We start from the raw sequence: 57,042 nt of genomic DNA, 5'->3' as shown, positions 1-57,042 counted from the left end.
CCCAGGTGCCGGTGTCGAGGAGGAACGCGACGGCCCCGCCGGTGCGGTTGCGCAGCCGGGCCAGCCGGGCGGTCTGCGCCTCGTCGAGTTCGCCGAGCACGGCGACCAGCAGTCCCTCGCCGCCGGCGCGCAGCGGCTCCTCGGCGCGGGAGAGGCCGCCGCCGTCGGACAGGTCGGCCACCGCGAGCGCGTCCAGGATCAGCCCGGAGGCGTCGGCCGCGGTGTTGCCGCCGCCGGGGCCGGGCACCCACTGGCCGGTGTCGGTGAGCAGTTGGGTCTGGTAGCCGCGCTCCAGCAGGTGCGCGGCGACCGAGGCGGCGCAGCTCACGGCCCACTCGAAGGAGGAGGCGGGGCCGCTGCCCCGGTGGCCGATCTCCCGGGTGTCCAGCAGGACGGTCGCCCGGGCCCGCTGCGGCTGCTCCTCGCGGCGCACCATCAGCTCGCCGTACCGGGCGGTGGACTTCCAGTGCACCCGGCGCAGGTCGTCGCCGGGCCGGTACTCGCGCAGGATCACGTCGTCGTCGCCGGCCAGCGCCAGGGTGCGGGCACGGCTCTCGCCCTGGCCGCCCCACTCGCCGCTCAGCCGCACGTGCGGCAGGGCCTGGACCTGGGGGACGACGGTGAGGACGTCGGAGGCGGAGAAGGAACGGTTCACCTCGCACATCCCGAACGGGTCGGACAGCCGCAGCTGGAGCGGCCCGAGCGGGTAGCGGCCGCGCAGGTCGGAGCGGACCCGGTAGGAGACCTCGCGGTGGCCGCGCGGTTCGACCCGGTCCAGCACGAAGCGCGGGCGCGGCCCGAGCACGTACGGGACCTTGTCCTCCAGGAGCAGCAGCCCGGTGGGCACCCGGGAGACGTTGTCGACCCGCAGGTGGACCCGGGCCTCCTGGCCGGCCACCGCGCGACGCGGGCTCAGCCGGCGGCCGCTGGCCACCCGGTAGCGGGTGTTGGCGACCATCAGCGCGGCGGCCAGCGGCAGCGCGGCGAGCAGCACGCCGACGCGCAGCAGCGCGTCCTGGTCGAGCAGGTAGGCGCAGCCGACCGCGGTGACGCCGGCGGCGAGGAAGGAGCGCCCCCGGGTGGTGAGGCCGCGCAGCCCGGCCCGCAGTCCTGACGTCGGGTCGGACGGGGCCACCTCAGCCCCTCCGGACGGCCGGGCCGCCCTGCGGGCGCGGCAGCGGCAGCCGGGCGACCAGGTCGGTCACGATCTGCTCGGCGGTGCGGCGGCTGAGCTGGGTCTCGGCGGTCGGCATCAGACGGTGCGCGAGGACGGGCACGGCCAGGCGCTGGATGTCGTCCGGGGTGACGTAGTCGCGCCCGTCGAGCGCGGCGCCGGCGCGGGCGGCCCGGACCAGGTGCAGGGTGGCGCGCGGCGAGGCGCCCAGACGCAGTTCGTGGCTGGTGCGGGTGGCGCCGACCAGGTCGACGGCGTAGCGGCGGACCGGGTCGGCGATGTGCACGCTGCGCACCAGGTCGACCAGCTTGAGGATGTCGGAGGCGTGCGCCACCGGCTGGAGGTCCTCCAGCGGGCTGGCGCCGGAGTGCACGTCGAGCATCGCGAACTCGGCCTCGGGGCTGGGGTAGCCGATCGAGATCCGGGCCATGAAGCGGTCCCGCTGGGCCTCCGGCAGGGGGTAGGTGCCCTCCATCTCGACCGGGTTCTGGGTGGCCACGACCATGAACGGCGAGGGCAGCTCGTAGCTGGTGCCGTCGATGGTGACCTGGCGCTCCTCCATCGACTCCAGCAGTGCGGACTGGGTCTTGGGCGAGGCGCGGTTGATCTCGTCGCCGACCACGATCTGCGCGAAGATCGCGCCCGGGCGGAACTCGAAGTCGCGCTGGTGCTGGTCGTAGATATTGGTGCCGGTGACGTCCGAGGGCAGCAGGTCGGGCGTGAACTGGATGCGGCGGACGGTGCAGTCGACCGAGCGGGCGAGTGCCTTGGCCAGCATGGTCTTGCCGACGCCGGGCACGTCCTCCAGCAGCAGGTGGCCCTCGGCGAGCAGGACGGTCAGTGCGATCCGGACGGCCTCCGGCTTGCCCTCGATCACGCTCTCGATGTTGGCGCGGATCCGGTCCACGACCGCGGCGAGCTCGGGAAGTCCGGCCCGGTGGTACCCGTCCGTCCCCTGGTCGCCCCCCGCAGAACTGCCGAGACCGGCCTGATCGCTGTAGCTCGTCACCCGTATACGCTCCCTGGCACCCTGTGCCCGCCTCACCCCGAGGCCGGACCCCACCCCATGCTTGACGCGGCCTTCCCGGGGGCGGTTCCGTCGGGGATCCGGCGCCGGGGCAGCGGCCTGCGGCCTGGCCGCCCCAGGTGGTTCGGGGTCTGACCGGCAGGCGCATTCTCCCCTGACCGGTGACCAGAAGTCACCCTCGGGAGGGCCCCGGATGCCCGGACGCCGTTGGCGGGGCGGTGCACGGTGCGGGGGCGGTGGTGCGGTACGGGGTTCAGTGGATTTCGCGCAGGAGCCCGGTGTGGACGTCGAAGACGAAGCCGCGGACGTCGTCGGTGTGCAGCAGGAAGGGCGAGGTGCGGACCCGCTGCATGGACTGGCGGACGTCGCCGTCGAGGTCGACGAAGGCCTCCACCGCCCACTGCGGGCGCTGGCCGACCTCCAGTTCCAGCTCGCGGCGGAAGTCCTCGGTCAGCCCGAGCAGGCCGCAGCCGGTGTGGTGGATCAGCGCGACCGAGCGGGTGCCGAGGGCGCGCTGACTGATGGTGAGGGAACGGATGGTGTCGTCGGTGACGACGCCGCCCGCGTTGCGGATGACGTGGGCGTCGCCCAGTTCGAGGCCGAGTGCCGCGAAGAGGTCGAGGCGGGCGTCCATGCACGCCACCACGGCGATCTTCTGGACCGGGCGGGCGTCCATCCCGCCGTCCCGGAAGGTCACGGCGTACTCGCGGTTGTCCGTGACGAAGCGGTCGATGATGGCGGGTCGCGGGGAGTCGGCAGCGTCGGTCGGCGTCGGCCGGTCGGGGGTCACTGTCATGGTGGCGACGTTAGTGCGATTCGGGCGCCCGCGGTGGGGAGGAGAGCTACAGATCGGGCCGCTGTGATCGAGCGCATAGCCACAACGGGCCGACCGCTCCACGCGTTCGGGAGGGTTTGTCCGGGCTGGTCCCGGAGCGCCCGCGGGGCGGGTGCGCGGGTGGGGCGCGCGGCCGCTCCCGCAGGCCCCCGGCCGGCACCTCCGCGGGGCCAGTCCCATGGCTGCGACCTGCGGTGATCCGTACCGCCGCCCGGGTGGTGCGCCGGAGCGGACCATTGACTGGCGGGGTCCGCGCGATAGAGTTTGCGGCGCAGTGGAGCACACCCGCCGGATCCCGTCAACCGGGCTTTTCCGGCCCGGGTGGCCCGGTCGATGCGGCCCGTGGCCTCCACCCGCTCCGTGCCCACCTGGCGCACCTTCCCCGGCGCCGGGCGGTCACGATCTTCCCCTTGGAGCGGGCGGGGACCACGGGCCGCGTCGTCGCGTCGTGCAGTGGTGGGCGAGAATGGTCGAAGCTCCCGGTCGTCGGGCTGCTCCGCACCTGAGGAAGGGCGCCACCGCGCATGACCACCAACGATCCGGGCCCCAAGCACGTTCCGGTCATGCTGCAGCGGTGCATGGACGCCCTGGCTCCGGCGATCTCGCGCCCCGGGGCGGTGGTGGTGGATGCCACCCTCGGCCTCGGCGGGCACAGCGAGGCGCTGCTCACCCAGTTCCCCGAGGTGCGGCTGGTCGCGGTGGACCGCGATCCGCAGGCGCTGAAGCTCTCCGGTGAGCGGCTGGCGCCCTTCGGCGACCGGGCCACCCTGGTGCACGCCGTCTACGACGAGATCCCCGAGGTACTGGAGCGCCTGGACATCGACCGGGTGGACGGCGTCCTGTTCGACCTCGGCGTCTCCTCGATGCAGCTGGACGAGGCCGATCGCGGTTTCGCGTACGCGCAGGACGCGCCGCTGGACATGCGGATGGACCAGACCCGGGGGATCAGCGCGGCGGAGGTGCTGAACACCTACAGCCACGGTGCCCTGGCCCGGATCCTCAAGGTCTACGGCGAGGAGCGGTTCGCCGGGAAGATCGCCTCGGTGATCCTGCGGGAGCGGGAGAAGGAACCGTTCACCAACAGCGCGCGTCTGGTCGAGTTGGTGCGGAACGCCATTCCGGCGGCGACCCGCCGGACCGGCGGGAACCCGGCCAAGCGGACGTTCCAGGCGCTGCGGATCGAGGTCAACGGCGAGCTGGAGGTCCTGGACCGGGCGATCCCCGGAGCGCTGGAGGCCCTGGCGATCGGCGGTCGGATGGTCGTGATGTCCTACCAGTCGCTGGAAGACCGGCTGGTGAAGCAGTACTTCGCCGCCGGGTCGACCAACACCGCGCCGCCGGGGCTGCCGTTCATCCCGGAGGAGCACCAGCCCTGGCTCAAGCTGATCACCCGTGGTGCCGAGCAGGCCACGGAGGAGGAGATCGAGGAGAACCGGCGCGCCGCGCCCGTACGGCTGCGGGTGGCGGAGAGGATCAGGGACCGTAGCAAGCGGGGCTGAAACGTTGGCCCCGGCGGGGTCCGAAGGGCGGAGGAGAGCAGTGGGGCCGGTGGCCGGTGAGGTCCGGGCGGGGCGGGGATCGTTCCCCGGACAGGGCAGGGCGCGGATCACGGTCCGGCCGGGGCGGCGTCCGGTGCGGGGCCGCACGCCGTTCGCGGTGCTCGTGGTGGTGCTGCTCGCGGCGGGGCTGCTCGGGCTGCTGGCGCTGAACACGGCGCTCAACGAGGGCTCCTTCGAGCTGTCCCGGCTGCAGAAGCAGACCACCGTGGCGACCGACGAGAAGCAGGGCCTCCAGCACCAGATCGACCAGAGCTCGGCGCCGGACGCGCTGGCCCGGCGGGCCGCCGAGCTGGGCATGGTCCCGGCCGGCGGGATGGCCTTCCTGGACGTCCCGAACGGCGGCAAGGTGATCGGCACGCCCGGACCGGCGCAGGACAGCCCGCCGGTCAAGCGTTCGACGGTCGACCCGTGGCCGATGAAGCAGCCGGCGCCGAGCGCCCCGACGGGTGCGCCCCCAGGTGCACCGAGTCCGGCGGCGACGGCCGGTGACTCCGTGGTCCAGATCAACCCGGCCTCCCCGGCCGCGCCCGCACCGTCGACCGGAGGTGCGGGCCGATGAGCACGCCACGTCAGCCGTCCGGAGGCTCCGGCAACGGCCGCCGCCAGCCGCCCAAGGGCGCCGCGCCCCGCGCGGCCGCGCCGCGCGGCCAGTCCGCCGGCAAGGCCCAGCCCGCAAAGGGGCAGCCCGCGAAGGGACAGCCCGTCAAGGGACAGTCCGCGAAGGGGCAGCCGGCCAAGGGCCAGCCCGCCAAGGCCGCCGCCGCCCGTACACCCCGGGCACCGCAGCAGCGCCGCCCCGAGGGCCGCCCGCCGGCCCGGAGCCAGGCCGCCGTCCGGCCGCGCCGCCCGCAGCGCCCCAAGGCGCTCCGGCTGGCCGAGCCCAAGCGCCGCCTGCGGGTGATCACCGTGGTGATGTCGCTGGTGTTCTCGGTGTTCGCCGGCCGCCTGGTGCAGCTCCAGCTGCTGGACTCCGACGCGCTGGCCGCCGACGCCAACACCAACCGCTACCTGAACATCCCGATCACCGCCGAGCGCGGCTCGATAACGTCCTCCGACGGGGTGGCGCTGGCCGCCACCGTCGACGCGTACGACATCACCGCCGACCCGGCGATGTTCACCCCGGCGGCGACCGGCATCCCGGACGCCCCGGAGCAGGCGGCCGCCCTGCTGTCGCCGATCCTCGGCGTGCCCAAGGACAAGATCGCCGCCGACCTGCACACCCCCAAGACCCGCTACAAGCGGCTCGCCGCCCAGCAGACCCCGGCCACCAAGAGCCAGATCAGCGACCTCAAGGCGGGCCTGGAGAAGCAGGCCGGCTCGCGGACCTGCCAGGCCCAGAAGCGGCTGCTGACCAAGGCCGCCGACCAGGGCGGACGCACCCGGGTCGACAACGAGTGCGCCAACCCGCTGGCCGGGGTGTTCAACCGGGAGACCCAGAAGCGGATCTACCCCGCCGACGGCCTGGCCGCCAACCTGGTCGGCTTCGTCAACGGCGAGGGCGAGGGCGCCGGCGGCCTGGAGCTCCAGTACCAGAAGCAGCTCGCCGGCAAGGACGGGCACAGCAGCTACGCCCAGGCGGGCGGCCGGCTGGTGCCCACCGCCGGGGGCTCGATGGACCCGGCCGTGCCCGGCACCGACGTGAAGCTGACCATCAACCGGGACATCCAGTGGGCCGCCCAGCGGGCGCTCACCGACCAGGTCGCCAACTCCGGGGCGGAGAAGGGCTACGTCGTCGTCCAGGACGTGAAGACCGGTCAGGTCCTCGCGATGGCCACCGCGCCCGGCTTCAACCCGAACGACCTGAGCACCGCCAAGCAGTCCCAGATGGGCAACGCCGCGCTGGTCGACGCGTACGAGCCGGGCAGCACCGCCAAGCTGATGACCCTGGGAGCCGTCCTGGACACCGGCAAGGCCACCTGGGACACCAAGGTCACGGTGCCCTACCCGCTGGTCCGGGCCGGCCAGCAGTTCAAGGACGACATCGAGCACAAAACCTGGTACCTGACCCTGGCCGGGGTGCTGGCCAAGTCCTCCAACATCGGCACCATCGAGGCCATGGAGACGCTCGGCGACGGCGACCAGCTGAAGGCCAACCAGATCCTGGACAGCTACATGCGCAAGTTCGGCGTCGCCCAGCCGACCGGTCTGAACTTCCCCGGCGAGACGGCCGGGAAGCTCAAGAAGCCGGAGGACCTTGTCGCCTCGGAGAAGTACAACACCTCCTTCGGCCAGGGCCCGATGCAGATGAACGCGCTGCAGGCCACCTCGGTGTACTCGACCATCGCCAACGGCGGCGTCCGGGTCGCGCCCAGCATCGTCCAGGGCACCACCAGCCCGGACGGCAAGTACACCGCGACCCCGCCGGGCGAGCAGACCAGGGTGGTCGGCGAAGAGACCGCCAAGACCCTCACCTCGATGCTGGAGTCGGTCGTCGACGACGAGCAGGGCACCGGCGGCAAGGCCGCCATCCCCGGCTACCGGGTCGCCGGCAAGACCGGCACCGCCAACCGGGGGGCCGCCAACGGCGTCGGCTACGACGGCTACACCGCCTCCTTCATCGGCTTCGCCCCCGCCGACGCCCCCCGGTACACCGTCTCCTGCACCCTCCAGGGGCCGGTCAACGGCCACTTCGGCGGCCAGCTGTGCGGACCGGTGTTCAAGCAGGTGATGGAGTTCACCCTGAAGACCATGCAGGTCCCGCCCAGCGGCAGCGAGGCGCCCAACCTGCCCGTCGAGTGGAAGCCGTGAGCGAGCATGAGCAACGAGCGGGTCGGGCCGGACGGCGGCGCGGCGAAGGGCCGGTTTGGCCCTGGACACCCTTCGGCGGATAGCCTTCCCGCCGTGCCGAAACCCGATCAAATCACCGTGAGTCCGCCCCGCCCGGCCGGGACCGCCGCCCTGCCGCTCGCCGAACTGGCCCGCCAGCTGGGCCTCGACCCCGTCGAGGGGGGCCTCGTCAGCGGCGTCACCCACGACTCCCGGGCGGTGCGCCCCGGCGATGTGTACGTGGCCTTCCCCGGCGCCAACCACCACGGCGCGGCCTTCGCGGCCCAGGCCGCGGCGGCGGGCGCGGCGGCGCTGCTCACCGACCCGGCCGGCGCCGAGCTGGCGGCCGGCACCGGCCTGCCGCTGCTGGTCGTCGACCGGCCGCGGGCCCGGATGGGCGAGCTCGCGGCCGCCGTCTACGGCCGCCCCTCCGAGCGGCTGCTGATGATCGGGCTGACCGGCACCAACGGCAAGACCACCACCTCCTACCTGGTCGAGGGCGGCCTGCTCGGCGCCGGACGCGCCCCCGGGGTGATCGGCACCGTCGAGATGCGGGTCGGCGACGAGCGGATCAAGAGCGAGCGCACCACCCCCGAGGCCACCGACCTGCACGCGATCCTCGGCGTGATGGCCGAGCGCGGCGCGGACGCGGTGACCATGGAGGTCTCCAGCCACGCGCTGGTCTACGGCCGCACCGACGGGGTGACGTACGACGTCTCCCTGTTCAACAACCTCACCCCCGAGCACCTCGACTTCCACCCGGACATGGAGGACTACTTCCAGGCGAAGGCCCGGCTCTTCCAGCCCGGCAAGTCCCGCCACGGCGTGGTCAACGTGGACGACGAGTACGGCCGCCGGCTGGCCGCCGAGGCCAAGATCCCGGTGACCACCTTCTCCGCCACCGGCGCCGTCGAGGCCGACTGGCGGGCCGTGGACGTCCAGCTCGGCCCGGTCGGCTCCACCTTCCGGGTGCTCGGCCCGGACGGCGCCGAGGCCGACGCGGCCGTGCCGCTGCCCGGCCCGTTCAACGTGGCCAACGCGCTCGCCGCGATCACCCTGCTGGTCGCCGCCGGCCTGCCGCTGGAGCGGGCCGTGGCCGGCGTCGCCGCGGTGCCCGGCGTGCCGGGCCGGCTGGAGCGGGTGGACGCCGGACAGGCGTTCGTCGCCGTGGTCGACTACGCGCACAAGCCGGATGCCCTCCAGGCCGTCCTCGGCTCGCTGCGCGAGGTCACCAAGGGCCGGCTGCACGTCGTCGTCGGCTGCGGCGGAGACCGCGACCCGCACAAGCGCGGCCCGATGGGCGCCATCGCCGCCCGGCTCGCCGACACCGCCCTGCTGACCAGCGACAACCCGCGCAGCGAGGACCCGCTGGCGATCCTCGCCAGCATGCTGACCGGCGCCGCAGCGGTGCCCGAGGCCGAGCGCGGGACCGTCCTGGTCGTCCCCGACCGGGTCGAGGCGATCCGGATCGCCGTCGCCCGCGCCCACGCCGGGGACACCGTGCTGGTGGCCGGCAAGGGCCACGAACTTGGCCAGTACGTACGAGACGAGATCCGCCCCTTCGACGACCGGGAGGTGCTGCGCGAATCCATCACGCAGACCACGGCCGCCCGGGGCGACCGAGGAGTAGAGCAGCAGTGATCGCACTGACCCTCGCCGAGGTGGCCGCCGCAGTCGGGGGCACCCTGGACGGCGCCGACCCCGGCGCCCTGGTGACCGGCCCGGTCGAGGTCGACTCGCGGAAGGTGCGCCCCGGCGGCCTGTTCGCGGCCTTCGTCGGCGAGCACGTGGACGGCCACGACTACGCCGCCGTCGCGGTCGGGGCCGGCGCCGTCGCGGTGCTGGCCGACCACCCGGTCGGCGTGCCCGCCGTCCTGGTCGACAGTGTGGTGGACGCGCTCGGCAAGCTGGCCCGGACCGTGGTCGCCCGCGCCGAGGGCACCGCCGTCGTCGCGCTGACCGGCTCGGCCGGCAAGACCAGCACCAAGGACCTGATCGCGCAGCTGTTGCAGCGCATCGGCGACACGGTCTACCCGCCCGGCTCGCTCAACAACGAGATCGGCCACCCGATGACCGCGCTGCGGGTCGAGCCCGGCACCCGGCACCTGGTCATGGAGATGGGCGCCCGGCACAAGGGCGACATCGAGTACCTCACCACGATCACGCCGCCCCGGATCGGCCTGGTGCTGAACGTCGGCACCGCGCACGTCGGCGAGTTCGGCTCGCAGGAGGCGATCGCCGAGGCGAAGGGCGAACTCGTCGAGGCGCTGCCCGCCGACGGCGCCGCGATCCTCAACGCGGACGACCGGCTGGTGCGCGCGATGGCCAGCCGTACCAGGGCGAAGGTGGTCCTGTTCGGGGAATCCCCGGACGCCCACGTCCGGGCGACGAACGTTCAGCTGGACGCCGCCGGACGGCCGTCCTTCACGCTCACCACCCCGGCCGGTTCCGCGCCCGTGCAGCTGCGCCTGTACGGTGAGCACCACGTCTCGAACGCCCTCGCCGCCGCTGCGGTGGCGGTGGAGCTCGGGATGTCCGTCGACGACACCGCGACCGCCCTGGGCGAAGCGGGTGCGCTGTCCCGCTGGCGCATGGAGGTCGTCGACCGGGCCGATGGTGTCACCGTCGTCAACGACGCCTACAACGCGAACCCCGACTCGATGCGGGCCGCGCTGCGGGCGCTGGTCTCGATGGGGGGACGCGGCCCGGAGCGCCGCCGCACCTGGGCGGTGCTCGGCGAGATGCGGGAGCTCGGCGAGGAGAGCCTGGCCGAGCACGACGCCATCGGGCGGCTCGCCGTCCGACTGGACGTCACCAAGCTGGTGGCGGTCGGTGGACGCGAGGCGGCCTGCATGGAACTCGGCGCGAGGAACGAAGGTTCGTGGGGTGAGGAGTCGGTGCTGGTGTCCGACGCGGACGCGGCGGTCGAGCTGCTGCGCAGTCAACTTCGGCCGGGGGATGTGGTCCTGGTGAAGGCGTCCCGTTCGGTGGGGCTGGAGAAGGTGGCCGAGGCCCTCCTCTCGGACGGTGTGGCCGCGTAATGAAGCAGATCCTCTTCTCCGGCATGATCGGCCTGATCCTGTCGCTGGCCGGCACCCCCGCCCTGATCAAGCTGCTCGCCCGGCAGGGCTACGGCCAGTACATCCGTGACGACGGGCCGAAGGCGCACCACAGCAAGAAGGGCACGCCCACCATGGGCGGCATCGCCTTCATCCTGGCGACCCTGATCGCCTACTTCGGGACCAAGGCGATAACGGGCGAGAGCCCGACCGCCTCCGGCCTGCTGGTGCTCTTCCTGACGGCGGGTCTGGGCCTGGTCGGCTTCCTGGACGACTACATCAAGGTGGTCAAGCGCCGCTCGCTCGGTCTGCGGGCCAAGGCGAAGCTGGCCGGCCAGTCCATCGTCGGCCTGGCCTTCGCCGTGCTGGCGCTGCAGTTCCACGACGACCGCGGGCTCACCCCGGCGTCCCAGCACCTGTCCTTCGTGCGGGACTACGGCTGGTCGATCGGCCCCGTGCTGTTCGTCATCTTCGCCTACTTCATGATCGCCGCGACCTCCAACGGCGTGAACCTGACGGACGGTCTGGACGGCCTCGCCACCGGTGCCTCGGTGATGGCCTTCGGCGCCTACACCTTCATCGGCGTCTGGGAGTACGGGCAGAGCTGCGCCTACTCCGTCACCGCGACCGTCAGCTGCTACGACGTCCGCGACCCGCTGGACCTCGCGGTGGTCGCCGCCGCCCTGATGGGCTCCTGCTTCGGCTTCCTCTGGTGGAACACCTCGCCCGCCAAGATCTTCATGGGCGACACCGGCTCGCTCGCCCTCGGCGGCGCCCTGGCCGGCCTGGCGATCTGCTCGCGCACCGAGCTGCTGCTGATCCTGCTCGGCGGCCTCTTCATGATCATCACCCTGTCGGTGATCATCCAGGTCGGCTCGTTCCGGATGACCGGCAAGCGCGTCTTCAAGATGGCGCCACTGCAGCACCACTTCGAACTCAAGGGCTGGAGCGAAGTCCTGGTCGTGGTCCGGTTCTGGATCATCCAGGGACTCTGCGTGGCCGTCGGCCTCGGCCTCTTCTACGCGGGATACCGGACCGGATGACGAACCCCCAGTTGATCAATTCGCAGTTCGTGAAGCTGCCCGTCGTCGTCGCCGGGCTCGGCGTCTCCGGCATCAGCGCCGCGCGCGTCCTGCACGGCCTCGGCGCCCACGTCACCGTGGTGGACGGCGGCAGCGGCGCGGGCCTGACCGCCCGGGCCGCCGAGCTGGAGGCGCTCGGCGTCACCGTCCGCCTCGGCGACGGCGACAGCCTGCCCGAGGGCGCCCGGCTGGTCGTCACCTCGCCCGGCTGGGCGCCCGACCGCCCGCTGTTCGCCGCCGCCGCGGCGGCCGGCATCGAGGTCTGGGGCGACGTCGAACTCGCCTGGCGCCTGCGCCGGCCGCTGCCCGCCACCGGCGAGCCCGCCCCCTGGCTGGCCGTCACCGGCACCAACGGCAAGACCACCACCGTCCAGATGCTCGCCTCGATCCTCACCGCCGCCGGCAGGCGCACCGCCGCCGTCGGCAACGTCGGGGTGTCGGTGCTGGACGCGGTCCTCGCCGAGGAGCCCTACGACGTGCTCGCCGTCGAGCTCTCCAGCTACCAGCTGCACTGGGCGCCCTCGCTGCGCCCGCACTCGGCGGTCGTGCTCAACCTGGCCCCCGACCACCTCGACTGGCACGGCTCGATGGAGGCGTACGCCGCCGACAAGGGCCGGATCTACCAGGGCAACACCGTCGCCTGCGTGTACAACCTGGCCGACCCGGCCACCGAGGCGCTGGTCCGCGAGGCCGACGTCGAGGAGGGCTGCCGGGCGATCGGCTTCGGCCTCGGCGCGCCCGCCCTGTCGAACCTCGGCGTGGTCGACGGGCTGCTGGTGGACCGCGCGTTCGTGGCCGACCGGGCCAAGAACGCGGCCGAGCTGGGCGCCGTCGAGGACGTCAACCCGCCGGCCCCGCACAACATCGCCAACGCGCTCGCCGCGGCGGCGCTGGCCCGGGCGTACGGCGTCGAGCCGAAGGCCGTCCGGGAGGGCCTGCGGGCCTTCCGCCCGGACGCCCACCGGATCGCCGAGGTCGGCGTGGTCGGCGAGGTCACCTACATCGACGACTCCAAGGCCACCAACACCCACGCCGCCGCCGCCTCGCTGGCCTCCTACCGGCCGGTCGTCTGGATCGCCGGCGGCCTGGCCAAGGGCGCGACCTTCGACGACCTGGTCCAGGGCGCCGCCGGGCGGCTGCGCGCGGCCGTGCTGATCGGCGAGGACCGCGCGCTGATCCGGGAGGCGCTGGAGCGACACGCTCCGGATGTCCCGGTGATCGAGGCGGCCGAGGGCCAGACTGGCGCGGTGGCGATGGCGGAGGTCGTCCGGACGGCCGCCTCGCTCGCCCGGTCGGGTGACACGGTGCTGCTGGCACCGGCCTGCGCCTCGATGGACATGTTCACCAACTACGGCGAGCGCGGCGACCTCTTCGCCGCCGCGGTCCGGCAGCTGGCGGACCGCGGGGAGTGAGCCGAAGGGCCGTGCCGGGCCAAAGCGGCCCGGCGGCGGGTGAGCCGTGAAGAGAGAGTGAGCGGGGAGTGGCTGGGCAGGGCAGGGCGGGTTCCGGAACACCGGAGCGGGAGGCCGCCGAGCCGTGGCGCGTGATCTCGGCCACCACGACCAAGTACAAGTCGGCCGGACCGCTGGCCCGGGTCCGGGCCTTCCGGTACCGGGTGCGGTACTGGCTGGACCGGCCGCTCACGCCCTACCTGCTCGTCATCGGCACGACGCTGCTGCTGGTGGTGCTCGGCCTGATGATGGTCTTCTCGGCCTCGCAGATCCTCGCCCTGGGCCAGCACCACTCGGCGCAGTACTACTTCCTCAAGCAGCTGATCGCGGCCATCCTCGGCCTGGTCCTGCTGATCGGCTTCGCCTCCGTGCCGCTGGCGGTGCTGCGGGTGATCGTCTACCCGGTGATGTTCGGGGTGATCGGCGCGCTCGCGCTGGTCGCCGTGCCCGGCATCGGGGTGCGGATCAACGGCAACCAGAACTGGCTGGACTTCGGCTTCTTCCAGTTCCAGCCCTCGGAGTTCGCCAAGCTCGCGCTGGTGCTCTGGGGCGCCGACCTGCTCGCCCGCAAGCAGAAGGCCGGCACCCTCACCACCTGGAAGCACCTGCTCGTCCCGCTGGTGCCGGGCGCCCTGCTGCTGCTCGCGCTGATCATGCTCGGCGGCGACATGGGCACCTCGATGATCCTGGTGGCGATGCTGTTCGCGATGCTCTGGATGGTCGGCGCGCCGCTGCGGCTGTTCGTGGCCACCGTCGGGGTGGCCGTGGTCGTCTGCACCGCGCTGGTGATCAGCGTCCCGCACCGGGCGGAGCGCCTGGGCTGCATCGGCGTCACCAAGCCCGACCCCGACGGGGCCTGCTTCCAGGCGCTGCACGGCGTCTACTCGTTCGCGCTCGGCGGAGGCTTCGGCACCGGCCTCGGTGCCGGCGTGGAGAAATGGGGCCAGCTGCCCGAGGCGCACACCGACTTCATCTTCGCCGCGACCGGCGAGGAACTGGGCCTGGTGGGGACGCTGTCGGTGATCGGTCTCTTCGCGGCACTAGGCTACGCGGGTATCCGTGTGGCCATCGGTACGAAGGACCCCTTCGTCAGGTACGCCGCGGGAGCCGCCACCACCTGGATCATGGCGCAGGCCATGATCAACCTGGGGTCGGCGCTGGGACTGCTGCCCATCGCGGGCGTCCCGCTCCCGCTGTTCTCCTACGGCGGTTCCGCCATGCTGTCGGCCATGTCCGCGATCGGAGTGCTGCTGTGCCTGGCGCGCAGCACCTCGGGCGCGAAGGCGGCGCTGGCCGCCCGGAGCAAGAACTCCCGGATCAGGAGACGACTGGCCCGGGTGCTGCCACGACGACGAACCACAGCGCGCCCGGCCCCGGGGCCGGCACGCAGGGAGCGGTGAATTTCGGTGCATGTCGTACTCGCCGGCGGGGGGACCGCCGGTCACATCGAGCCGGCGCTGGCCCTCGCGGACGCCCTCCGCAGGCACGACCCGTCCATCGGGATCACCGCCCTGGGAACCGAGCGCGGACTGGAGACCCGGCTGGTGCCGGAACGCGGCTACCAGCTGGAGCTGATTCCGGCCGTCCCGCTGCCCCGCAAGCCCACCCCCGAGCTGATCACCGTCCCCGGCCGGCTGCGCGGCACCGTCCGGGCCGCCCAGGAGATCATCGAGCGGGTCAACGCGGACGCCGTGGTCGGCTTCGGCGGCTACGTCGCGATGCCCGCCTACCTGGCCGCCAAGCGGGCCGGCGTGCCGATCGTGGTGCACGAGGCGAACGCCCGTCCGGGCCTGGCCAACAAGATCGGCGCCCGCTACACGGACTTCGTCGCGGTCTCCACGCCGGACAGCAAGCTGCGCGACTCCCGGTACATCGGCATCCCGCTGCGCCGGACCATCGCCACCCTGGACCGGGGCGCCGCCAGGCCGGAGGCCCGGCACTACTTCGGCCTCGACCAGCGGCTGCCCACCCTGCTGGTCTCCGGCGGCTCCCAGGGCGCGCGCCGGCTCAACGAGGTGGTCACCGCGATCGCCCCGCGGCTCCAGCAGTACGGCGTGCAGATCCTGCACGCCGTCGGCCCTAAGAACGAGCTGCCGCAGGTCGAGGACATCCCAGGGATGCCGCCGTACCGCGCGGTGCCGTACGTCGACCGGATGGACCTCGCCTACGCGGCGGCGGACCTGATGCTCTGCCGGGCCGGCGCCATGACCGTCGCCGAGCTGGCCGCCGTCGGGCTGCCCGCCGCGTTCGTCCCGCTGCCGATCGGCAACGGCGAGCAGCGGCTGAACGCCCAGCCGATGGTCAAGGCCGGCGGCGGCCTGCTGGTGGACGACGCCGAGCTGACCCCGGACTGGGTGCTGCAGAACGTGCTGCCGGTGCTCACCGACCCGCAGCGGCTGTGGGACATGAGCCGGGCCGCCGCCGAGTTCGGCCGCCGGGACGCCGACGACCTGCTGGTCGGCATGGTCTACGAGGCCATCCAGGCCTCCCGCGGCGGTCGCCGCCGTGGCTGACGGCCGGCTCGCCGACCCGTTGGAGGAAGAGCTGGAGGCCGAGGAGTCCGCTCCTCGGCTCCGGCTCTCCCGGCGGGGCATCGTGGTGCTGAGCGTGCTCGGCGCCGCGGTGCTGGGCGTGCTGGCCTGGGTGGTGTTCTTCTCCTCGGTGCTGGACGTGCGCGAGGTCGCGGTCCAGGGGCCGAAGGACGAGAAGCTGACGGCGGACCAGGTCCGCGAGGCGATCGGCGGGATCGGTGACGGCCCGCTGGCCAGAGTGGACCTGGACGCCGTCCAGCGCCGGGTGGAGGCGATCCCCCGGGTGGCGAAGGCCGAGGTGTGGCGGGGCTGGCCGCACACCCTGCGGGTGAAGGTCGTCCAGCGCACGGCGGTGGCGGCCGTCAAGGGGGAGGACGGTCAGTTCACCCAGGTGGACGCCGTCGGCGTGAGCTTCGCCACCGAGGCGGCCCCGCCGGAGGGGGTGCCGGTGGTGGAACTGCGGCTCAGTCAGCAGGCGAAGGACGCGGACGGGGTGATCTCCCGTGCGCAGCTGGTGCAGGGCGCGGTGTCGGTGGCCGCCGGACTGCCGCCCGAGGTGGCGAAGCGGGCCGGAGCGGTGCTGGTGCACTCGTACGACGATATTCAGCTGCAGCTCAGCGGGGGTGCGACGGTGCGCTGGGGGAGCCCGGAGCAGACCGATCGCAAGGCCCGGACACTGGTCGCGTTGATGGCTCAGAAGGGCTCGAACTTCGACGTGAGTGCGCCGGAGGCGCCGGCGGTGTCGGGATGATCCGGTAGGTTCTGTGCCTGAGGGAGGGGTTGACGCTGTGAAGTGTCGGCCCGACCCTTGGTGGTCACCCCGGTTTCATATGCCGGCCGATGATCACATAGGCTCAAAAGAAAAGGGGAAGCTCGGCGTGTTCGTTGAAACACGTGCCTGGAGCCACCTAGTGTCCTGTGTCACCAGACTGTGCCCCCTGGTGATGTGACGGAGGCACAGGACTAACCCTAAAGGTCAAGTTTAGGGTTGGGGTCGGCGGTCGGCATTTCGGACATTCAGTCAGAAACCAGGCTCCCTACCCATCGACATCCGTCGGTACGATCCCCCGTCGGGTCGGACCGACCCGGAAATTCGAGGCGAGAGGCCTTCGACGTGGCAGCACCGCAGAACTACCTCGCAGTCATCAAGGTCGTCGGAATCGGCGGCGGTGGTGTCAACGCCATCAACCGGATGATCGAGGTCGGTCTCAAGGGCGTCGAGTTCATCGCGATCAACACCGATGCGCAGGCCCTCCTGATGAGCGACGCCGACGTCAAGCTCGATGTGGGCCGTGAACTCACCCGGGGCCTCGGCGCCGGCGCCAACCCCGAGGTCGGCCGCAAGGCCGCCGAGGACCACCGCGAGGAGATCGAGGAGGTCCTCAAGGGGGCCGACATGGTCTTCGTCACCGCGGGTGAGGGTGGTGGCACGGGCACGGGCGGCGCGCCCGTGGTCGCCAACATCGCCCGTTCGCTCGGCGCTCTGACCATCGGCGTGGTCACCCGCCCCTTCACCTTCGAGGGCCGCCGCCGCGCCAACCAGGCCGAGGACGGCATCGCGAGCCTGCGCGAAGAGGTCGACACCCTCATCGTGATCCCCAACGACCGGCTGCTGTCCATTTCGGACCGCCAGGTCAGCGTGCTCGACGCGTTCCGCTCGGCCGACCAGGTCCTGCTCTCCGGTGTCCAGGGCATCACCGACCTGATCACCACCCCCGGCCTGATCAACCTCGACTTCGCCGACGTCAAGTCCGTCATGTCGGAGGCCGGTTCGGCGCTCATGGGCATCGGCTCGGCCCGCGGCGAGGACCGCGCCAAGGCGGCCGCCGTGATGGCGATCTCCTCGCCGCTGCTGGAGGCCTCGATCGACGGCGCCCGCGGCGTGCTGCTCTCCATCTCGGGCGGCTCCGACCTCGGCCTGTTCGAGATCAATGAGTCGGCCCAGCTGGTCAGCGAGGCCGCGCACCCCGAGGCCAACATCATCTTCGGCGCGGTCATCGACGACGCGCTCGGCGACGAGGTCCGGGTCACCGTCATCGCGGCCGGCTTCGACGGCGGGCAGCCGCCGGCGATCGTCCGCGACCCGGTGGTCAAGGCCACCCCCGCCGCGGCCACGCCGCCGGCCGCCCCGGAGCGCCCGGCCACCCGGCCGTCCTACGGGAGCATCGGCTCGGTGACCTCCCGTTCGGAGGGGGAGACCCACGCCTCGCCGCGCGCCACCGAGACCGTGACCGCCGCCCCGGTGCCGCCGCAGGTGCAGCCGGTCCGGCAGCCGTACGTCGAGAGCCCGGCGGAGGAGCTCGACGTCCCGGATTTCCTTAAGTGATCGATCACGCCGTACGCGCGGGTGCTCACTTCGCCTTCACCGACAGGTGGGGCGGGGTGAGCACTTCGCCGTACGGGGAGCTCAACCTCGGCGGGGCGGTGGGGGACGACCCGGAGACCGTCCGGGAGAACCGGGCGATCGCCGCCGGGGAGCTCGGGCTCGACCCGGCCGACGTGGTCTGGATGAACCAGGTGCACGGTGCGCAGGTCGCCGTGGTGACGCAGCGCCAGTCGCCGGGGGACGCCCCCACGGTGGACGCGGTGGTCACCGACCGGCCGCTCGCGCTCGCCGTCCTGACCGCCGACTGCACCCCGGTGCTGCTGGCCGATCCGGTGGCGGGCGTGGTGGGCGCGGCCCACGCGGGCCGGCCCGGGCTGGCGGCCGGGGTGGTGCCCGCGGTCGTGCGGGCGATGGTCGAACTGGGGGCCGAACCCGGCCGGATCGCCGCGGCCACCGGCCCGGCGGTCTGCGGCCGGTGCTACGAGGTGCCGGCCGGCCTGCGGGCGGAGGTCGCCGCGGTGGTGCCCGCCGCGTTCGCCGAGACCTCCTGGGGAACGCCGGCGCTGGACGTGGCCGAGGGGGTCGCGGCCCAGCTGGCCGCCGCCGGGGTCACCGAGTTGGTGCGGTCACCGGTCTGCACCCTCGAATCCGCGGACCACTACTCCTATCGCCGCGAGCAGCGCACCGGCCGGCTCGCGAGCTACGTCTGGTTGGGCTCTGATCATTGATGACGAACGACATCTACGGACCGTTCCCGGGGAGTCGCGGCGGCCTTCCCGACCAGAGCTGGCTGGAGACCCTGACGGAGGGGCAGCGGGCCCGGTACGAGGAGCTGGGGACCAACCTCGACGTGGTCGAGCGGCGGATCGCCGACGCCTGTGCGGCTGCCGGACGGCCGCGCGACGAGGTCACCCTGGTCGTCGTCACCAAGACCTACCCCGCCGAGGACACCGCGCTGTTGGCCGGACTGGGTGTGACGGATGTCGCGGAGAACCGCGACCAGGACGCCGCGCCCAAGGCAGAGCAGTGCAGAAACCTTCCTCTTGACTGGCACTTCGTCGGACAGCTGCAGACCAACAAGGTCCGCTCGGTCGTCCGGTACGCGAACCACGTGCACTCGGTGGACCGGCTGCGGCTGGTCGGGTCGCTCTCCGCGGCGGTGCTCAAGTCCGAGCGCCCGGAGCTGGGTTGCCTGGTGCAGGTGGCCCTGGACAAGGAGCACGGCGAGGGGGCCCACCGGGCCGGAGTCGCCCCGGAGGATGTCGCGGAACTCACGGACGCGATCGCCGACACGCCCGGCCTGCGGCTGGACGGTGTGATGACCGTCGCTCCGCTGGCCGGTCCGCTCGCCGGGGACCCGCTCCGCGCCTTCGAGCGGCTGACGGAAATCGCAACCGCAGTACGCACGACCCATCCTGCTGCCACCATGGTCTCCGCAGGGATGAGCGGTGACCTTGAGCAGGCGATTGCCGCCGGGGCGACACATGTGCGCGTCGGAACGGCGGTACTCGGAGTGAGGTCACCCCTCAGGTAACGTCACCGGGTAGTAGATCAGACTGCAGGACAAAATAGGACAGAATCTAGCAGCTCCTCGGAGCGCTAGCGAACCGTGGATCGCAGCTCCGCGGCCCCCACCCCAAGAACTCTGACCGGCCGTCGGCCTGACGGGCCGTCGTGGGTGGACCGCGGAATCCGCAGGCAGGGCCGCACGGCCTGGCCGCCGGGACGGAGCCGGTCCGCACGGAGCGAGCAGAGCGAGCGACCATCGGAAGGTGCGCGTTTCGCGAAGCCGCCACCGAGCGCCAGCGAGGTGGCTATGAGCGGAGGAGACAGGAGCATGGCCGGCGCAATGCGCAAGATGGCGGTCTACCTCGGCCTCGTGGAGGACGAGACGTACGACGGTCAGGGGTACGACCCTGACGACGACTACGACGCGGACCCCGAGCCGATTCGAACGGGACAGCGGACCGAGGACATCCCCCGGCCGGCCGCCGCGCCCGCCCCGGTCTCCTCGATCACCCCGCAGCCGGTTCCGGCCGCGGTGCCGATCCGGCAGGAGACCCCGAGGATGGCCCCCGTGTCGTCCATCACACCCGAACGCCGCCACAACCTGGAGAAGAGCGCCCCGGTGATCATGCCCAAGGTAGTGAACGAACGAGAGCCCTACCGCATCACCACGCTGCACCCGCGAACCTACAACGAGGCCCGTACCATCGGGGAACAGTTCCGTGGCGGGACCCCCGTGATCATGAATCTGACCGAGATGGACGACACCGACGCGAAGCGACTCGTAGACTTCGCCGCTGGACTCGTCTTCGGTCTGCACGGCAGTATCGAGCGCGTGACACAGAAGGTGTTCCTGCTGTCGCCTGCTAACGTCGATGTCACGGCGGAGGACAAGGCTCGGATCGCCGAGGGTGGGTTCTTCAACCAGAGCTGACCCGGCCACGACTTTACGTGTGGATCTGATCAACAGTGGATTAGCGACAGGTGACGAGCGGCGGGCCCGAGGGCCCGGAACCGGGGAGAGGGAAACGCGATGGACATCGTGTGGGCGGTGCTCTACTACGCCCTGACCGTCTTCCTGGTGTTCCTGCTTGTGCGACTGGTCATGGACTGGGTCTTCCAGTTCGCGCGTTCGTGGCGGCCCGGCAAGGCCATGGTCCTGGTCCTGGAGGCCACGTACACTGTCACGGATCCGCCGCTCAAGCTTCTTCGGCGGTTCATTCCGCCGTTGCGTTTCGGGGGCGTGGCGCTCGACCTGTCCTTCTTCGTACTGATGATCATTGTGTATGTCCTGATCTCGCTTGTGCGGCCCTAGTCGTAGGTGAGCGATGCGACAGGATGCCGGTGTGCCGACGATCACGTTGAGGTGAAGAGATGCCATTGACCCCCGAGGACGTTCGGAACAAGCAGTTCACGACCGTCCGCCTGCGCGAAGGCTATGACGAGGACGAGGTCGATGCCTTCCTCGACGAGGTCGAAGGAGAGCTGACCCGCCTGCTTCGCGAGAACGAGGACCTGCGCGCCAAGCTGGCCGCCGCGACTCGCGCCGCCGCGCAGAACCAGGCGAACATGCGGAAGGAGCCGCCGCAGGACGCCCGTTCCGGCGCCCCCGTCCCGGCTGCCATATCCGGCCCGCCGGTTCCCGGCCAGCAGGGTCCCGGTCCGCAGCAGCAGCAGATGGGCCCCGGTGGTCCGCAGCAGCAGCAGCAGATGGGCGGCCCGCAGCAGCAGCAGATGGGCAACCAGCCGCTCGGCCTGCCCTCCGGCGCCCCGCAGCTCCCCGCCGGCCCCCAGCAGATGGGCGGCCAGCAGCAGCAGATGAACCAGACCATGGGCGGCCAGCAGCAGCTGGTGCAGCCGATGGGCGGTCAGATGCTCCAGCCCATGGGCGGCCCCGGTGGTCCGCAGCAGATGGGCAACCCGATGGGCCAGGGCATGGGCCAGCAGCAGCAGATGCAGCCGATGGGTGGCCCCATGGGCGGCCCGCCGCAGCAGCAGATGGGCGGCCCGCTCGGCGCCCCCATGCAGCAGCAGGGCCCCGGTGGCGACAGTGCCGCCCGTGTTCTGGCGCTCGCTCAGCAGACCGCCGACCAGGCGATCTCGGAGGCCCGTTCCGAGGCCAACAAGATCGTCGGCGAGGCCCGCAGCCGCGCCGAGGGCCTGGAGCGCGACGCCCGCGCCAAGGCCGACGCCCTGGAGCGGGACGCGCAGGAGAAGCACCGCGTCGCGATGGGCTCGCTGGAGTCCGCGCGCGCCACGCTGGAGCGCAAGGTCGAGGACCTGCGGGCGTTCGAGCGCGAGTACCGGACGCGCCTGAAGTCGTACCTGGAGACCCAGCTGCGCCAGCTGGAGTCGCAGGCCGACGACTCGCTCGCCCCGCCGCGGATCCCCGCCACCGCGTCGCTGCCGCCGGCGGCCTCGTCGATGGCTCCGGCCGGTGCCGGTGCGATGAGCGGTGCCCCGGCCTTCGGTGGCAACCAGCCGGCCTTCGGCGGCAACGCGCCGTCGTTCGGTGGGCAGAGCTCCTTCGGCGGCAACCCGCCGGCGCCGAGCTTCGGCGGCCAGGCGTCCGGTGGCAACACCGGCGCGCCGCAGATGCAGCCGGCCGGGATGACGCAGCCGATGGCGGCCGTCCGCCCGCAGCCTCCGCAGCCGATGCAGCAGGCTCCGGCGCCGATGCGGGGCTTCCTGATCGACGAGGACGGCGACAACTGAGGTTGTAGCACGGCCTTTTGAGAGCGCCCCCTGTTCGACCCACGGGTCGAACAGGGGGCGCTCTGCTGTGGTGCGGTCGGGGGCGGGGGATGGGCGCGCGCGGGGTGGTGACGCCACTTCAGGGGCGCGCGGGTACGGCGAAGCCGCCGTCGCCCCGGGCGGGGTGACGGCGGCTTCGGAGCGGGTCAGGCCTTGCGGAGCTGGAAGGCGAGGCCGAGGGCTTCGTCGGCGAAGGTCTCGGAGTCCCAGTCGGCCGTGCCGGCGGCGAAGTCGGTGGCCAGGACCTCCTCGGCGACGAGGGGGCCGTGCTCGGCGATGGCCTCGGCGGTCTCCTCGGTGGTGGCCCGCCAGCGCAGGACGATCCGGTCGGCGACGTCGAGGCCGGAGTTCTTGCGGGCCTCCTGGATCTGGCGGATGGCGTCGCGGGCGACGCCGAGCCGCTTGAGCTCCGGGGTGATGGCCAGGTCGAGGGCGACGGTGGCGCCGGACTCGTTGGCGACGGCCCAGCCCTCGCGCGGGGTCTCGGTGATGATCACCTCGTCCGGGGAGAGGGCGACCTGCTCGCCGTTCAGCTCGACCGAGGTCTCGCCGTCGGCGCGCAGTTCGGCGGCCAGGCGGGCGGCGTCGGTGGCGGCGACCGCCTTGGCGACGTCCTGCACGCCCTTGCCGAACCGCTTGCCCAGGGCGCGGAAGTTGGCCTTGGCGCTGGTGTCGACGAGCGAGCCGCCGACCTCGGCGAGCGACTCCAGGGTGGAGACGTTGAGCTCCTCGGCGATCTGCGCGCGCAGGTCGGCGGGCAGCTCGTCCCAGCCCTGGGCGGCGATCAGCGCGCGGGACAGCGGCTGACGGGTCTTCACGCCGGACTCGGCGCGGGTGGCCCGGCCGAGCTCCACCAGGCGGCGGACCAGCGCCATGTGCCGGGAGAGGTCGGCGTCGATCAGCGACTCGTCCGCCTGCGGCCAGGTGGCCAGGTGGACCGAGGCCGGGGCGTCCGCGGCGACCGGGACGACCAGGTCCTGCCAGACCTGCTCGGTGATGAACGGGGTCATCGGGGCCATCAGGCGGGTGACCGTCTCCAGCGCCTCGTGCAGGGTGGCGAGCGCGGCCGCGTCGCCCTGCCAGAAGCGGCGGCGGCCGCGGCGGACGTACCAGTTGGACAGGTCGTCGACGAAGCCGGACAGCAGCTTGCCGGCGCGCTGGGTGTCGTACGCCTCGAAGGCGGCGTCGACCTCGCGGACCAGGGTGTTCAGCTCGGAGAGCACCCAGCGGTCCAGCTGCGGGCGGTCGGCCGGGGCCGGATCGGCGGCCGAGGGGGACCAGCCGGCGGTGCGGGCGTACAGGGCCTGGAAGGCGACGGTGTTCCAGTAGGTGAGGAGGGTCTTGCGGACCACCTCCTGGATGGTGCCGTGGCCGACCCGGCGGGCCGACCAGGGCGAACCGCCGGCGGCCATGAACCAGCGGACGGCGTCGGCGCCGTGCTGGTCCATCAGCGGGATCGGCTGCAGGATGTTGCCCAGGTGCTTGGACATCTTGCGGCCGTCCTCGGCCAGGATGTGGCCCAGGCAGACGACGTTCTCGTAGCTGTTCTTGTCGAACACCAGGGTGCCGACCGCCATCAGCGTGTAGAACCAGCCACGGGTCTGGTCGATCGCCTCGGAGATGAACTGCGCCGGGTAGCGCTTCTCGAACAGCTCCTTGTTCTGGTACGGGTAGCCGTACTGGGCGAAGGGCATCGAGCCCGAGTCGTACCAGGCGTCGATGACCTCGGGGACCCGGGTCGAGGCGCCGCCGCACTCGCGGCAGGCGAAGGTCACGTCGTCGATGTACGGGCGGTGCGGGTCGAGCTCGCTCTGGTCGGTGCCGGTGAGCTCGGAGAGCTCGGCCAGCGAGCCGACGCAGGTGAGGTGGCCCTCCTCGCAGCGCCAGATCGGCAGCGGGGTGCCCCAGTAGCGGTTACGGCTGAGCGCCCAGTCGATGTTGTTGTTCAGCCAGTCGCCGAAGCGGCCGTGCTTGACGGTCTCCGGGTACCAGTTGGTGGCCTCGTTCTCCCGGATCAGGGCGTCCTTGACCGCGGTGGTGCGGATGTACCAGGACGGCTGCGCGTAGTAGAGCAGCGCGGTGTGGCAGCGCCAGCAGTGCGGGTAGCTGTGCTCGTACGGGAGGTGGCGGAAGAGCAGGCCGCGCTCCTTGAGGTCCGCGACCAGGGCCTCGTCGGCCTTCTTGAAGAACTGGCCGCCGACCAGCGGGACCTCGGGGGCGAAGGTGCCGTCGGCGAGGACCGGGTTGACCACCGGCAGGCCGTACTTGCGGCAGGTCGCGAGGTCGTCCGCGCCGAAGGCGGGCGACTGGTGGACGATGCCCGTGCCGTCCTCGGTGGTGACGTAGTCCGCGTTGAGGACGTAGTGCGCGTTCTCGATCTCGACCAGGTCGAACGGGCGGCGGTAGGCCCAGCGCTCCATCTCGGCGCCGGTGAAGGACTCGCCGGTGGCCTCCCAGCCCTCGCCGAGGGCCTTGGCGAGCAGCGGCTCGGCGACGACCAGCTTCTCCTCGCCGTCGGTGGCCACCACGTAGGTGACCTCCGGGTGGACGGCGGCGGCGGTGTTGGAGACCAGGGTCCACGGGGTGGTGGTCCAGACCAGCAGCGCGGCCCGGCCGGCCAGCGGGCCGCTGGTCAGCGGGAAGCGGACGAAGACCGAGGGGTCGACGACGGTCTCGTAGCCCTGGGCCAGCTCGTGGTCGGACAGGCCGGTGCCGCAGCGCGGGCACCAGGGGGCGACCCGGTGGTCCTGGACCAGCAGGCCCTTGTCGAAGATCTGCTTGAGCGACCACCAGACGGACTGGACGTACGACGGGTCCATCGTCCGGTAGGCCTCGTCGAGGTCGACCCAGTACCCCATGCGGGTGGTCAGCTCGGTGAAGGCGTCGGTGTGGCGGGTCACCGACTCGCGGCACTTGGCGTTGAACTCGGCGATGCCGTACGCCTCGATGTCCTGCTTGCCGGAGAAGCCCAGCTCCTTCTCGACGGCGAGCTCGACCGGGAGGCCGTGGCAGTCCCAGCCGGCCTTGCGGGCGACGTGGTAGCCCTTCATCGTCCGGAAGCGGGGGAAGACGTCCTTGAAGACGCGGGCCTCGATGTGGTGGGCGCCGGGCATGCCGTTGGCGGTCGGCGGGCCCTCGTAGAAGACCCACTCGGGGCGGCCCTCGGACTGCTCCAGGCTGCGCTGGAAGATCTTGTTGTCCTGCCAGAACGACAGGATCTGGTGTTCGAGGGCGGGCAGGTCCACCTGTGCGGGGACGGAGTTGTAGGTGCTCATCGCGGGCGTCATACCTCCGGCGGATGTGAACGGGATCCGACGGAGGGACGAGACGGCGAGCCGCCCCGCGGTACCACCCTCCTTGGCCGCGGTGCTGCTGCGGCCCTCTTGTTTGGGCTTGCTGCCGGGTCTAGTGGGCCGGCCCGCGCGGTGGCGGGCGGCCGTTCTTCCGGCGGCTCCGGGGTGATCTTCCCGCCGTGCACACCCCCGGGCTCGCACCGTCCCCGGGTCGCTGGTGGCTGCGTACGTCGGTACTCGTCCCATCTGCGCCTTGCAGGGCCAGTGTATCGGCCGGGTGAGTCGGTTTGTCCAAATCGTTTTTCCCCGCGGTGGACGGCCGGGGCGCTCCGGGGCCGGCGGCGGTGGTGGTTAGGCGGGGGTGATCTGGGCACAAGTCTGGTCAGCGCGCGGGGCGTGGCGGCTGGGGCGGCTGCCTGGGTGGGATCATCATGGGGCGTCGGAATGTCATGTTGTGACCGGTTTTGATCGGGATTATCGTTCCGGCACTGGAGGCCGCCGGGAACCGGCGGCTCGATTCGTTCGTAGATGGGGTCGAAGCCATGGCTGAGAAGGCAACCGGCGCGGGTACCGCCACCAAGCGGGCACGCAAGGCCGTGGCGGCCGATCCAGGGGAGGGGACCGTGACCACTACCGCACGGCAGAAGAGCAGCACCGACACCGTCACCGTGCCGCGCGGCGCCGAGTCGGTGGACCCGGCCACGCTGCCGGTCCGGCCCGGCGAGGACCCGTGGACCACCGACGAGGTCCACGAGCTGCACACCGAGCTCATCAGCGAGCTGGAGCGGCTGCAGAACGAGATCGACGCCGCCGAAGCGGCCATCTCCGGCCTGATGCGTGACTCCAACGACGGAGCCGGTGACGACCAGGTGGACGCCGGTACGAAGAACATCTCGCGGGAGAGCGAACTCGCGCTCGCCAACAACGCCCGGGACAGCCTCGCCCAGACCGAGCGGGCCCTGACCAGGCTGGAGGGCGTCGGCTTCGGCACCTGCGAGTCCTGCGGGCAAGCCATCGGAAAGGCCCGGATGCAGGCCTTCCCCCGGGCCACGCTCTGCGTGCAGTGCAAGGCCAAGCAGGAACGCCGCTGACGCGGCCGACCGGGGCGGCGCAGGGGGTCGGGCTTGCCGTACGCTCGACCCCGTAACGTCGCCTGAATCCTGGGACACGTCCGGTTCGGAGGTGTCCGGTACGGCGACCATGGGCCCACCCTCCCCCACCTCCAACCGGGGGAGCTCCACCGGCAGCGGAGCGGATCATCAGTACGCAAGGTTCCCCCCAGACGCGGGACGACGCCGTCCCGACCCCCGCCGAAGCCGTGGAGGTGGCCGTGGCCGAGCCCACCGAGCCCGCGGAGCCTGCCGAGCCCGCCGAGGCGACCGCCCCGGCCGCGGCGGAGGCGCCGAAGGGCCGTCGGCGGATCGGCGTGCTGATGGTCGTCGCGCTGCTCGCCTTCCTGATCGACTTCGGCAGCAAGCTGCTGGTCGTGGCCCGGCTGGAGAACCACGCGGCGATCAAGGTGATCGGGGACGTCGTCACCTTCCAGGTCATCCGCAACTCCGGCGCCGCCTTCGGCATGGGGCAGGCGCTGACCGTCGTCTTCACGATGATCGCCTCGGCCGTCATCGTGGTGATCTGGCGGATCGCCCGCCGGCTGTACAGCCTGCCCTGGGCGATCGCGCTCGGGCTGCTGCTCGGCGGGGCCCTGGGCAACCTCACCGACCGGCTGTTCCGCTCGCCGGGCGTCTTCCGCGGGCACGTCGTCGACTTCATCTCCGTCCAGCACTTCGCGGTCTTCAACCTCGCCGACTCGGCGATCGTCTGCGGCGGAATCCTCGTCGTGCTGCTCTCCTTCCGGGGCAGCAACCCGGACGGCACCGTCCACCAGCAGGGCGGCAAGACCGAGTAGCAGGGGCCCCGGGCGGTCGGGCGGGCGGCGGAGGGCCGCGGTTCCGGCATACTCGTACGGGTGAGTACCGCAGCGCAGATCCGCAGCCTCCCCGTACCCGACGGCCTGGAGGGCGAGCGCCTCGACGCCGCCCTCGCCCGGATGTTCGGTTTCTCCCGGACGAAGGCCGCCGAGTTGGCCGCCGACGGCAAGGTGACGCTCGACGGCGCCGTGGCCGGAAAGTCGGACCGGGTGACCGCCGGTTCCTGGCTGGAGGTCGAGATCCCCGCCCCCGCCGCCCCCGTGCGGATCATCGCCGAGCCGGTCGAGGGCATGCGGATCGTCCACGACGACGAGGACATCGTGCTCGTCGACAAGCCGGTCGGCGTCGCCGCGCACCCCAGCCCCGGCTGGACCGGCACCACCGTCATCGGCGGGCTCGCCGCGGCCGGCTACCGGATCTCCACCTCCGGCGCCGCCGAGCGCCAGGGCGTCGTGCACCGGCTCGACGTCGGCACCTCCGGGCTGATGGTCGTCGCCAAGTCCGAGCGCGCGTACACCGACCTCAAGCGGCAGTTCCACGACCGGATCACCGAGAAGCGCTACCACGCCCTCGTGCAGGGGCACCCGGACCCGCTGAGCGGCACCGTGGACGCGCCGATCGGACGGCACCCCAGCTCGGACTGGAAGTGGGCCGTGACCAAGGACGGCAAGCCGTCCGTCACCCACTACGACCTGGTCGAGGCCTACCGCTCGGCCTCGCTGCTCGACATCAAGCTGGAGACCGGGCGCACCCACCAGATCCGGGTCCACATGTCCGCGCTGCGCCACCCCTGCGTGGGCGACCTGACCTACGGCGCCGACCCGACGCTGGCCAAGCGGCTCGGGCTGACCCGGCAGTGGCTGCACGCCGTGTCGCTCGGCTTCGAGCACCCGGCGGACGGGCAGTGGGTCGAGTTCTCCAGCGAGTACTCGCCCGACCTGCGCAAGGCGCTCGACATCATCTCGTCGGAGAGCTGAGATGACGGCGGCCATCCGGACCGCGGCGGGCGCCGCGGACCTGACTCTGGTGCGGGACGTGCGGCGCGAGGTGTTCATCGTCGAGCAGCACGTGCCGGAGGAACTGGAGTACGACGAGTACGACGCGACCTCGGTGCACCTGCTGGCCGTGGCGGCGGACGGGACCGCGCTCGGGACCGCACGGCTGATCTTCGGGGAGCAGGCGCTGAAGCTCACCGGGGGTGTCGAGGGCCGGGTGCTGCTCGGACGCCTCGCGGTGGTGTCGGCGGCCCGGGGGACCGGGCTCGGGGCCCAGCTGGTGCGGGCGATCGAGGCGGCCGGGCTCGACCGCGGGGCCGTCGAGGTGGAACTGCACGCGCAGGTGGGGGCGCTGGGGTTCTACGAGCGGCTGGGGTACACGGCCGAGGGCCCGGTGTACGAGTCCGCGGGGATACCGCATCGGACGATGACGCGGGTGCTGTAGGGCTTCGGGCCCGGTCGTGCGGATCCCCGTGCCCCTGAGGGGGTGCGGGGATCTCCGTTTTCCCGTGCGGTACCCGGACGCAACGGGGTGAACGGGGCGCAAGCGTCGGCTTCGGCGGTGGCCTTATCGGACGCCTACCCGGGGGGCGGATACGATCAGCCCCCATGGAGTTCGGTGGGGCGTGGCGCCGGTGGCGCAGCCGGGGTACGACGGTGCGGCGCAGGGTGGTGGCCGGTGCGGTGGCCCTGGTGGTGGTGGCCGGGGCGGGTACGGCGACGGTGGCGTCCGGCGGTGAGCCGGCGGTCCATCAGGAGGACCGTTTCCTCGCCATGCCGGAGACCCCCGGCAGTGACCAGCAGGTCCAGGTGGACACCTCCTTCTTCACCACCGGCACCACCCCGCGCCCGGCGGTCCTGCTCGCGCACGGCTTCGGCGGGTCCAAGGACGGCGAGCGCGAACGCGCCCAGCAGCTGGCTCGACAGGGCTACGCGGTGCTGACCTGGTCGGCGCGCGGCTTCGGGCACTCGGGCGGGAAGATCGGCCTCAACGCGCCCGACCGCGAGGTCGAGGACGTCAAGCACCTGGTGGACTGGCTGGCCCAGCGGCCCGAGGTGCAGCTCGACGGGCCCGGCGACCCCCGGGTCGGCATCACCGGCGCCTCGTACGGCGGCGCCGTCTCGCTGCTGGCCTCCGCGTACGACCACCGGATCGACGCGGTGGCCACCCAGATCACCTGGTGGAACCTGGCCGACGCGCTGTTCCCGCAGGGCGTGCAGGGCTCGGGCGCCGTCGACGGCGTGTTCAAGAAGCTCTGGGCCGGGATCTTCTTCACCACCGGCGCGGCCGGCGACCTCGGTCCCTCCGGCGGCGCGCCGCGCGGCGGCGGGGCCGGGCCGGGGCAGGGCGCTCCCGGGCAGGGCGGTTCCGGGCAGGGCGGCGACGCCGCGGGCGGGCCGGTCGGCTGCGGGCGGTTCCTGGAGTCGCTCTGCCAGATGTACGACCGGGTCGCCACCGCCGGGCACGCCGACCCGGAGGCCGTCGCACTGCTGGACCGCTCCAGCCCGTCCTCGGTGGCCGCGCAGCTCAAGGCGCCCACCCTGGTCGTGCAGGGCCAGCAGGACTCGCTGTTCCCGCTCGACCAGGGCGACCGGATCGCCCGGGCCGTCGCGGCCAACGGCGCGCCCGTCTCGGTGGACTGGTTCGCCGGCGGGCACGACGGCGGCACCGACACCAGCGCCCGGGTCGACGACCGGGTGACCGCCTGGTTCGACCACTACCTGAAGGGGCAGGGCGACGACACCGGCCCCGCGTTCCGGGTCACCCGCACCGGGGGCGTCGACTCCACCGGCTTCCAGGCCGTGCTGCGCGGCGCCTCCGCCGACCGCTACCCGGGCCTGGGCGGAACCGGCTCCCACGGCGTCGAACTGGCCGGCGGTGAGCAGACCATCGCCAACCCGCCCGGCGGCGCCCCGCCCGGGATCTCGACGCTGCCCGGGATCGGGGCGCTCAGCCAGGCCGCCTCGCTCGGCGCCGGGCTGTCGCTCGACTTCCCCGGCCAGCACGCCGCCTTCGACTCCGCGCCGCTGGGCCAGCCGCTGCACCTGACCGGGCAGCCCACCGTGCCCGTCCAGGTGCACGCCGACCGGCCGGACGCGGTGCTCTTCGCCAAGCTGTACGACGTGGGCCCGGACGGCAAGGCCGTGCTCCCGCAGCAGCTCGCCGCCCCGCTGCGGGTCACCGGCGCCGACGCGGGCCGCACCGTCACGGTCGCGCTGCCCGCCGTCGACCACACCTTCGCCGCCGGGCACCGGCTGCGGCTCGTCCTGGCCGCCACCGACCTCGCGTACGCCTCGCCCGTCGAGCCCGCCACCTACCGGGTCGCGCCGGCCGGGGCGCTCACCGTGCCGACCGACGACGAACTCGTCACCGAGGCCACGCCGCTGCCCGCGCGCACCTGGCTGCTGCCGCTGGCGGCCGTCGTGGTGGCGCTGGGCCTGGTGCTGTCGCCCCGGCTGCTGCGCCGCCGTCGGCGGGGGGCGGGCGACGGGCCGGCGTACGACCCGGCGCTGGCCGGGGTGCCGTTGCAGATCACCGGCCTGAGCAAGCGCTACAAGGGCGCCCAGGACCGTTACGCCGTACGGGAGTTGGGCTTCCGGGTGGAGCAGGGGCAGGTGCTCGGCCTGCTCGGGCCCAACGGCGCCGGCAAGACCACCACGCTGCGGATGCTGATGGGCCTGATCCGGCCCGACGCGGGCGAGATCCGGATCTTCGGCCACCTGGTGCGCCCCGGTGCGCCGGTGCTCTCCCGGGTCGGCGCCTTCGTCGAGGGCGCGGGCTTCCTGCCGCACCTCACCGGCCGGGCCAACCTGCGGCTGTACTGGCAGGCCACCGGCCGGCCGGAGGAGGACGCCCGCTTCGACGAGGCGCTGGCCATCGCCGGTCTCGGCGAGGCGCTCGACCGCGCCGTGCGGACCTACTCGCAGGGCATGCGGCAGCGGCTCGCCATCGCCCAGGCCATGCTCGGGATGCCGGACCTGCTGATCCTCGACGAGCCGACCAACGGGCTCGACCCGCCGCAGATCCGCGAGATGCGCGAGGTGATGATCCGGTACGCCGCCGCCGGCCGTACCGTCATCGTCTCCAGCCACCTGCTCGCCGAGGTCGAGCAGAGCTGCACGGACCTGGTGGTGATGGACCGCGGGCGGCTGATCACCACCGGCGCCGTCGGCGAGATCGTCGGCGCGGGCGAGCTGCTGTTCCTCGGGGTGCCCGCCGGGTACGAGCCCGGGTCGGTCGTCGAGAAGGTCGGCGCGCTGGCCGGGGTCGGCTCGGCGGAGGCCGTCGAGGGCGGGCTGCTGGTGCGCCTGGACGGGCTGGCGGCGCACGAACTGCTGGCCGAACTGGTGCGTCTCGGTGTGCCGGTGGAGAGCGCCGGGCCGCAGCGGCGGCTGGAGGACGCGTTCCTGTCGTTGATCGGAGGTGCGGCGTGAGCAGGGGTGCGAACGGTGGCGTGAGCAGTGAGGTGAGCAGTGAGGTGAGCAGTGAGGTGAGCAGCGAGGTGGGTGATGGCGTGAGCGGCGTCGTGTCGGCGGACCACGCCGAGGGGTACCGGGCGGGCCGGACGCTGCCGCTGCGGGTGGAGGCGATGCGCCAGCTGCGGCGCCGCCGTACCCTGGTGATCGGTGCGGTGCTGGCCGCCCTGCCGTTCGTGATGCTGGCCGCGTTCCAGATCGGCGGCACCCCGAGCCGCCCCGACCGGACCACCTTCATCGACCTGGCCACCGCGTCCGGGCCCAACTTCGCCGCCACCATGCTGTTCGTGGGCACCGGCTTCCTGCTGGTCATCCCGGTGGCGCTGTTCTGCGGCGACACGGTCGCCTCCGAGGCGAGCTGGTCCTCGCTGCGCTACCTGCTGGCCGCGCCGGTGCCCCGGGCCCGGCTGCTGGCCCGCAAGTTCGCGGTCGGGCTGGCGTTCTCGGCGGTGGCGGTGGCGATGCTGCCGCTGATCGGGCTGGTCGTCGGCACCGCCGCGTACGGCTGGGGGGACCTCAAACTGCCCACCGGGGCCAGCCTTTCGGCCGGGGAGGCGCTGCCCCGGCTGGCCGTCGCGGCGGCGTACGTGTTCCTCGCCGAGATCGTGATCGCCGCGCTGGCGTTCTGGCTCTCCACGGCGACGGACGCGCCGCTGGGCGCCGTCGGCGGGGCGGTGTTCGCGTCGATCATCACCGGGGTGCTGGACGCCGTCACGGCGCTGGGGGGCCTGCGGGAGTGGCTGCCCGCGCACTGGCAGTACGCCTGGGCGGACGCCCTGCAGCCGCAGTTGGAGTGGGGCGGCATGGTGCAGGGCGTCTCGCTGTCGCTGTCGTACGCGGCGGTGCTGCTCGCGCTGGCGTTCCGGGGGTTCGCGCGCAAGGACGTGGTGTCGTAGGGCCGTTGTGCTGCGGGCCCGCCGCGGGGGTGCGGCGGGCCCGGGGTGCGGCGGGCCCGGGGTGGGTGACCGGGGTGGGGCGCAGGGCGGGGGTCAGGGCTGGGGTCAGGCGATCGGGGCGTTCGCGGGCTCGATCCGCTGGGTGCCGGTGCGGGTGCGGTAGGAGCGGGTCCAGCTGCTGGTCGCCTCCTTGCGGGTGCGGTCGGAGAGGACGTAGTAGTCCATCTGGGTCTGCTCGGGGGTGATGTCCAGGACCCCGTAGCCGTGCGAGTCCAGGTCGACCCACTTGACGTGCGGGTTGGCCGCCTTGATCGCGGTGCCGGCCGCCAGTGAGACGGTCTGCGGGGCGACCTTCAGCAGGTCGTCGACGTTGTCGGAGGTCACCGAGGTGACCACGAACTCGGTGGCGACACTGCCGGACAGCGGGTAGGTGGCGGCCTCGTTCGGGACGTCGGCGGCCCAGGCGGAGTGGATGTCGCCGGTCAGGAAGACGGTGTTGGTGATGCCGTTCGTCTTGAGGTGGCCGAGCAGCTCGCGGCGGTCGTGGGTGTAGCCGTCCCACTGGTCGGGGTTGACCGCCACGCCCTCGCCGGGCAGGCCGAGCAGCTTGGCCAGCGGGCGCAGCAGGTAGTCGGGCAGCGAGAGGAAGGCGACCGGGGAGATCATCACCTCGTTGCCGATCAGCCGCCAGGTGGTGTCGGAGGCGGACAACCCGGCCTTGAGCCAGTCCAGTTGGGCGCGGCCGGTGAGGGTGCGGTCGGCCGAGTCGACGGCGCCGCTGCCCGTCTTCGCCTGCTGGGAGCGGAACGAGCGCTGGTCCATCAGGTGCAGGTCGGCGAGCTTGCCGTAGCGCAGGCGGCGGTAGGTGGTGCCGGCGATCGAGGGCCGGACCGGCATCCACTCGAAGTAGGCCTGCTTGGCGGCGGCCATCCGGTCGGCCCAGGCGCCCTCGGTGCCCGGGGTGTGGTTCTCGGCGCCGCCGGACCAGGCGTCGTTGGCGAACTCGTGGTCGTCCCAGATCGCGATGGTCGGGAGCTTGGCGTGCAGGTCCTGGAGGTCGTCGTCGGTCTTGTACTGGCCGTGCCTGGTGCGGTAGTCGGCGAGGGTGAGGATCTCGTGGGCGGGGGCGTGCGGGCGCACGACCGTGCCGCGGGCGCAGAACTCGCCGGTCTTGTACTCGTAGATGTAGTCGCCGAGGAAGAGGAAGGCGTCCAGGTCGCCGCGGGCGGCGAGGTGGCGGTAGGCGGAGAAGTAGCCGCCCTCCCAGTTGGCGCAGGAGGCGACGCCGAACCGCAGCCGGGAGAGGGCGGCGTCGGTGGCGGGGGTGGTGCGGGTGCGGCCGGTGGGGGAGACGGCGCTGCCGGTACCGGTACCAGTGGTGGCGGTGAAGCGGTACCAGTAGGGGGTGTCCGGGGTCAGGCCGCGGACGTCGGCCTTGACGGTGTGGTCGGCGGCGGCGGTGGCGGTCACCGTGCCGCTCGCGACGACACGGGTGAAGGCCTGGTCGGCGGCCAGCTCCCAGCGGACCTCGGTGTCGGGGCCGAGGCCCGAGCCGGGGAGGGCCTCGGGGCGGGGCGTCACCCTGGTCCAGAGCAGGACGCCGTCGGGGAGGGGGTCGCCGGAGGCTATGCCGTGCAGGAAGCGGGGGGCGGCTTCGGGGGCCTGCGCGGGTTGGGCGGCTCCGGCGGCCTGGGCGGTCTGGGTGGCCTGGGCCGGCTCGGCGGCTTCGGCGGGGGTGGGGAGGGCGATCGGGAGGGCGGCGGTCGCGCCGGCGGCCAGCGCGCCGGCCTTCAGGACCTGGCGGCGGCGCGGGTGGGCAGGGGTCATGTCATGGACAAGATCGTTCACGTCCGGAAGGTTACCCGCTAGTAAAGTGTAGGTAAATCAGGTGACCTGACGATCCGTCGTGGAGCGGGCGGGTGTGGTTGCCTGGGGTGGGCGAGCGGGGGAGGCCGGGGCCGGCGGGCCGGGGAAGTCGGGTCGCCGGATCATGCGGGATCATGGGGGAGTACCCGCCCTCAGCTGCCGAAGGACCCCGACCGTGGCCCAGATCGTCCTCTTCCACTCCGCCCTCGGGCTGCGCTCCGCCGTCCACGCCGCCGCCGACCGGCTGCGCGCCGCCGGGCACACCGTGCACACCCCGGACCTGTACGACGGGCGGACCTTCGACGACATCGAGGCCGGACTGGCGTACCAGGAGGAGGTCGGCGGCAGCGAGGAACTGCTGCGCCGGGCCGTCACCGCCGCCGCTCCGCTGTCCGACGGCGGCCTGGTCTACGCGGGCTTCTCGCTCGGCGGCTCGCTCGCGCAGAACCTCGCCCTCGCCGACGACAAGGCCCGCGGCCTGCTGCTCCTGCACGGCACCTCCGACCTGCGCGAGGACGCGGCCACCGAGATCCCGGTGCAGCTGCACGTCGCCGAGCCGGACCCGTTCGAGACCGAGGACTGGCTGAACGCCTGGTACCTGGGGATGCGGCGGGCCGGGGCCGACGTCGAGGTGCACCGCTACCGGGGCGCCGGGCACCTGTTCACCGACACCGAGCTGGCCGACTACGACGCCGAGGCGGCGGAGCGGGCCTGGGCCATCGCGCTGGACTTCCTCGGCGAGCTGGATTCCTGACCGAGGGCGGGTGCCGGGGCGGGCCGGGTCAGCCGGCGAGCCCCGGCACCACCAGGCCGGACTCGTACGCGATCACCACGGCGTGGGTCCGGTTCTGCGCGCCGAGCTTGGTCAGCACGTTCCCGACGTGCGTCTTCACCGTCTCCAGACTCACCCTGAGCGACTCCGCGATCTCCGGGTTGGACTGGCCCGTGGCCATCGACCGCAGCACCTCCTCCTCCCGCACCGTCAACGCCGCCCGGGGCAACGCCTCGGCGGAGTCCAGCGGGCGGGCGGAGACCATCCGGCGCAGCGCCGCCGGGAAGAGGATCGCCTCCCCGGCCGCCGCCACCCGCACCGCCTCCGCGATCTGCCGCACCGGAAGCCGCTTCAGCACGAACCCGCTCGCCCCCGCGCTGAGCGCGGCGGTGACGTAGCCGTCGTTCTCGAAGGTGGTGATCACCACGACCTTCGGCGGCGCGGCCGACTCGGCCAGCAGCTGCCGGGTGGCCTCGATCCCGTTGCGGCGCGGCATCCGTACGTCCATCAGGACCACGTCCGGCCGCAGCCGCTGCGCCTGCTCGACCGCGTCGACGCCGTCGGCCGCCTCCCCGACCACCGTGATCCCCGGCTGCACCGCGAGCAGGGTGCGCAGGCCGCTGCGGGTCACCTCGTCGTCGTCCGCGATCAGGAGGGTGACGGGGGTGCCGGTGGCGTTGCTCGGGGCGTCGGGCGCGGCGGCGGTGGGATCTGGGCCGGTCATGCCGACAACCGTACGGGCAGCCGTACGGCCAGCCGCCAGGCCTGGGGCCCGTCCGGCCCGGCCTCGATCTCGCCGTGCAGCAGCCGGACCCGCTCGGCCAGACCCGGCAGGCCGTGGCCGGAGGTCGGGAAGGCGCCCTGGCGCGGGCCCGCCCCGGTCCGGTTGGCCACGCTGAGCTCCAGGGTGTCCGGCCCGGCCGCCACCCGGACCTCGATCGGGCCGCCCGCTCCGTGCCGCAGCGCGTTCGTCAGCCCCTCCTGGAGGATCCGGTACGCCGCCCGGGAGAGCGTCCCCTGCACCTGCGCCAGCTCGCCGGACAGCTCCGGCTCCACCACCGCGCCGGCGTGCCGCAACCGTTCCAGCAGCTCGGGCAGGTCGGCCAAGGTCCGGGCCGGGGCCGCCCCCGACTCCTCCTCGCGCAGCGCGCCCAGCACGTAGTCCAGGTCCTCCAGGGCGGCCCGGGTCGACTCCTCGATGCTGCGCATGGCGGCCCGCGCCGCCACCGGGTCGGCGGAGAGCACCTCACCCGCCACCGCCGCCTGGATCGTGGCCGCCGTCAGGGTGTGCCCGATCGAGTCGTGCAACTCGTGGGCCAGCCGGTTGCGTTCGGCCAGCCGGCGCTCCCGCTCCGCCGCCAGCGCCAGCCGCTCGGCCGCCGACGGACCCAGCAGCTTCGGGGCCAGACCGCGCAGCGCGCCCGCCACCGCCGCGCACACCACCGGCGCCAGCAGCAGGCAGACCGCCGCCACCACCCAGCTCCAGACGCCCGTCAGCTGCACCGACCGGCCGGGCCAGCTCAGCCGGGCATCACCGGAGACCCAGCCGCCCGGCAGGGCCACGGCCGCGCCGAGCAGCACGAGGCTCACCAAGCCGCCCGCCCAGCCCAGCGCCACGTGCAGCACCAGCCACAGCGGGGTGCGCCAACGGTCGGAGCCGGGGGTGTCCGCCGCCCGGGCACCGGACACCGGATCCGGCAGCGGCACCCTCAGCAGCCGGCGGACGCCGCCGATCAGCACCCGCCGGGTGGTGCGGGCCAGCCCGACCACGGCGAGCAGCGCCGCCCAGAACAGCAGGGTGAGCACCGCCCGTGCGAGGTAGGGGCCGGCCGGCCAGGCCATCATCGGCAGCATCGCGAACGGCAGTAGCGGCAGGCTCGCCAGCGCGCCGAAGAAGGCGAACAGCACACCCGAGTACGTGGAGCCGCGCAGCAGCGGCCGGATTCCCCTGATCATGATCACCAGTATTGCGGCGCAGCTCATGGGGGGCCTCCCCCGATCGGGGGAGCGTTCGCTCCGGCCTTCCTGCTCCGGCGGGACGGCTACGGCGAGGCGGCCCCGGCGGCATCGGCGCGGCCCCGGGTGAGCAGGCGGGTCGTGCTGCCGTCGTCCTCCGTGATGTCGCGGACGTGCCGGAAGCCGATCCTGCCCAGCAGCGCCAGCGAAGCGAGGTTGGCGTCGGCGACCGTCGCGTGCACCTCGGCCAGCCCCAGGGCGGTGAAGCCGTAGTCGACGATCGCGGCCGCCAGTTCGGTGCCCAGGCCGCGGCCCCACGCCTCCGGGGCCAGCGCGTAGACGATCTCGAAGCCCTCGGCCACGGTGGTGGGCTTGATCTCGGCGTGCCCGACGAGGCGGCCGACCTGCCGGACGGCCCAGACGTCGAACCGGTTCGAGGCGTACACCTGGGTGAAGATGCGGCCGAACAGGGCCCGGTCCTCGGCCTCGGACTGAGGGCCGTCGCCCATCCACCGGGACACCTCCCGGTCCTGGAACAGCGTCACGAAGTCCTCTTCGTCCGTGAGGACGTACGGGTCGAGCAGCAGGCGATCGGTACGCAGGGTCGGGGTCACGCCGGGCGACGGTACGGGGGCCGTCGTCCGCCCGGCAAGCGGTTTTCGGGAGGTTGGAGCGCCGGTGGCGATCGGGGAGTGCGAGCGGGCCGGTACCGGGTGGTCCTCGTGTCGGCCAGGCCGGTTCGGGACATGCTGCCGGTGTTCGACATCACCGTCGCGGCCGAGCCGGAGGCGGTGGCGGCCGAGATCGCGCTGCTGGCGCGGACGGCCGAGGACCGGTAGGGCGGCGGGGTGCTAGGTCCTGTCCGGCCGATCTTGCCGGGCCTGCGACGCCGGGCATCCCGCCTGGACGCACGCCCGAATCGCCCAAGTACGGCCCAGTACGAGGGCGATCCGGGCGCACGCCCAGCCGGGCGCCCAACGCCGCAGGCTGATCCGCCAAGATCGACCGGACAGGACCTAGCCACCGCAGGTGCCTGATCCGGGCGTCGAGGTCGCCGCAGCGCAGGAAGTCGGGTAGGCCGACTTCCTGCGCTGCTTTCATGTGACGCAGGTCACGCCGAATGCAGAACCTGCGCGCGGTCGCGGGCGTCTGGCTGGTGTGAGATCACGCAGGAGAGCACTGGACGAGCTGGACGAGGAACGCCTCGTCCGGCTGATCGCCAGAAGTGACCGCGCGGCGTTCGACGAGCTGTACCGGCGCACGTCGCCGTGGCTGGCGGTGCGGTTGCGCCGTCGCTGCGCGGACGAGCAGATCGTCGCCGAGGTCATGCAGGAGACCTATCTGGCGGTGTGGCGCGCGGCCGGCGCGTTCGCCGGGAGCGCCGTCGGCGGGACGGCCGTCGGGTGGCTGTGGACGATCGCGGCGCGCCGCCTCGTCGACGCCTTCCGGCGCCGTGCCCACCACGCCGAACCGCCGGTCGCCGCCGCCGAGCGGGCCGTGGTGCCCGCGGCGGAGGAGGAGGCGCTCGCCGGGACCGTCGGCGGCGACGTGGGCGACGCCCTACGGCGGCTGGCGCCGGAACTTCGAGACGTACTGCAGGCGACGGTGCTCGACGGGCTCTCCGTCCGGGAGACCGCCGTCCTGCTCAGACTGCCCGAAGGCACGGTCAAGACCCGTGCCCGCCGGGCCCGGATCGCGATGCGGGAGGCGCTGGCATGAACGCGGAACACGCGTCGAGGCGGCTGATCGACGACTACGCGCGTGGTGACACGGCGATGGCCGCGGACACGGTGTGGGCACTGGAGGCCCACCTGGAGACGTGCGCGCCGTGCCGGAGCCTGCTGGCGGCCTCCGTGGCCACCGAGGCGCCCGGCGTCGCCGCGCTCGTCGACACCGTCCGGGCCGGTCTGGACGCGCAGTTGGACGCGGCCGTCGGGGCGCCCCGACGGCGGCACCGCCCGACCTGGGTGTCGGCCTGGCTGACACCGGCCATGACCCCGTGGCTGGCGATGACCGCCGTCGTCACCCTGATGGCGCTGCTGCTGGACGTGGCCGCGCCGGCGAAGGTCTTCGGCGGCTCCTCGACGGTGGCGCTGATCGCGCCCGTGCTGCCGCTGTGCGGTGTCGCCGCATCGTGGTCGCGCGGCCTGGACCCGGCGCACGAACTGACCGCCTCGACCGCCCGGGCCGGCCTGGCCCTGCTGCTCAGGCGCACCACCGCGGTCCTCGTGGTGGTCGTGCCCGGGCTCCTGGCGGGGGGATGGCTGACCGGGAACACGACGGCCGCGCAGTGGCTGCTGCCCTCCCTGGCCTTCACCTCCACCGCCCTGGCGCTGGGCAGCGTGGTCGGCGTGACCCGCGCCGCCGTGGGGCTGGTGGCCGCGTGGGGCGCTGCCGTCGTGGTGCCCACGTTCGTCACCGGCCGCATCCCCGCAGTCCTCGAACTCGCCCTGCACCGCGACCAGTTGCCCGTGTGGGGGCTGCTCCTCGCGCTCGGCGTCTGCGCCGTGATCACCCGCAGGGACGCGTACTCAACGCTGTGAAACCCATGTCCACCCTGGAAAGGGACCATCGCATGACGTATACGGCGAGCGCGGCCGACACCGCGCCGAAGACCTACGCCTGGGAGATCCGGGCCAGCGGCCTGAGGGTGCGCGTCGGACGGAGCAAGATGGCCGTCGACGGGCTCGACCTCTCCCTGGGCATCGGCGCCCACGGGCTCCTCGGGCCCAATGGAGCGGGCAAGACCACCCTGATCCGGACGCTGGCCACCGTGCTGCGCCCCACCGAGGGCGAACTGGAGATGCTCGGCACCTCCCTGGGGGGCAGGGTGGGCGACCACCGGGCCCTGCGCCGCCAGATCGGCTACCTGCCGCAGGACTTCGGCTACTACAAGCGCTTCACGGTGCGCGAGTTCGTCGAGTACATGGCCTGGCTGAAGGAGGTGCCGAAGGCGGACATCCCCGGGGCCGTCCAGCGGGCCGTGGAGCGGGTGGGCCTGGCGGACCGCGCCGACCACCGGATGAAGACCCTGTCCGGCGGCATGGTGCGGCGGGCCGGCATCGCCCAGGCCATCGTCAACTCCCCCGCGGTGCTGCTGCTGGACGAGCCGACGGCCGGCCTGGACCCGGCGCAGCGGCTGCGCTTCCGCGAACTGCTGCAGGACCTGGGCCGCGACACCTGCGTGGTCGTCTCCACCCACCTGGTCGAGGACGTCGCGGCCGCCTGCTCCGACGTGGTGCTGTTCGCCGACGGCCGCCTCGTCTTCCAGGGCACGCCGGACGAGCTGGGTGCGGCGGGCAGCACCGACCACCCGGGCGACAGCCCCCTGGAGCGCGGCTACTCGGCGCTGCTCAGCAACTCCGGCCAGCAGGGGAGCGCCTGGTGAACGGACGTGTGCTGCGGACGGAGCTGAGGCGCTCCGCCGCCCCGTGGGCCGGCATCGTCGTGCTGGCCGGCAGCCTGGCGGTCTTCTTCCCGTTCGACGCGCTCTGGTGGCACGGCACCGCGGGGTGGACGGCCCAGTGGAGCACCATGGCCATGTGGACCCGGTCCCTGCTGGCCTTCTGGTGGCCGTTCGTGATCGGCATCGGGGCGGTGTACGGGCTGCGCGAATCCCGCTCGCGGATGACCGAGCTGCTGACGACCACGCCACTGCCGGCCTGGCGCCGTGCGGCGCTGCCGGCCGGTGCGATCGGGCTCGCGCTGGCGGTGGGCTTCGGTCTGCTGGTTCTGGTGGGCGGAGTCCAGGTGGCGGCCGGTCCGACCACCTACGCATCCCTCGGCTGGCTGCCGATCTCGCTGGTGGCGGCACTGGCCCTGGTCGCTGGCGCCGTGTTCGGCATGGGTGTCGCGCGGGCGCTGCCCTCCACCCTCACGCCGCCGGCCCTGGTGGTGATCGTCTTCGTGGGGACGGGCCTGTTCCTGCGCATGAACAACGAAGCGGCGGTGCCGACGGGCAGGGTGTCGAACCGGTTCGCCCAGCTGTCCCCGGCGACCGTGGAGCCGCGGCAGATGCTGCTGACCCTGTCCGGCTCCGTCCACCTCGGCCAGACGCTCTGGCTGCTCGGCCTGCTCGCCACCGGCTTCGCGCTGCTGGCGGCCGTGACCCGCCGGGCGCGGCTGCTCGCGGTGACTCCCGTCCTGGCCGGCCTGGGCCTGGCCCTGCTGGTGCTCCCGGCCGCCGCGCGCGACACCTACGTCGTCGACAAGGCCGCCGCGGCGCTGGTGTGCGACGGGCCGGTGTGCGTGACGCAGGCGAGCCGTTCACACCTCGCCGAGCTCGCGCAGCGCAGCAAGGAGGCGATGCCCGTGCTGCACGACGCCTTGGGCGACAAGGCGCCGACCTCGGTGCGGGAGGACACCGCGCTGCACGAGCTCGCCGCGCCACGCGAACTCTCCGCAGACGTGCTGCTGGTCGACTTCAACGACCGGATGCTCGCCGATGCGAAGGGTGACAAGCTGACCCGCGCGCTGATCGCCAGGGGCCTGGCGCCGAGCTGCTACCCGGACAACGACAAGGAGGGCGGGGGGAGCCACGACATCCCCGCCCAGAGCATCGCCGTGAGCTGGGCCCTCCACGACACCCAGCTCCAACCGCTGCAGGAGAAGGGCACCAGCCGGTACGCGCTCGAAACCTGGGCCGAGGCCGACCTCGCGTGGCAGAAGCTGATGGCGCTGCCGCCGGCCGAGCAGCGCTCGCGGATCGTCGAGCTGCACGCCGCCGCGCTCTCCTGCGAGGGGTACAAGCAGGTTCCGAAGCTGGCCGGGGGAGCGTCGCGATGAGGTGGCTGATGCTGTACGCGCGTTCACGGCAGGTGTCCACGTCGGCCGCCGCGGTCGCGCTCACCGCGCTGGTGGTGTGGGCCTTCAACCGGGGCGGCGGCACGGATGGGATGGACGCGGACGCGATCAACCCGATCGTGTACTTCGTGCTCGCCGCGAGCGTGGCGGCCGGCTCCGTCGGGCTCGGCGGGCAGGACGCCGCACTGGACAGGACGGCCGCGATCCGGTGGGCGCCCCGCCGGGCGGCGCACGCGCTGCTGATCGGCTTGGTCACGGGTGCGGCGCTGCTGGCGGTCCAGGCGGTGGGGCCGAGGTTCGCCCCCACCGAGGTCGTCGTCCGGGACACCGCGGGCCTGGCCGGCCTGGCCGCGCTCGGGGCGGTGGTGTGCGGGGCGCACCTCGCCTGGACCCTGCCGACCGCTTGGCTCGCGTTCGCCGTCCTCTCCCCGCCGCTGCCGCCCAACACCGTGGGGAAGGCGTTCGGTTGGATGTCCTACCCCCCTGGCACGGAGGCGTCGACCTGGACCGCGGTGGCCCTGCTGGTGACCGGCGCCGGGGTCTACGCCCTGGCCGGGCCGCGCAGGTAACGGGCCCGCCCCGCGCCCCGCTTCCCCCAGGCTCGCCGGGGGAGCGGGGCGTTCTGCTGCGGGCCGTCAGTCGCGGCTGCCCAGGGTGTCGCGCGAGACCTGCCAGAGCAGGGCGGCCGCCTCGGGGTCGAGGGCGTACTCGGAGACGCCGCTGCGGGCGCTGAGCTCGCCGCGGACGGCTTCGTTGCAGTCCTCGAAGTAGCGGCCGCTGACGCCCGCCAGCAGCGGCGAGGCCGCGAGCAGGACGGACGTCGCCGCGCCCTGCTCGGTGGTCTTCCACAGCAGTTCCGCGCCGTTGGCGGCCTGGGCACGCAGCCGGTCGAGCTCCTCCTCGGAGACGTGGCGCTGGAGGGCGGTGCGGATGCCGCCGGGCATCAGGGCGTTGACGGTGATGCCGTCCGCCGCCCAGCGCTTGGCGGCCTCGACCGCGAAGAGGACGTTGGCGGTCTTGGACTGGCCGTAGGCGGACCAGGGCTCGTAGGCGCGCTCGCGGAAGTGGATGTCCTCGAAGACGACGGGGGAGCGGTGGTGGGCGCTGGAGCTGACGGCCACGACGCGGGCGCCGCCGTCCCGGGCCAGGGCCGGGTGCAGGCCGGTGGCCAGCGCGAAGTGCCCGAGGTGGTTGGTGGCGAACTGGAGCTCCCAGCCCTCCGGCGTGCGGAGCTCGGGCGAGGCCATCACGCCGGCGTTGTTGACCAGGATGTGCAGGGGCCCGTCCCAGGCGGCGACGAACGCGGCGACGGAGGCCTGGTCGGCCAGGTCCAGCGGGGCGACCCGGACGTCCTTGTTGCCGGTGGTCGCGGTGATGTCCTCGGCGGTGCGGGCGCCGGCGTCGAGGTTGCGGACCGCGAGGGTGACCTGCGCGCCGGCCGAGGCGAGGGCGCGCGCGGTCTCGACGCCGATGCCGGAGGCGCCGCCGGTGACGACGGCGCGGCGGCCGGTCAGGTCGGTGCCGGAGATGACCTCGGCGGCGGTGGACTCGGCGCCGAAGGGGGTGGTGAGGCGCGGGGTGCTGGCGTTCATGATCGTTCCCGTCTGGTTGGGTGACCGGAGCTGGGGGTGCGCGGGAGGGGGCGGCCGGTAGAGTGGAAACCGGAGGGCCCTCCGCATGTCTCCAGGTTAAGCGGAGGATCCTCCGCTTGCAACCCGAGGAGGACCAGCCGTGACCACCGCCGACCCCCGGCCGCTGCGCGCCGACGCGCGCCGCAACCGCGACCGACTGATCGAAGTAGCCGCACGGGCCTTCGCCCAGGACGGGCCGGACGCGACGCTCGGGGCGATCGCCAAGGAGGCCGGTGTGGGCATCGGCACCCTCTACCGGCACTTCGCCACCCGCGAGGAACTCGTCGAGGCGGTCTACCGCAGCGAACTCGCCAAGCTGTGCGACTCCGCCGCGGAGCTGCTGGACGGCACGGAACCCGACGCCGCATTGCGCGCCTGGATGGACGGCTTCGTCCGCTACATGACCACCAAGCGCGGGATGTCCGACGCGCTGCGCGCGCTCATAGCCTCCGGCGGGAACCCCTTCTCGCACAGCCGGGCGATGCTGACCGCCGCGATCACGCAACTCCTGCGGGCCGGGGCCGAGTCGGGCGTGCTGCGCGCCGACGTCGAGCCGGAGGACGTGCTGTTCAGCCTCAGCGGCCTGTCCATGGCCGCGACGACCCCCGAGCACCACGCCCGGATGGAACGCCTCCTCGACCTCCTGATGGACGGCCTGCGCTACCACGCCGCCTCCGGGCGGGACGTCGGCTGAGAACGGCCGAAGGGCGCCAACCGTACGGCTGGCGCCCTTCGGCCTTCGTCCTTCGTCCTTCGTCGTGACTGCGGCCTGGTGCGGCCGGTCAGAGGAGCTGGAAGGTCCACTCCTGCTTCCAGCCGCCCTCGCAGCTCCACACCCCGAGCTGCTTGAAGTCGGAGTCGTGGGTGAGGCAGTTGTCGTCGTCGATCTGGACCCGGTACTTGCCGTTGCCGAGGCCGACGAACTGCCACTTCTGGTTGGAGGTGCCGCCCCACGCCTGCTGCTCGGCGACGTAGGTGTCAGGGTTCTCGGTGAGGTTGTACCCGAGGTCGTTGACGATCCGGTAGCGGTCCCCGCCCAGCGGCTTGATCGTCCAGGTGGACCCCTTGTACCCCAGGATCCCGCCCACGATCGGCGCACCCCAGGTCGAGGTCTCGGTGGGGGCCGACGCGCCCAGGCCGTTGGAGAGCTTCAGGAACAGCGGGCGCTCGGTCGGGACGGTCGGCTTGGTGTCCGGCTTCGGCTTGGGGTCCGGCTTGGGCTTCGGGTCCGGCTTCGTCGGGGTGGTCGGGTCGGTCGGGGTGATCACGCCGCCGGAGGTGGACTCCAGCACCCACGCCTGCTGCCAGCCCGACTTGCACGTCCACACGCCGAGCTGCTTGAAGTCGGCGTCGTGCGCGAGGCAGTCGTCGTCGGAGATCCGGATCTGGTACTTGCCGTTGCCGACTCCGACGAGCTCCCACTTCTGCTGGGAGGAGTTGCTCCACGGCTGGAGTTCAGCCATGTAGTTGCCGTTCTCGGTGAGTTCCAGCCCGTACGAGCTGGTGATCCGGTAGCGACCGCCGCCGACCGAGGTGAGCTTCCACTTGGACTCGTTGCCACCCCGGAGGCCGGGGACGACCGACGCGCCGGCGGAGCCGCTGACCGGGACGGCGCCCAGGCCGTTGTCGAGCTTCAGGTACACGTCGGCGCCGTTGTTGCCGCCGCCTCCGCCGGGCGTGGGCGGGTTGGTGGTCGGCGGGGTGCCGCCCCAGGCCCAGTTCTGGTTGGGCGCGTCACGCCGGTCCTCGGAGCCGCAGGCCCAGGCCGCCACGGTGCTGCCGTTGGAGGTCCGGCCGTTGAAGTCGTCGATGCAGACGTCCTTGGACCGGTCGTCCATGTCCGTCATGTGCCGGAGACCGCCGCTGGCCGACATGTTCCAGCGCTGGCCGGGGATCTCCAGGCAGTCCCAGACCTGGAGCTTGGTCCCGTTCGCGGTCTTGTTGGCCTCCAGGTCGAGGCACTTGCCGTTGGCCGCCTGGAGCTTGTACCCGTTGTAGGTCCACTTCTGGGCGTCGCTGCCGTTGCACTCCCACATCTGCACGGGGGTGCCGTTCGCGTTGCCGTTGCCGTTGACGTCCAGGCAGGCGTGGTAGCCGGGGCTGGAGTCGGGGGTCAGGCTGCCGGTCCTGGTGCCGTAGCCGGACCGCGCGGGGAAGTGGATGCTGCGCACGTCGCCGTCGCACTTGTACGGCCGCGCGGTGCCCGCCCGGCAGGTCCACGGCTCCTTCTTGACGGTGTCGCCGTCATTGCCGATGAACGCCCAGTTCATGTACCCGCCGTCGCCGCGGTTGCGGAGGGTCGAGTCCCCCTGGAAAACCCAGATCCGGAATATGTCGTAGCCGGAGGGCTCCTTCTTCTCCTTGTCCAGGAAATGGTTGAGCTTGTAGGTGGTGTCGATCAACACCCCCTTCATGTCGGACTTGTACTCGTTCTTGAACCACTCGGTGTCGTACAGGTCGGTGCCCACGGTCTTGAACACCATGACGTTGAACCCGGGAAACTTCGCGCTCAACTTCGACGCGGTGCTCTGGGTGAACTCCGCGTTGTCCAGCTTGTTGAGGTTGGCGGCGTTGCGCATGAGCCTGATCGTGTCGAAGGCGGAGCTGATCAGCGCGGTCATGCAGTTGCCGCCGCCCGGCGAGGCCGGGGTTCCACAGGTCTTGTCCGCGTGGAGGGGCGGCTCCGGCGCGGCCTGGGCCTGTGCGGTCAGGCCGGAGACCATGGCGACTGCGGCGATCCCGCAGGCCAGGGCGCGTTTGAGGCGGGACAGGGGTTTCATATCGGATTCATCTTTCTGGTCGGCAAGGATGGATCGTAGGTTCCGGAATCCTCCGTCTCGCGACTCCATACGGAATCCATATGGCGCGCCGGGAGGTCTTGACGCCTTTTCACGCACCGCCCCGGAGCGGTGGACTCCGCGGACCGAACTCAATGCCGTGGCCGACCTCGGAAAGGTCAAGGACCCACCCTGGGCCGGTCAAGTCGGTGCCCCCTGCGGCTCTTCGGGGAGTCGATCGACCAGTGCTGCTCTGCCGAACGGCAGATGCCTGACGATCCGTCATGTGCTGGGGGGCGCACCGTTCCTCCGTCGTGCGTAGGCTCGGCCCGTGCAGACCGAACTGATGCCTGACACGCGTCGCCGCCGCGCGGTGTGTGCGGCGGCGACGGCAGTGGTCGCGGCCCCGGCGGCGATCGCCCCACCGAGTGCGTGGACCGGGGCCGTCGTCGCCGTCGCGGCGATGGCGACCGCGATCCTGCGCCGCCCGCTGGGCCCGGTCGCCCCCGTCCTGGCGGCCGGCCTGGTCGCGGGGCTCTCGCTCGTCGCGGACGCCGTCCATCCCGGACCGCAGGGATTGGTGCTGTCGTGGCTCCCGGTCGAGTTCGCGGCCATGCTGGTGCTGGCCGGGAGGGTGATCCGGCGGGCGCCGGTCCGCCAAGCCGCCCTGGTCGGTTCGGCGTTGGCGCTCGCGCTGATGGCGCTCCCGCTGCGCTTCACGCTCCGGCGGCCGCAGGCGGTCCTCGAACCGTCGGTGGTCGCCGTCGCCATGGCGATGTTCCCGGTGGCCTGCGCCGTCGGCGTCGGGCTCTACCTGCGGGGCCAGGACAACCAGCGGGCCCGCGCCGTCCAGCGGGCCCGCCGGGAGCAGCGGCTCGACGTGGGCAGGGATCTCCACGACTTCGTCGCCCACGAGTTGACCGGGATCCTGCTGGAGGTCCAGGCCGCCCAGGTCAGCGCCTACGACGAAGAGGAGAACAGGGAGCTCCTGTCCCGCCTGGAGGCGGCCGGTCTGCGGGCGCTGGACTCGATGGACCACACCCTGCAGACGCTGCGCGACCCGGAGGCGCCCGCGCTCGCCGAACTGCCGCCGACCAAGGTCCACGGCCTCGCCGACCTCCCGGAGATGGTCGACCGCTTCCTGGCGTCCGGCACGGCCGGCGGTTCCCTCGAACTGGAGCCGGGCCTGGCGGGGACCGCCCCGCGCGCGATCCAGGACGCGGCCTACCGCGTCGTCCTGGAGGCGCTGACCAACGTCCGCCGGCACGCCCCGAGCGCGGGCCGGCTGGAGGTGGAGGTGGTTCGCGTCCCGGGCCCCGCCCTGCGGGTCACCGTCACCGACAGCGGACGGCAGGGCGGCCCCGGCGGTCTGCCTGCCCGCCGCCCCGGCGGTGGGGGCACCGGCCTGGCCGGCTTGTCCGAGCGGATCGGCGCCCTCGGCGGGGACCTGTCCGCCGGCCCGCACGCCCACGGCTGGCGCGTCCGCGGGGTGCTGCCGCTGCGACCCGAGCGGAGGGGGCGGGGCTGACGGGGCGGGGTTGACGGGTTCCGACGGTCCGGAGACTGCCCGCGTACGGCGCTGATATCTTCGGGCGCCGCCTGTCGGTGGGTGGGCACCGGTGGCCGCACCGGCGTTTCCATCGCCAGTGCCATGGCGATCAACGTGGACACAGAAGGTGGGAGGACACGCGAAGTGTCAACAACGCCAGAGTTCCGTGGCTTTGACCTGGTACGGCGTGGCTACGAGCGCCAGCAAGTCGACCGCTACCTCAGCGCCCTGTCCGAAGCCGGTTCACCGCCGCCCCCGCCGGCGTTCGAGATCGTGCGGCGCGGCTACGACCGCGAGCAGGTCGACGCGCGCATCGCGGACCTCCTGCGCGGCAGGGGCACCAAGGGCTAGATCAGGCGGGCTGGATCCTCGGCAGGTCGGTCGAGACCAGTTCGGCGGCGCGCGTGGGGTCGCCGTCCGCGCGGGTGAGCAGCGCCTCGATGTCGTAGCCCGTTGACTCCGGGGCGGCGTGGATGTCGAGGGAGCGGCCCCAGCCGCAGCGTTCCATCGAGACGGCGGCGTCCAGGTCGGGGCGGAGCCGGTGGAGCGTGCAGACCAGTTCCCAGGCGAAGGCGTCCAGGCGGGCCCGCCGCACCGGGTTGCAGGCGTTCACGGCGTCGGTGGTCCAGTCGTCGCCGGGCTCGTACTCCGGGAGGGGCGGCAGGAGTTCGGGGTCGCCCGTGATCGGCTCCGCGCTGAACGTGAGGACGTGTGCGCCCTCGGGGTTGCCGATCAGTTCGGCCAGGAGCGGGACGACGCGGGGGTCGTGCCGACTGGCCAGTCCGTGGATTGCTTCCATGCGGGTCTCGTCGTGCTCGTCGGCCGTCCGCTCCCAGAGCGCGGCCCGGATCGCGGGGCTGTCCGCCCTGGACTGGACGCCGAGGGTGAACGTCGCCCAGTCGCGGACGTGCGGGTTCTGGTCCTGGGTCAGCCCGATGAGGGTGCGGATGTCCGGCCCGTCCGGCAGGCCGGTGAGGACCTCCGCGAACGAGCGGGCCACCCCCTCGCGGACCTCGGCGTCAGGGTGCCCGGCGAGGGCGACGAGGACGGGGACGGCGCGCGGGTCGTGCGTCTTCTCGATCGCGCGTGCCAGGGCGCGCAGCACGTGCTCGTCGGTCTCCCGCTGGGCGAGGGCGACGAGCGCGGTGGCCGTTTCGGTGCGGATTGCCTCGTGGTGGTGGATGGTGTCGCGCAGCAGGTCGCAGCCTGTCGCGCGCTCGATCGGATCGGCGGAGCCGATGAGTTCCAGGCCGAGCGGCAGCGCCGCCTCGTCGGCGGACGCGCGCCACAGCAGCGGTGCGTACTCGTCCCAGCCGTCGTGGTCGTCCGGGTCGTCCGAGGCGGTGATGGCGCGCATTGCCGACAGTGCCCGGGTGACCAGCTCCGCCACGGTGTCCGTTTCCATGTGGGCATTCTGGTGCACGAAACCGCGGGTGCGCGCGGGAATTGTCGGCCCGACCGCGCTTCCGGTCCACGGCTGCGTCGACGCCGGCGGGCGTGTGCGGGTGTCGCAGGATGCCCCCGGGAAGGATCTTGACGTGGTCATGAGCAGGGGCGATCATAGCGGAGCGCCGCGCAACACCGATGTGCAAGAAGGTCGTTGAAGGCGCTCGGCCTGGGTCGTCAGGGGATTTCCCGGACAGGACCCATCCCTTTCGAAGGGTCGGCGGTGCGGAAGCCGGCCGGCTGCGGAGTCGGCCTTGACGAAAGGGAGTTGGTGGACGTTACGAGGTCGTGGGTCCGTTGGTGCCGATCCGTTCGCTCGGTTGCGGACTTCGCGGTGGGATGGTTCGGCCATGGCCGGACTGCGGCCGCCGACCCCCCGGTGGCGCCGATGCTGCTCGCCGCCGCCCGGAACAACTCGTCCTGGTGCGAGGCGATGTGTCGGGCGCACGGGTTCTCCGGAGAACTCTCCGACGTCGCGTGGGTGAATCTGAAGAAGAGCCTCACGTACTACCCGAATCTGGTGATTCTGAGCCCGTCGATGTCCGGCTCTGAGGTTCTCGACGTGCTGCGGGAGGCGTCGCTTGGGCCGCTTTTCGTCAAGGACAGCTTCGCCAACGCCGACCTCCTCCCGGGGAACTATCGAATTCTCATCGAGGCGCAGTGGATCCATCGGCCGGCCGCAGTCGCGGCCTCGGCGCAGGTGGCGTCACGGGGCGGCGCCGACCAGCGGTGGCGGCGTATCGCCGGCACCGATGAGTTGCGTACGTGGGAGCAGGCATGGGCGGGCGGCGACACGTCGGTGAACACGTTCCCCGAATCCCTTCTGCTCGATGACGACGTGATCTTCCTCGGGGGATTCTCGGGCGACAGCCTGGTGGCGGGAGCCGTGCTTCACCTGAGCCATGGTGTGGCGGGGGTGACGAACGTCTTCGGCCCCCCGGAGGAATCTTCCCGGACCTGGGCCGGTCTCATCTCCTGTGCTCACGAAGAGGCGCCGGGAATCGACCTGGTCGGATACGAGCGGGACGCGGCGCTGGCGGCTGCCGAGGAAAACGGATTCTCGCCGCTGGGGCCGGTTCGGATATGGCAGCAGATCGCCGGAAGCCAATAAATACCTGCCCGTCCCGCGCGGAGGGGTGCAGAAGAAGCCTGAAGAAGTCCACGGGGAGATCAGGAATGAATTCAACGACGGAAACAGAACTCGGCGGCGCGCGCAGAACCCTGCGTTTCACCATCCGCTATCTCAGCTATCCGATTCTCATGGTGCTGACACTCGGGGCGTCCATCACCCTGGTCGACACCTCGTTCCCGCAGTGGGCCATCGTGCCGATGGTCACCCTCTTCGCCTCGGTGTACGTGGCCGTCCTGGAGCGGGTCCAGCCGTTCTACGAGGGCTGGAACCGCTCGCGCAAGGACGTCGTTTCGGACGCCGCTTCCAGCCTGGTGGCCCTGCTGGTGGTCGCCCGGCTGATCGAGCCGCTGTTCCTCTCGGTCCTGTTCGCCGGATCCGTCCTGCTGTCCGAAGAGCTGGACAGCACGTTGTGGCCGACGAGTTGGCCTCCCGTCGCCCAGGCCGCACTGGCGCTCCTGGTGGGAGAGTTCTTCTACTACTGGATGCATCGGTGGATTCACGGTTCGCGGGTCTTCTGGCGCTTCCACGCGGTGCACCACAGCTCGGAGCGGCTCTACTGGCTCAACTCCGCCCGGTTCCACCCCATCGACTTCTTCCTCGACGACGTGGCGATCGTCTTCCCGCTGGCCCTGACCGGGTGGACGCTGCACAGCATCTCCGGCCTGATCATCCTTCTCACCTTCTACAACTGCCACGGCGTCACCATGCACTCCAACATGGACGTCCGGCTGGGCCCGCTGAACTACCTGGTGCCCGGACCGGAGGGGCACCGCTGGCACCACTCCAGGGACCTGCGCGAGGCCAACAAGAACTTCGGCGGCAAGGTCGTCCTGTGGGATCTGCTGTTCGGGACCTTCTACCTGCCCGCTGACCGGATGCCGCCCGAGGACATCGGCCTGGCCGACCAGGTCCGCCTGCCGGACTCCTACCTCGGCCTGCTGCTGGCTCCGTTCCGCTGGTCCAAGCTCCCGCTGCGCAAGCCCGAACCGGCATCCGGCGCCGTCCTGGTCGAGGAAAAGGCGGGCAGCGTCTGATCCTGCGCCGGGGCTGCGCAGGAAGTCGGGCCGGCCGACTTCCTGCGCGGTCGGGCGTTGGGCGGGCTGAGCCGGTCCCTGGTGGAGGCTGTTCGCGCTACTCGACACCGGAAGGCCATTTTTTGTTGCGGGTGGCGGGCGGACCTCAACTCCTGACGGCCTCTGCGATCTGCAGGGCGGCCTGGGCGGGCGTGAGGTGCGTGGTGTCGACGACCTCGGCCTCGGCGTGCAACCAGGTACGGGCCGCTTCGGCGTAGGGCTCAAGGTGGTTGAGGCGGAACCGGGAGTTGGGGCCGACCACAGTGTCCCCCGCGATGCGGCCGCGGAGGGTCTCCTGGTCGGCGTGGAGGACGAAGTGCTGCACCGGAATGGCGTGGTGGGCGAGGCCCGTGCTGATCTCGCGCCAGTACTGCTCGACCAGGACGGTCATCGGCATCACCAGAGTCCCGCCGGTGTAGTCGAGCACGTGGCGGGCGGTCTCGACTACGAGTGGCCGCCACGGCGGCCAGTGCTGGAAGTTGTCCGTCCCGGGCAGGCCCGGCGTGATGTCCATGAGTGTCTCGCCGACCTTCTCGGCGTCGAACACCCGGGAGTCGGGGATCAGTTGCTGCACGAGTGCACTGGTCGTGGTCTTGCCCGCGCCGTGGGTGCCGTTGAGCCATACGATCACGGGCTCGACGTTAGCGGTGCGCGGGCCGTAGGAACGGGCACAGCGGAAACCCGGGCGAGTTCGGCACGGACTGGCCCGGCGGCGTGCCCGTACAGGTGCACGCGAAGGAGGCCGACCCGTTCTTCGCCGAGGACCGCGACGTCGCCCGCGCCCGCAACGGCCGGTGCAAGAGGCCATTTTGGCGGGGAAAACGCAACTTCGACAGGGGCTGCGGAGGCGGCTATCTTCACCTGGTCCTCGGCGATCGCCCACGGCCGTACGGGAGTTCCTCCAGGCTGCGCCGCCCGCGACCGGGCCCACACCAGGCACCCCCAACCAGGGAGAGACGCATTCCTCATCTTGCGCTGTACACGTTCGGCGTCCTGAAGTCACCTCTCGCCGATCCCGCACCTCTCACGCGCGAACTCCACGACACCGGCGAGGCCGTCTACCGGAAGATCAGCCAGCACCCCGGGTACCTCGCCCATGCCGAAGCGGCAGGCGGCGGCCAGGGCCCGCATTTCGACCTGGACTGGGGCGTATGGGGAGAGTTCGCCGTACCGGCCTGGTACGGCAAGGGCCGTACGGCGGAAACCACCGCCCTGGCCGCGACCCTCTCACTTTGGACCGACCCGCACTCCGCCTTCGACGCCATCTACACCGGCCTGCACCGTGAGGCGCTGAACAGGCGTCACGACTGGTTCGAGAGGACCGGACGCCCGGCTTACGCGTTCTGGTGGGTGCCCGACGGAGCGATACCCACCTGGCAGGACGGGGTTTCCAGGCTGGAACACCTCCACGACCACGGCTCCGCGCCGCACGCCTTCACCTTCCACCACGCGTTCGCCCCGGACGGAACTCCGGCCAGGGTCGGAGGCATCGGGCCGAAGAGCGACCAGGTCCGCTGACAAGGAAGCCTCAACGACCAGTTGGTGGAAGTGGAGGCGGTGGCCGTGCTGCCGTGAACCCGCACTCCTGCGGACATAGGGGGATAACCCCACCCAAGACCGGGTGGGTAGCAGCATCGTCGCAGGTGGTTTGTTCCGGAGAGGGTGGGGGTAACGGCGCGATCCGCCGTTTCCCTCGACGAACAACCGGAGTTGACACATGCGCAAGCAGGCGCGGCAGACCGTCCATCCGTCCCGGCACCGGAAGGTCCTGGTGGCCGCCATGGCCGTCGGTGCCCTGGCGACGGGGGTACTGGCCCCGACCGCGGCGTTCGCGGCGCCGAAGCCGGACATCGTCCAGCAGGGCCTCGACGCGCTGGTGCGGGACGACGGCATTCCCGGCGCGCTGGCGAGCGTCGAGAAGGGGCACGGCCGCGCCCGCAACTACACCGCCGGGGTGGGTGACCTGGCCACCAAGGCGAAGGTCCCGGTCGACGGCCAGGTGCGGATGGGCAGCAACACCAAGACGTTCACGGCGACGGTCGTGCTGCAACTGGTCGGAGAGGGGAAGATCGACCTCGACGGGCCCGTCGAGACCTACCTGCCGGGCCTCCTCCGCGGGGACGGCATCGACGGGCGAAAGATCACCGTCCGTCAGCTCCTCCAGCACACCAGCGGGCTCCCGGACTACCTCAAGGGCGATGTCCCGCCCCGCTACTACGAGCCGCGCGACCTCCTCGACACCGCACTGAAGTTCAAGGCCGACTTCGCCCCGGGCGACCGGTCCAAGTACAGCAACACGAACTACATCGTGGCCGGACTGATCGTCCAACGGGTCACCGGCCGCCCGCTCGCGGCGGAGATCGACCGCCGCATCGTCAAGCGCATCGGCCTGCGCCACACCTACTTCCCCGCCCCCGGCGACGTGACCATCCGCGAGCCGCACCCCAAGGGCTACTACCGGGACACCCCGGACGCGCCGCTGGGCGACGTCACGGAGACGGACCCGTCCTTCGGCTGGGCAGCTGGTCAGATGATCTCCACCAACTCCGACCTCAACCGGTTCTTCTCCGAACTCCTCCACGGCGACCTGCTCCGGCCCGCCCAGCTCGCCGAGATGAAGAAGACCGTCCCCGCCGACTACCTCGGCCCCGGCGCCGCTTACGGGCTCGGCCTCGTGAGCAAGCCCCTGCCCTGCGGCGGCGGGCTCTACTGGGGCCACGGTGGCAGTTTCCCGGGCTACGAGACCCGGGGCGGCGTCACGGAGGACGGCAGCGCTGCGGCGAACATCGCCGTGACGAACCGGCCGGCCGACCCGGCGGCCATGAAGCACGTCGAGGGCCTGGTGGAAGCCGCCCTCTGCCGCTGAGGCTGCTGAGGCCGCTGGGGCCGCGGACGTCCCGGCGCCGAGGCCGCCCGGCGCACTTCGGTGCCGGGCGGCCCCGGTTTGTTGGCTATCTTCCGGCCTCGAATGGGCCAGGGGCGCGGTAGCTGGACTTTTGCCAGTTGGTGTCGGCCGGCTGGGGTCCCGTTGGTTTGGCGCAGGAAGTCGGGCTGGCCGACTTCCTGCGCTGTGGTGTGTCCAGGGCGTGTTTCGAAAGTGCTGGTCACAGCCACTCATTGACGGCTGCGACCAGCACCGTTGTTTCGTAGCCGACGGAGCCCGGAGCCCGGAGCCGAACGGACGGGACGTCAGCGCATGCCGCCGGAAGCGAGGATGACATCCCCGGTGATCCAGCGCGCGCCGTCGGAAGCCAGGAAAGCCACCAGCGGGCCGTAGTCGTCCGGGGTGCCCGTTCGGCCCAGCGGGGTGCCGGCGATCGCCTGTGCTTCCTGGGCCGAGCCGGGGAATCCCATGGCCCTGGTGCCCTCGGTGTCCGACGGTCCGGGCATGATCGCGTTGACCCGGATGCCGCGCGGGCCCAGCTCCTTGGCCGCAACGATGGTGAACGCGTTGACAGCGCTCTTGGACGCGACATAGAGCGAGGCGTACGGCGGGTGGGTAAGTGTGCCGGCCGTCGAGACGTTGATGATCGATGCGGCGCCGATGTCGTCCTGCGCGGCCAGGGCCTGCGTAGTGAGGATCGTGCCCAGGACGTTCGTGGTCATCTCGCGCTGGAACTCCTCTTCGGTGATGCCCGACAGCGGCGCGAAGGCGGCGACGGCCGCGTTGTTGACGAGCACGTCGACCGGTCCGTACTCCTCGCGCGCCCGATCGAACAGATGGCGCACTTCGTCGTTGCGGGCCACGTCGGCCCGGACCGCGATCGCCCGGCCGCCCTCGGCGGTGATGCCCGCGACGACCCGCTCGGCGCCCTTCGCATCCTCCCGGTAGTTCACCACGACGGCTGCGCCGGTCCCGGCCAGCGCCTTGGCGATCCCCGCGCCCAGGCCCTTCGATGCGCCCGTGACGATCGCCGTACGCGCGTTGCTGCTGCTCACAGTGGCTCCTCGAACGTTGGTGCTTACGAGGTCACCGTAGGAAAGCCAGTTACTACTGGGAAGTACCTACTTTTTTGTAAGCTCCTGCTGTGATGGAAACTCGGCAGGTCGCGACAGCCGCCCGGCTCCTGGCCCACGACACCTTCGACAACAAGTGCGCGCTCAGGCCGATCATGGACCAGACGACAAGTCGCTGGGCGACACTGATCATCTCGGCCCTCATCGCCGGCCCGCACCGCTTCGCCCAGCTGCACCAACGAGTCGGTGGCATCAGCCAGAAGATGCTGTCGCAGAACCTCAAGGCACTGGCCCGGGCCGGGCTCGTCGACCGCCAGGTCGCGCCCACCAACCCGCCCCAGGTCACCTACAGCCTGACGGAACTCGGTGTCAGCCTGGCCGGGCCGCTGACCGAACTGATCCAGTGGTTCGGCCGGCACGGAGGCGAGCTGCTCGCCGCCCAGGAGCACTACGACAGCCAGCAGGCGTCACCGCGCGAGTAACGGGCCAGTCCCATGGGTCGGTTCGGCGGAGTCTCGCGGCAGCGCCAGCCGCCCTGGCCGGAGAGCACAGGTCCCGTCCCCGCTTCAACATCCACCACACGCCCGAACAGGCCGGCCGGCTCGACCAAGTCGAGCTGCTCTTCTCCACCCTGACCCGACGTCTACGACGCCGCGGCCAGTTCGCCTCCCGCGACGAACTGGCCGCGGCCATCGACACCTTCGTCCTGTCCTGCGACGAACGCGACGCCAAGCCCTACTGCCGGACCTGCGACGGCAGCCCACTCAAAGCCGCATGAACCCCCGAAGGATCAACGCGGCGCTGCACTAGGACTGGAAGAGCACTTCCGGGTTGTTCGGCGAGGGGCCGTCCAGCAGCGGACTGTGGATCCCCTTCAGCGTCTGGTCGAAGAACGCTGCCACGTACTCGCGGGTGATCGCCACCCCGCGTTCCGGGGAGAGGGGCGGCGTCGGGAACCCGGCCTGCTCCAGAAGCAGGTCCAGGTCGGCGAAGCTGAAGTGGTCGGCGCCGGCGACCGTCAGCCACTTCTTGTAGCCGCCGAGGGCGGCCCAGGTCTGCCCCCACGAGGTGTCGTGGCCGCCGACCGAGTGGTAGTCGGCCGTACCCAGCATGAGGAGCGGCCGGTTGATCTGGCCGGGCATCGGGGCCGGGTGGAAGCTGCCGTCCATGTTCACTCCGGCCCGTACTCGCGGGTCGGCGATCATCGTGGCGGCGGTCGCCGCTCCGCCGAGGGAGTGCCCGGCCATGCCGATCTCGTGCTTGTCGATGAGGTGCGCCAGGGGCCACGCGGTATTGCCGTGCGTCAACCGGTCGATCACGAAGGACACGTCCAGCGCGCGGCTGGCGGCGACGGAGTCGAAGTCGAGCGTCTTCGGGTCATCGCAGATCGCGCACGGCGGCGTCTGGCCGTTCGCCAG

General features: G+C 72.2%; 50 protein-coding genes (2 of these 50 cut by a window edge). 36 read left to right on the top strand and 14 right to left on the bottom strand.

All coding sequences use genetic code 11. The annotated features are described in order from the left end of the window. From ACFWPT_RS13360 to ACFWPT_RS13350, 3 genes are all read right to left on the bottom strand, one after another. Positions 1–1,135, bottom strand: partial view of a DUF58 domain-containing protein gene (locus ACFWPT_RS13360; protein WP_363368395.1) — the 5' portion only. The gene continues 182 nt to the left of window position 1, outside the view; the window shows 1,135 of its 1,317 coding nt (coding positions 1–1,135); the start codon lies at positions 1,133–1,135; the stop codon falls past the left edge of the window. 1 nt (position 1,136) lies between these two features. After that, a complete protein-coding gene (locus tag ACFWPT_RS13355; RefSeq protein WP_380481737.1) occupies positions 1,137–2,081 on the bottom strand; it encodes an AAA family ATPase in 945 nt (314 codons plus the stop codon). A 373-nt stretch (positions 2,082–2,454) separates the two neighbouring features. Continuing rightward, positions 2,455–2,997, bottom strand: coding sequence for a carbonic anhydrase (locus tag ACFWPT_RS13350; protein WP_063347243.1), 543 nt, complete (start codon positions 2,995–2,997; stop codon positions 2,455–2,457). Positions 2,998–3,560: 563 nt separating this feature from the next. Between ACFWPT_RS13350 and rsmH the strand changes: the two genes are divergently transcribed. The 16 genes from rsmH to ACFWPT_RS13270 all read left to right on the top strand — a co-directional run bounded on the left by rsmH (position 3,561) and on the right by ACFWPT_RS13270 (position 22,031). Next, positions 3,561–4,535 (top strand): 16S rRNA (cytosine(1402)-N(4))-methyltransferase RsmH, encoded by a 975-nt coding sequence (gene rsmH / locus ACFWPT_RS13345; protein ID WP_063347242.1) that lies wholly within the window; start codon positions 3,561–3,563, stop codon positions 4,533–4,535. A 133-nt stretch (positions 4,536–4,668) separates the two neighbouring features. Then, positions 4,669–5,154: a cell division protein FtsL gene (locus ACFWPT_RS13340; protein WP_380426413.1), complete on the top strand. Its 486-nt coding sequence runs from the start codon at positions 4,669–4,671 to the stop codon at positions 5,152–5,154. Then, positions 5,151–7,343 (top strand): peptidoglycan D,D-transpeptidase FtsI family protein, encoded by a 2,193-nt coding sequence (locus ACFWPT_RS13335; protein WP_380481722.1) that lies wholly within the window; start codon positions 5,151–5,153, stop codon positions 7,341–7,343. The genes ACFWPT_RS13340 and ACFWPT_RS13335 overlap by 4 nt, the downstream gene beginning before the upstream one ends. 6 nt (positions 7,344–7,349) lie before the next feature. Beyond that, positions 7,350–9,002, top strand: coding sequence for a UDP-N-acetylmuramoyl-L-alanyl-D-glutamate--2,6-diaminopimelate ligase (locus ACFWPT_RS13330; RefSeq protein WP_380481720.1), 1,653 nt, complete (start codon positions 7,350–7,352; stop codon positions 9,000–9,002). Next, positions 8,999–10,402 carry a UDP-N-acetylmuramoyl-tripeptide--D-alanyl-D-alanine ligase gene (gene murF, locus ACFWPT_RS13325; protein WP_380481717.1) on the top strand — a complete coding sequence of 468 codons (1,404 nt, stop codon included), beginning with the start codon at positions 8,999–9,001 and terminating at the stop codon, positions 10,400–10,402. The genes ACFWPT_RS13330 and murF overlap by 4 nt, the downstream gene beginning before the upstream one ends. Continuing rightward, positions 10,402–11,463: a phospho-N-acetylmuramoyl-pentapeptide-transferase gene (gene mraY, locus ACFWPT_RS13320; RefSeq protein WP_063347238.1), complete on the top strand. Its 1,062-nt coding sequence runs from the start codon at positions 10,402–10,404 to the stop codon at positions 11,461–11,463. The genes murF and mraY overlap by 1 nt, the downstream gene beginning before the upstream one ends. Continuing rightward, the gene (gene murD / locus ACFWPT_RS13315; RefSeq protein WP_380481715.1) at positions 11,460–12,914 is read left to right on the top strand and encodes a UDP-N-acetylmuramoyl-L-alanine--D-glutamate ligase; all 1,455 of its coding nucleotides are present in this window, start codon (positions 11,460–11,462) and stop codon (positions 12,912–12,914) included. The genes mraY and murD overlap by 4 nt, the downstream gene beginning before the upstream one ends. 131 nt (positions 12,915–13,045) lie before the next feature. Then, the gene (ftsW, locus tag ACFWPT_RS13310) at positions 13,046–14,353 is read left to right on the top strand and encodes a putative lipid II flippase FtsW (protein WP_380372147.1); all 1,308 of its coding nucleotides are present in this window, start codon (positions 13,046–13,048) and stop codon (positions 14,351–14,353) included. A 6-nt stretch (positions 14,354–14,359) separates the two neighbouring features. Next, the gene (murG, locus tag ACFWPT_RS13305) at positions 14,360–15,466 is read left to right on the top strand and encodes an undecaprenyldiphospho-muramoylpentapeptide beta-N-acetylglucosaminyltransferase (RefSeq protein WP_363368408.1); all 1,107 of its coding nucleotides are present in this window, start codon (positions 14,360–14,362) and stop codon (positions 15,464–15,466) included. Continuing rightward, entirely contained in the window at positions 15,459–16,235 is a 777-nt protein-coding gene (locus ACFWPT_RS13300) for a cell division protein FtsQ/DivIB (protein ID WP_380372143.1), read from the top strand. Before murG ends, ACFWPT_RS13300 begins: the two co-directional genes overlap by 8 nt. Positions 16,236–16,598: 363 nt before the next feature. Then, a complete protein-coding gene (gene ftsZ / locus ACFWPT_RS13295; protein ID WP_063347233.1) occupies positions 16,599–17,810 on the top strand; it encodes a cell division protein FtsZ in 1,212 nt (403 codons plus the stop codon). Then, a complete protein-coding gene (gene pgeF / locus ACFWPT_RS13290; RefSeq protein ID WP_363368413.1) occupies positions 17,807–18,538 on the top strand; it encodes a peptidoglycan editing factor PgeF in 732 nt (243 codons plus the stop codon). The genes ftsZ and pgeF overlap by 4 nt, the downstream gene beginning before the upstream one ends. Beyond that, positions 18,538–19,344, top strand: a complete 807-nt coding sequence (locus ACFWPT_RS13285; protein ID WP_079135532.1) for a YggS family pyridoxal phosphate-dependent enzyme — start codon at positions 18,538–18,540, stop codon at positions 19,342–19,344. Before pgeF ends, ACFWPT_RS13285 begins: the two co-directional genes overlap by 1 nt. Before the next feature lie 303 nt (positions 19,345–19,647). Beyond that, positions 19,648–20,250 (top strand): cell division protein SepF, encoded by a 603-nt coding sequence (locus tag ACFWPT_RS13280; RefSeq protein ID WP_031071810.1) that lies wholly within the window; start codon positions 19,648–19,650, stop codon positions 20,248–20,250. Positions 20,251–20,349: 99 nt separating this feature from the next. Beyond that, positions 20,350–20,631 (top strand): YggT family protein, encoded by a 282-nt coding sequence (locus ACFWPT_RS13275; protein WP_063347232.1) that lies wholly within the window; start codon positions 20,350–20,352, stop codon positions 20,629–20,631. 59 nt (positions 20,632–20,690) lie between these two features. Continuing rightward, positions 20,691–22,031: a DivIVA domain-containing protein gene (locus ACFWPT_RS13270; RefSeq protein WP_063347231.1), complete on the top strand. Its 1,341-nt coding sequence runs from the start codon at positions 20,691–20,693 to the stop codon at positions 22,029–22,031. A 185-nt stretch (positions 22,032–22,216) separates the two neighbouring features. On the opposite strand, the gene ileS is transcribed toward ACFWPT_RS13270, so the two are convergent. After that, positions 22,217–25,345, bottom strand: coding sequence for an isoleucine--tRNA ligase (ileS, locus tag ACFWPT_RS13265; RefSeq protein ID WP_380372137.1), 3,129 nt, complete (start codon positions 25,343–25,345; stop codon positions 22,217–22,219). Between the two features lie 641 nt (positions 25,346–25,986). Between ileS and ACFWPT_RS13260 the strand changes: the two genes are divergently transcribed. The 6 genes from ACFWPT_RS13260 (at position 25,987) to ACFWPT_RS13235 (ending at position 32,662) form a co-directional block, all read left to right on the top strand. Beyond that, the gene (locus ACFWPT_RS13260; protein ID WP_244293330.1) at positions 25,987–26,454 is read left to right on the top strand and encodes a TraR/DksA family transcriptional regulator; all 468 of its coding nucleotides are present in this window, start codon (positions 25,987–25,989) and stop codon (positions 26,452–26,454) included. Between the two features lie 164 nt (positions 26,455–26,618). Next, on the top strand, positions 26,619–27,272 hold the full coding sequence (lspA, locus tag ACFWPT_RS13255) for a signal peptidase II (protein WP_079135530.1): 654 nt from the start codon (positions 26,619–26,621) through the stop codon (positions 27,270–27,272). Positions 27,273–27,332: 60 nt separating this feature from the next. Further along, positions 27,333–28,271 carry an RluA family pseudouridine synthase gene (locus tag ACFWPT_RS13250; protein ID WP_063347228.1) on the top strand — a complete coding sequence of 313 codons (939 nt, stop codon included), beginning with the start codon at positions 27,333–27,335 and terminating at the stop codon, positions 28,269–28,271. 1 nt (position 28,272) lies between these two features. After that, positions 28,273–28,734 carry a GNAT family N-acetyltransferase gene (locus ACFWPT_RS13245; RefSeq protein WP_063347227.1) on the top strand — a complete coding sequence of 154 codons (462 nt, stop codon included), beginning with the start codon at positions 28,273–28,275 and terminating at the stop codon, positions 28,732–28,734. A 164-nt stretch (positions 28,735–28,898) separates the two neighbouring features. Beyond that, positions 28,899–31,724 carry an alpha/beta fold hydrolase gene (locus ACFWPT_RS13240; protein WP_380481712.1) on the top strand — a complete coding sequence of 942 codons (2,826 nt, stop codon included), beginning with the start codon at positions 28,899–28,901 and terminating at the stop codon, positions 31,722–31,724. 80 nt (positions 31,725–31,804) lie between these two features. After that, the gene (locus tag ACFWPT_RS13235) at positions 31,805–32,662 is read left to right on the top strand and encodes an ABC transporter permease subunit (protein ID WP_363368425.1); all 858 of its coding nucleotides are present in this window, start codon (positions 31,805–31,807) and stop codon (positions 32,660–32,662) included. A gap of 105 nt (positions 32,663–32,767) precedes the next feature. Here the strand turns inward: ACFWPT_RS13235 and ACFWPT_RS13230 are convergent, their stop codons facing one another. Further along, complete coding sequence (locus tag ACFWPT_RS13230; RefSeq protein WP_380481735.1) at positions 32,768–34,489, bottom strand: alkaline phosphatase D family protein; 1,722 nt, start codon at positions 34,487–34,489, stop codon at positions 32,768–32,770. Positions 34,490–34,652: 163 nt separating this feature from the next. On the opposite strand from ACFWPT_RS13230, the gene ACFWPT_RS13225 reads away from it, so the two are divergent. Then, the gene (locus tag ACFWPT_RS13225; protein ID WP_063347223.1) at positions 34,653–35,282 is read left to right on the top strand and encodes a dienelactone hydrolase family protein; all 630 of its coding nucleotides are present in this window, start codon (positions 34,653–34,655) and stop codon (positions 35,280–35,282) included. 28 nt (positions 35,283–35,310) lie between these two features. Here ACFWPT_RS13225 and ACFWPT_RS13220 read toward each other — a convergent pair whose 3' ends face one another. The 3 genes from ACFWPT_RS13220 to ACFWPT_RS13210 all read right to left on the bottom strand — a co-directional run bounded on the left by ACFWPT_RS13220 (position 35,311) and on the right by ACFWPT_RS13210 (position 37,870). Then, a complete protein-coding gene (locus ACFWPT_RS13220) occupies positions 35,311–36,024 on the bottom strand; it encodes a response regulator (protein ID WP_380372128.1) in 714 nt (237 codons plus the stop codon). Beyond that, entirely contained in the window at positions 36,021–37,256 is a 1,236-nt protein-coding gene (locus ACFWPT_RS13215) for a sensor histidine kinase (RefSeq protein ID WP_380481710.1), read from the bottom strand. The genes ACFWPT_RS13220 and ACFWPT_RS13215 overlap by 4 nt, the downstream gene beginning before the upstream one ends. An 86-nt stretch (positions 37,257–37,342) precedes the next feature. Next, complete coding sequence (locus ACFWPT_RS13210; RefSeq protein WP_380481708.1) at positions 37,343–37,870, bottom strand: GNAT family N-acetyltransferase; 528 nt, start codon at positions 37,868–37,870, stop codon at positions 37,343–37,345. Between the two features lie 544 nt (positions 37,871–38,414). Here ACFWPT_RS13210 and ACFWPT_RS13205 point away from each other — a divergent pair. From ACFWPT_RS13205 to ACFWPT_RS13185, 5 genes are read left to right on the top strand one after another with little or no spacing between them, the layout of a single operon-like run. Beyond that, positions 38,415–38,975, top strand: coding sequence for an RNA polymerase sigma factor (locus ACFWPT_RS13205; RefSeq protein WP_063347220.1), 561 nt, complete (start codon positions 38,415–38,417; stop codon positions 38,973–38,975). Further along, on the top strand, positions 38,972–39,799 hold the full coding sequence (locus ACFWPT_RS13200; protein ID WP_380481706.1) for a zf-HC2 domain-containing protein: 828 nt from the start codon (positions 38,972–38,974) through the stop codon (positions 39,797–39,799). Before ACFWPT_RS13205 ends, ACFWPT_RS13200 begins: the two co-directional genes overlap by 4 nt. Before the next feature lie 32 nt (positions 39,800–39,831). Continuing rightward, a complete protein-coding gene (locus ACFWPT_RS13195; RefSeq protein WP_380481704.1) occupies positions 39,832–40,644 on the top strand; it encodes an ABC transporter ATP-binding protein in 813 nt (270 codons plus the stop codon). Further along, the gene (locus ACFWPT_RS13190; RefSeq protein ID WP_380372112.1) at positions 40,641–42,041 is read left to right on the top strand and encodes a hypothetical protein; all 1,401 of its coding nucleotides are present in this window, start codon (positions 40,641–40,643) and stop codon (positions 42,039–42,041) included. The genes ACFWPT_RS13195 and ACFWPT_RS13190 overlap by 4 nt, the downstream gene beginning before the upstream one ends. Then, positions 42,038–42,628: a hypothetical protein gene (locus tag ACFWPT_RS13185; protein WP_380372110.1), complete on the top strand. Its 591-nt coding sequence runs from the start codon at positions 42,038–42,040 to the stop codon at positions 42,626–42,628. Before ACFWPT_RS13190 ends, ACFWPT_RS13185 begins: the two co-directional genes overlap by 4 nt. 66 nt (positions 42,629–42,694) lie before the next feature. Here ACFWPT_RS13185 and ACFWPT_RS13180 read toward each other — a convergent pair whose 3' ends face one another. After that, positions 42,695–43,651 (bottom strand): SDR family NAD(P)-dependent oxidoreductase, encoded by a 957-nt coding sequence (locus ACFWPT_RS13180; protein ID WP_380481702.1) that lies wholly within the window; start codon positions 43,649–43,651, stop codon positions 42,695–42,697. A gap of 139 nt (positions 43,652–43,790) precedes the next feature. Here ACFWPT_RS13180 and ACFWPT_RS13175 point away from each other — a divergent pair, with 139 nt between their 5' ends. Then, the gene (locus ACFWPT_RS13175) at positions 43,791–44,384 is read left to right on the top strand and encodes a TetR/AcrR family transcriptional regulator (RefSeq protein WP_380481700.1); all 594 of its coding nucleotides are present in this window, start codon (positions 43,791–43,793) and stop codon (positions 44,382–44,384) included. Positions 44,385–44,472: 88 nt separating this feature from the next. On the opposite strand, the gene ACFWPT_RS13170 is transcribed toward ACFWPT_RS13175, so the two are convergent. After that, positions 44,473–46,470 carry a ricin-type beta-trefoil lectin domain protein gene (locus ACFWPT_RS13170; RefSeq protein WP_380481698.1) on the bottom strand — a complete coding sequence of 666 codons (1,998 nt, stop codon included), beginning with the start codon at positions 46,468–46,470 and terminating at the stop codon, positions 44,473–44,475. A gap of 343 nt (positions 46,471–46,813) precedes the next feature. On the opposite strand from ACFWPT_RS13170, the gene ACFWPT_RS13165 reads away from it, so the two are divergent. Both ACFWPT_RS13165 and ACFWPT_RS13160 read left to right on the top strand, forming a co-directional pair. Beyond that, the gene (locus ACFWPT_RS13165) at positions 46,814–47,995 is read left to right on the top strand and encodes a sensor histidine kinase (RefSeq protein ID WP_380481696.1); all 1,182 of its coding nucleotides are present in this window, start codon (positions 46,814–46,816) and stop codon (positions 47,993–47,995) included. Between the two features lie 123 nt (positions 47,996–48,118). Beyond that, positions 48,119–48,367 (top strand): hypothetical protein, encoded by a 249-nt coding sequence (locus ACFWPT_RS13160; protein WP_159398405.1) that lies wholly within the window; start codon positions 48,119–48,121, stop codon positions 48,365–48,367. 1 nt (position 48,368) lies between these two features. On the opposite strand, the gene ACFWPT_RS13155 is transcribed toward ACFWPT_RS13160, so the two are convergent. Next, complete coding sequence (locus ACFWPT_RS13155; protein ID WP_380481694.1) at positions 48,369–49,421, bottom strand: HEAT repeat domain-containing protein; 1,053 nt, start codon at positions 49,419–49,421, stop codon at positions 48,369–48,371. A gap of 429 nt (positions 49,422–49,850) precedes the next feature. On the opposite strand from ACFWPT_RS13155, the gene ACFWPT_RS13150 reads away from it, so the two are divergent. Both ACFWPT_RS13150 and ACFWPT_RS13145 read left to right on the top strand, forming a co-directional pair. Next, positions 49,851–50,573 carry a hypothetical protein gene (locus ACFWPT_RS13150; RefSeq protein WP_380481692.1) on the top strand — a complete coding sequence of 241 codons (723 nt, stop codon included), beginning with the start codon at positions 49,851–49,853 and terminating at the stop codon, positions 50,571–50,573. Positions 50,574–50,722: 149 nt separating this feature from the next. Continuing rightward, complete coding sequence (locus tag ACFWPT_RS13145) at positions 50,723–51,628, top strand: sterol desaturase family protein (protein WP_380481690.1); 906 nt, start codon at positions 50,723–50,725, stop codon at positions 51,626–51,628. Positions 51,629–51,773: 145 nt separating this feature from the next. Here the strand turns inward: ACFWPT_RS13145 and ACFWPT_RS13140 are convergent, their stop codons facing one another. Further along, positions 51,774–52,298 carry an ATP-binding protein gene (locus tag ACFWPT_RS13140; protein WP_380481688.1) on the bottom strand — a complete coding sequence of 175 codons (525 nt, stop codon included), beginning with the start codon at positions 52,296–52,298 and terminating at the stop codon, positions 51,774–51,776. A 329-nt stretch (positions 52,299–52,627) separates the two neighbouring features. Between ACFWPT_RS13140 and ACFWPT_RS13135 the strand changes: the two genes are divergently transcribed. Further along, positions 52,628–53,185, top strand: coding sequence for a DUF3291 domain-containing protein (locus ACFWPT_RS13135; protein WP_380481733.1), 558 nt, complete (start codon positions 52,628–52,630; stop codon positions 53,183–53,185). A 199-nt stretch (positions 53,186–53,384) separates the two neighbouring features. Continuing rightward, on the top strand, positions 53,385–54,533 hold the full coding sequence (locus ACFWPT_RS13130; protein ID WP_063347206.1) for a serine hydrolase: 1,149 nt from the start codon (positions 53,385–53,387) through the stop codon (positions 54,531–54,533). Between the two features lie 323 nt (positions 54,534–54,856). Here the strand turns inward: ACFWPT_RS13130 and ACFWPT_RS13125 are convergent, their stop codons facing one another. After that, on the bottom strand, positions 54,857–55,606 hold the full coding sequence (locus ACFWPT_RS13125; RefSeq protein ID WP_380481686.1) for an SDR family NAD(P)-dependent oxidoreductase: 750 nt from the start codon (positions 55,604–55,606) through the stop codon (positions 54,857–54,859). A gap of 92 nt (positions 55,607–55,698) precedes the next feature. Here ACFWPT_RS13125 and ACFWPT_RS13120 point away from each other — a divergent pair, with 92 nt between their 5' ends. Then, the gene (locus ACFWPT_RS13120; RefSeq protein WP_380481684.1) at positions 55,699–56,106 is read left to right on the top strand and encodes a winged helix-turn-helix transcriptional regulator; all 408 of its coding nucleotides are present in this window, start codon (positions 55,699–55,701) and stop codon (positions 56,104–56,106) included. 324 nt (positions 56,107–56,430) lie between these two features. Here ACFWPT_RS13120 and ACFWPT_RS13115 read toward each other — a convergent pair whose 3' ends face one another. Beyond that, positions 56,431–57,042, bottom strand: the 3' portion of a protein-coding gene (locus ACFWPT_RS13115) for an alpha/beta hydrolase family protein (protein ID WP_380481682.1). 609 nt of this gene lie beyond the right edge of the window; only the last 612 of its 1,221 coding nucleotides appear in the window; its start codon lies off the right edge, out of view; the stop codon is at positions 56,431–56,433.

The organism is Kitasatospora sp. NPDC058478, from assembly GCF_042720345.1.
Classification (GTDB): domain Bacteria; phylum Actinomycetota; class Actinomycetes; order Streptomycetales; family Streptomycetaceae; genus Kitasatospora.
The sequence above is the reverse complement of the archived record's forward strand: the minus strand, read 5'-3'. Positions and strand labels throughout refer to the sequence as shown.

Coding starts and splice junctions, on each gene's coding strand:
- ACFWPT_RS13350 (WP_063347243.1), bottom strand. CDS start 2,997: ATGACAGTGACCCCCGACCGGCCGACGCCGACCGACGCTGCCGACTCC.
- rsmH (WP_063347242.1), top strand. CDS start 3,561: ATGACCACCAACGATCCGGGCCCCAAGCACGTTCCGGTCATGCTGCAG.
- ACFWPT_RS13335 (WP_380481722.1), top strand. CDS start 5,151: ATGAGCACGCCACGTCAGCCGTCCGGAGGCTCCGGCAACGGCCGCCGC.
- ACFWPT_RS13330 (WP_380481720.1), top strand. CDS start 7,350: ATGAGCAACGAGCGGGTCGGGCCGGACGGCGGCGCGGCGAAGGGCCGG.
- mraY (WP_063347238.1), top strand. CDS start 10,402: ATGAAGCAGATCCTCTTCTCCGGCATGATCGGCCTGATCCTGTCGCTG.
- murD (WP_380481715.1), top strand. CDS start 11,460: ATGACGAACCCCCAGTTGATCAATTCGCAGTTCGTGAAGCTGCCCGTC.
- ACFWPT_RS13285 (WP_079135532.1), top strand. CDS start 18,538: ATGACGAACGACATCTACGGACCGTTCCCGGGGAGTCGCGGCGGCCTT.
- ACFWPT_RS13280 (WP_031071810.1), top strand. CDS start 19,648: ATGGCCGGCGCAATGCGCAAGATGGCGGTCTACCTCGGCCTCGTGGAG.
- ACFWPT_RS13275 (WP_063347232.1), top strand. CDS start 20,350: ATGGACATCGTGTGGGCGGTGCTCTACTACGCCCTGACCGTCTTCCTG.
- ACFWPT_RS13270 (WP_063347231.1), top strand. CDS start 20,691: ATGCCATTGACCCCCGAGGACGTTCGGAACAAGCAGTTCACGACCGTC.
- ileS (WP_380372137.1), bottom strand. CDS start 25,345: ATGAGCACCTACAACTCCGTCCCCGCACAGGTGGACCTGCCCGCCCTC.
- ACFWPT_RS13245 (WP_063347227.1), top strand. CDS start 28,273: ATGACGGCGGCCATCCGGACCGCGGCGGGCGCCGCGGACCTGACTCTG.
- ACFWPT_RS13240 (WP_380481712.1), top strand. CDS start 28,899: ATGGAGTTCGGTGGGGCGTGGCGCCGGTGGCGCAGCCGGGGTACGACG.
- ACFWPT_RS13230 (WP_380481735.1), bottom strand. CDS start 34,489: ATGACCCCTGCCCACCCGCGCCGCCGCCAGGTCCTGAAGGCCGGCGCG.
- ACFWPT_RS13225 (WP_063347223.1), top strand. CDS start 34,653: ATGCGGGATCATGGGGGAGTACCCGCCCTCAGCTGCCGAAGGACCCCG.
- ACFWPT_RS13220 (WP_380372128.1), bottom strand. CDS start 36,024: ATGACCGGCCCAGATCCCACCGCCGCCGCGCCCGACGCCCCGAGCAAC.
- ACFWPT_RS13215 (WP_380481710.1), bottom strand. CDS start 37,256: ATGATCAGGGGAATCCGGCCGCTGCTGCGCGGCTCCACGTACTCGGGT.
- ACFWPT_RS13200 (WP_380481706.1), top strand. CDS start 38,972: ATGAACGCGGAACACGCGTCGAGGCGGCTGATCGACGACTACGCGCGT.
- ACFWPT_RS13195 (WP_380481704.1), top strand. CDS start 39,832: ATGACGTATACGGCGAGCGCGGCCGACACCGCGCCGAAGACCTACGCC.
- ACFWPT_RS13185 (WP_380372110.1), top strand. CDS start 42,038: ATGAGGTGGCTGATGCTGTACGCGCGTTCACGGCAGGTGTCCACGTCG.
- ACFWPT_RS13180 (WP_380481702.1), bottom strand. CDS start 43,651: ATGAACGCCAGCACCCCGCGCCTCACCACCCCCTTCGGCGCCGAGTCC.
- ACFWPT_RS13170 (WP_380481698.1), bottom strand. CDS start 46,470: ATGAAACCCCTGTCCCGCCTCAAACGCGCCCTGGCCTGCGGGATCGCC.
- ACFWPT_RS13165 (WP_380481696.1), top strand. CDS start 46,814: ATGCCTGACACGCGTCGCCGCCGCGCGGTGTGTGCGGCGGCGACGGCA.
- ACFWPT_RS13160 (WP_159398405.1), top strand. CDS start 48,119: ATGGCGATCAACGTGGACACAGAAGGTGGGAGGACACGCGAAGTGTCA.
- ACFWPT_RS13155 (WP_380481694.1), bottom strand. CDS start 49,421: ATGGAAACGGACACCGTGGCGGAGCTGGTCACCCGGGCACTGTCGGCA.
- ACFWPT_RS13150 (WP_380481692.1), top strand. CDS start 49,851: ATGCTGCTCGCCGCCGCCCGGAACAACTCGTCCTGGTGCGAGGCGATG.
- ACFWPT_RS13145 (WP_380481690.1), top strand. CDS start 50,723: ATGGTGCTGACACTCGGGGCGTCCATCACCCTGGTCGACACCTCGTTC.
- ACFWPT_RS13130 (WP_063347206.1), top strand. CDS start 53,385: ATGCGCAAGCAGGCGCGGCAGACCGTCCATCCGTCCCGGCACCGGAAG.
- ACFWPT_RS13120 (WP_380481684.1), top strand. CDS start 55,699: ATGGAAACTCGGCAGGTCGCGACAGCCGCCCGGCTCCTGGCCCACGAC.